Origin of the sequence: Leuconostoc inhae (genome assembly GCF_019656015.1) — a bacterium.
Taxonomy (GTDB): domain Bacteria; phylum Bacillota; class Bacilli; order Lactobacillales; family Lactobacillaceae; genus Leuconostoc; species Leuconostoc inhae_A.
Map to the genome: position 1 here is coordinate 1 of NZ_BPKW01000012.1, position 49,136 is coordinate 49,136.

At 36.4% G+C, this 49,136-nt stretch carries 31 protein-coding genes, 3 tRNA genes and 1 pseudogene; 27 read left to right on the forward strand and 8 right to left on the reverse strand.

All coding sequences use genetic code 11. The annotated features are described in order from the left end of the window. Positions 1–268 precede the first annotated feature (268 nt). Both K5Q14_RS07660 and cbpA read right to left on the reverse strand, forming a co-directional pair. Positions 269–766, reverse strand: a complete 498-nt coding sequence (locus K5Q14_RS07660; protein WP_220735212.1) for a helix-turn-helix domain-containing protein — start codon at positions 764–766, stop codon at positions 269–271. Between the two features lie 64 nt (positions 767–830). Then, a complete protein-coding gene (cbpA, locus tag K5Q14_RS07665; RefSeq protein ID WP_220735213.1) occupies positions 831–1,475 on the reverse strand; it encodes a cyclic di-AMP binding protein CbpA in 645 nt (214 codons plus the stop codon). A gap of 119 nt (positions 1,476–1,594) precedes the next feature. On the opposite strand from cbpA, the gene pth reads away from it, so the two are divergent. From pth to K5Q14_RS07735, 14 genes and pseudogenes are all read left to right on the forward strand, one after another. After that, positions 1,595–2,164 carry an aminoacyl-tRNA hydrolase gene (gene pth / locus K5Q14_RS07670; protein WP_220735214.1) on the forward strand — a complete coding sequence of 190 codons (570 nt, stop codon included), beginning with the start codon at positions 1,595–1,597 and terminating at the stop codon, positions 2,162–2,164. Between the two features lie 58 nt (positions 2,165–2,222). Beyond that, entirely contained in the window at positions 2,223–5,741 is a 3,519-nt protein-coding gene (gene mfd, locus K5Q14_RS07675; protein WP_220735215.1) for a transcription-repair coupling factor, read from the forward strand. A gap of 40 nt (positions 5,742–5,781) precedes the next feature. Next, positions 5,782–6,066, forward strand: coding sequence for an RNA-binding S4 domain-containing protein (locus K5Q14_RS07680; protein ID WP_220735216.1), 285 nt, complete (start codon positions 5,782–5,784; stop codon positions 6,064–6,066). A 74-nt stretch (positions 6,067–6,140) separates the two neighbouring features. After that, positions 6,141–6,536 carry an FtsB family cell division protein gene (locus tag K5Q14_RS07685; protein ID WP_220735217.1) on the forward strand — a complete coding sequence of 132 codons (396 nt, stop codon included), beginning with the start codon at positions 6,141–6,143 and terminating at the stop codon, positions 6,534–6,536. Positions 6,537–6,565: 29 nt separating this feature from the next. Continuing rightward, the gene (tilS, locus tag K5Q14_RS07690) at positions 6,566–7,873 is read left to right on the forward strand and encodes a tRNA lysidine(34) synthetase TilS (protein ID WP_220735218.1); all 1,308 of its coding nucleotides are present in this window, start codon (positions 6,566–6,568) and stop codon (positions 7,871–7,873) included. Beyond that, positions 7,873–8,412 (forward strand): annotated as a pseudogene (gene hpt, locus K5Q14_RS07695) (hypoxanthine phosphoribosyltransferase). The gene tilS and the pseudogene hpt overlap by 1 nt, the downstream one beginning before the upstream one ends. Positions 8,413–8,435: 23 nt before the next feature. Further along, complete coding sequence (ftsH, locus tag K5Q14_RS07700) at positions 8,436–10,520, forward strand: ATP-dependent zinc metalloprotease FtsH (protein WP_220735219.1); 2,085 nt, start codon at positions 8,436–8,438, stop codon at positions 10,518–10,520. Positions 10,521–10,591: 71 nt separating this feature from the next. Next, positions 10,592–11,488, forward strand: coding sequence for an Hsp33 family molecular chaperone HslO (gene hslO / locus K5Q14_RS07705; protein WP_220735220.1), 897 nt, complete (start codon positions 10,592–10,594; stop codon positions 11,486–11,488). 141 nt (positions 11,489–11,629) lie between these two features. Beyond that, positions 11,630–13,111 (forward strand): lysine--tRNA ligase, encoded by a 1,482-nt coding sequence (lysS, locus tag K5Q14_RS07710; RefSeq protein WP_220735221.1) that lies wholly within the window; start codon positions 11,630–11,632, stop codon positions 13,109–13,111. Between the two features lie 72 nt (positions 13,112–13,183). Further along, positions 13,184–13,256, forward strand: a tRNA-Asn gene (locus K5Q14_RS07715). A gap of 117 nt (positions 13,257–13,373) precedes the next feature. Next, positions 13,374–13,446: transfer RNA gene (locus K5Q14_RS07720), tRNA-Asn, on the forward strand. 29 nt (positions 13,447–13,475) lie between these two features. Next, positions 13,476–13,548 (forward strand) — tRNA-Thr (locus K5Q14_RS07725). 175 nt (positions 13,549–13,723) lie between these two features. After that, a complete protein-coding gene (locus K5Q14_RS07730) occupies positions 13,724–15,637 on the forward strand; it encodes a C39 family peptidase (RefSeq protein WP_220735222.1) in 1,914 nt (637 codons plus the stop codon). A gap of 477 nt (positions 15,638–16,114) precedes the next feature. Then, on the forward strand, positions 16,115–17,092 hold the full coding sequence (locus K5Q14_RS07735) for a LacI family DNA-binding transcriptional regulator (RefSeq protein WP_220735223.1): 978 nt from the start codon (positions 16,115–16,117) through the stop codon (positions 17,090–17,092). Between the two features lie 129 nt (positions 17,093–17,221). Here the strand turns inward: K5Q14_RS07735 and K5Q14_RS07740 are convergent, their stop codons facing one another. Together K5Q14_RS07740 and K5Q14_RS07745 are read right to left on the reverse strand one after the other, a co-directional pair. Beyond that, on the reverse strand, positions 17,222–18,565 hold the full coding sequence (locus tag K5Q14_RS07740; protein WP_246587618.1) for a NosD domain-containing protein: 1,344 nt from the start codon (positions 18,563–18,565) through the stop codon (positions 17,222–17,224). Between the two features lie 67 nt (positions 18,566–18,632). Next, positions 18,633–20,039, reverse strand: coding sequence for a glycoside hydrolase family 32 protein (locus tag K5Q14_RS07745; RefSeq protein ID WP_220735224.1), 1,407 nt, complete (start codon positions 20,037–20,039; stop codon positions 18,633–18,635). Positions 20,040–20,263: 224 nt separating this feature from the next. Between K5Q14_RS07745 and K5Q14_RS07750 the strand changes: the two genes are divergently transcribed. Together K5Q14_RS07750 and K5Q14_RS07755 are read left to right on the forward strand one after the other, a co-directional pair. Continuing rightward, entirely contained in the window at positions 20,264–21,541 is a 1,278-nt protein-coding gene (locus K5Q14_RS07750) for an MFS transporter (RefSeq protein ID WP_220735225.1), read from the forward strand. A 492-nt stretch (positions 21,542–22,033) separates the two neighbouring features. Next, positions 22,034–23,830 carry a bifunctional metallophosphatase/5'-nucleotidase gene (locus K5Q14_RS07755; protein WP_220735226.1) on the forward strand — a complete coding sequence of 599 codons (1,797 nt, stop codon included), beginning with the start codon at positions 22,034–22,036 and terminating at the stop codon, positions 23,828–23,830. Between the two features lie 38 nt (positions 23,831–23,868). Here the strand turns inward: K5Q14_RS07755 and K5Q14_RS07760 are convergent, their stop codons facing one another. Further along, a complete protein-coding gene (locus K5Q14_RS07760; RefSeq protein ID WP_220735227.1) occupies positions 23,869–25,035 on the reverse strand; it encodes an MFS transporter in 1,167 nt (388 codons plus the stop codon). Between the two features lie 295 nt (positions 25,036–25,330). Between K5Q14_RS07760 and K5Q14_RS07765 the strand changes: the two genes are divergently transcribed. From K5Q14_RS07765 to K5Q14_RS07775, 3 genes are all read left to right on the forward strand, one after another. Continuing rightward, positions 25,331–26,653, forward strand: coding sequence for an APC family permease (locus K5Q14_RS07765; protein WP_220735228.1), 1,323 nt, complete (start codon positions 25,331–25,333; stop codon positions 26,651–26,653). A gap of 249 nt (positions 26,654–26,902) precedes the next feature. Further along, positions 26,903–28,189, forward strand: a complete 1,287-nt coding sequence (locus K5Q14_RS07770) for an APC family permease (protein WP_220735229.1) — start codon at positions 26,903–26,905, stop codon at positions 28,187–28,189. A 2-nt stretch (positions 28,190–28,191) separates the two neighbouring features. Then, positions 28,192–29,580 (forward strand): DUF2130 domain-containing protein, encoded by a 1,389-nt coding sequence (locus K5Q14_RS07775; protein WP_220735230.1) that lies wholly within the window; start codon positions 28,192–28,194, stop codon positions 29,578–29,580. A 104-nt stretch (positions 29,581–29,684) separates the two neighbouring features. Here the strand turns inward: K5Q14_RS07775 and hemH are convergent, their stop codons facing one another. Beyond that, the gene (gene hemH, locus K5Q14_RS07780) at positions 29,685–30,626 is read right to left on the reverse strand and encodes a ferrochelatase (RefSeq protein WP_220735231.1); all 942 of its coding nucleotides are present in this window, start codon (positions 30,624–30,626) and stop codon (positions 29,685–29,687) included. Positions 30,627–30,916: 290 nt separating this feature from the next. On the opposite strand from hemH, the gene K5Q14_RS07785 reads away from it, so the two are divergent. From K5Q14_RS07785 to K5Q14_RS07810, 6 genes are all read left to right on the forward strand, one after another. Next, positions 30,917–31,513 carry a DUF1819 family protein gene (locus K5Q14_RS07785; protein WP_220735232.1) on the forward strand — a complete coding sequence of 199 codons (597 nt, stop codon included), beginning with the start codon at positions 30,917–30,919 and terminating at the stop codon, positions 31,511–31,513. Continuing rightward, the gene (locus K5Q14_RS07790; RefSeq protein WP_220735233.1) at positions 31,513–32,094 is read left to right on the forward strand and encodes a DUF1788 domain-containing protein; all 582 of its coding nucleotides are present in this window, start codon (positions 31,513–31,515) and stop codon (positions 32,092–32,094) included. Before K5Q14_RS07785 ends, K5Q14_RS07790 begins: the two co-directional genes overlap by 1 nt. A 13-nt stretch (positions 32,095–32,107) precedes the next feature. Further along, a complete protein-coding gene (brxC, locus tag K5Q14_RS07795; protein WP_220735234.1) occupies positions 32,108–35,746 on the forward strand; it encodes a BREX system P-loop protein BrxC in 3,639 nt (1,212 codons plus the stop codon). A gap of 18 nt (positions 35,747–35,764) precedes the next feature. Then, entirely contained in the window at positions 35,765–39,409 is a 3,645-nt protein-coding gene (gene pglX, locus K5Q14_RS07800; protein ID WP_220735235.1) for a BREX-1 system adenine-specific DNA-methyltransferase PglX, read from the forward strand. A gap of 78 nt (positions 39,410–39,487) precedes the next feature. Beyond that, on the forward strand, positions 39,488–39,751 hold the full coding sequence (locus K5Q14_RS07805; RefSeq protein ID WP_220735236.1) for an Abi family protein: 264 nt from the start codon (positions 39,488–39,490) through the stop codon (positions 39,749–39,751). 12 nt (positions 39,752–39,763) lie between these two features. After that, positions 39,764–40,564 carry an Abi family protein gene (locus K5Q14_RS07810; RefSeq protein WP_220735237.1) on the forward strand — a complete coding sequence of 267 codons (801 nt, stop codon included), beginning with the start codon at positions 39,764–39,766 and terminating at the stop codon, positions 40,562–40,564. A 344-nt stretch (positions 40,565–40,908) separates the two neighbouring features. Here K5Q14_RS07810 and K5Q14_RS07815 read toward each other — a convergent pair whose 3' ends face one another. Further along, positions 40,909–41,994 (reverse strand): tyrosine-type recombinase/integrase, encoded by a 1,086-nt coding sequence (locus K5Q14_RS07815; RefSeq protein WP_220735238.1) that lies wholly within the window; start codon positions 41,992–41,994, stop codon positions 40,909–40,911. Next, entirely contained in the window at positions 41,987–44,233 is a 2,247-nt protein-coding gene (gene pglX, locus K5Q14_RS07820) for a BREX-1 system adenine-specific DNA-methyltransferase PglX (RefSeq protein ID WP_281419682.1), read from the reverse strand. The genes K5Q14_RS07815 and pglX (K5Q14_RS07820) overlap by 8 nt, the downstream gene beginning before the upstream one ends. A 111-nt stretch (positions 44,234–44,344) precedes the next feature. Between pglX (K5Q14_RS07820) and pglZ the strand changes: the two genes are divergently transcribed. Then, complete coding sequence (gene pglZ / locus K5Q14_RS07825; RefSeq protein WP_220735240.1) at positions 44,345–46,876, forward strand: BREX-1 system phosphatase PglZ type A; 2,532 nt, start codon at positions 44,345–44,347, stop codon at positions 46,874–46,876. A gap of 18 nt (positions 46,877–46,894) precedes the next feature. Further along, complete coding sequence (gene brxL, locus K5Q14_RS07830; RefSeq protein WP_220735241.1) at positions 46,895–48,979, forward strand: protease Lon-related BREX system protein BrxL; 2,085 nt, start codon at positions 46,895–46,897, stop codon at positions 48,977–48,979. Positions 48,980–49,136: the final 157 nt, after the last annotated feature.

Consider the following 49,136-nt stretch of genomic DNA (forward strand, 5'->3'; position numbering starts at 1 on the left):
ATCCGTTGGACACGTTTATGGTTCACTGGTTTTTCACCACGTGCTGCGCGACGTTGATTAATATAGTGTGTCATAGGCCGATAACCTAGTGCATCTGCGAATGATACCAACTCATCATCGGCACGAATAGCCTGTATCGTTTCGATGATGGTCTGGTCCTTGTTTTTAGGCGGTTGTTGGCTCGCTTTTAACGCGGCGTAAAATGAACTAGAGGCTAGGCTAGCAATCGTTAATAACTGGCATAATTTATAGGCGGGCCGTAATGTCTCTATAACTTTGGCTTTTTCTTGGTTTGATCCATTACGGCCCGCAATTTTTTTAGATAAGCATTCTCAGCTTCGAGATAAGCATTCCGTGCCTTGAGTTGTTTCAGTTGTTCGACTGCAGTAAATTCATGATTTGTAGCCATCGGTCTAGCTCGCTTTCTTTTATCAGTCAGTCCAGCGAGGCCTTGCGTCTCATACTGATGTTGCCATTGCCAAATTGTTGCTGGATGACTGATACTGAACTGTTTAGCTGTTTCTGGAAAAGAGGCATCGTGAGCGCGTAACCACGTGATGACTTTTAGTTTAAACGCTATCGTATATTTTGGCAACAGGGAACTTTTAGTCAACCCAGCTAACCCCTTAGTTTGCCATAAATAGACCCAACGTAGAATCGTGCCTTTGACTGGCAGACCTAACATTTTGGCAATAGTCGTTGACCCGTTGCCAGCTTCATATAGTTGTACAGCTTTAATTTTGGTAGCGATGGTATATTTGGCCATAATGAGTAAAACCCCTTGAATTAGATTTCCTCCAATTCAAGGGGTTCAGTTCAAACGGGTTTTTTTAGTTAAAACGTTGTAAATTTTCAATGCTAGTCACTTCAAAGTGCTTTTTATCTAGATGCTTAACGAGTTTTTGTAATGTGATACTGTCAAATACAAGTGGTAATGTGAACATTAAAGTAATGGTATCATTTGATGGTTGTAAGCTAAGCACAGATTCAATATTTGAATATTTGGCTATAATTGTTGAAATCTTTTTAAGATCACCTTGTGTTTTGTGTGTTGCAACAGAGATGGCAACACCACCAGTACGAACAGACCAGCTTTGTGATAATAAATCCATTAATGCATCGTGGGTGAATATACCGGTAAAATGATGATTATCATCTAGTACAGCAATAAATGGGAGGTCACGAATGGCAAAAAACACTTCATAAAATTGACTAGTGGTATAAATAAATTTAGTTGAATTACGCATAATTGTCGTGACAGGCAGATTCATATCACCATTTTTAGCGATATGTTCGTAAACATGTTGCTTATAAACATTGCCACGAAAAAGGTTGCCAGATTCATCTAGAATTGGCATAGTACGCGTGTGTGCTTCGCTTGGTGAATTAAACAAATCGTTCACTTGTGCAATAGTTGTATTTTCAGTTACAGTAGTTAATTCTGACTTTGGGGTGATTAAAGTTTCATGGAGCATATACTTATCCTAAAATTAATTTTTTTATCATTAAATAGCCATACATCATGATAACACAGAATTCTGTTATACTGGTAGTTAAGATTGAGAATTTTAGTAAGGAAGCGCGTATAATTAATATGAAATATATCATTGGATTAGGTAATATCGGGTTAGAGTACGATAAGACAAGACATAATATTGGATTTATGGCGGTTGATGCTTTTGCGGCAGCACACAATGTGGCATTTGCACCTAGCAAACAATTTGCTACAATAGCAAAATTAACTGTTGATGGCGAACAGGTAATACTAGTTAAGCCAACAACATATATGAATGATTCTGGTAAAGCGGTGCGCGCAATACTCGATTATTATGGTGGCGACATTAATACTGATGTCATGGTGTTAGTCGATGATATGGATTTACCCTTTGGTAAATTACGATTTCGTGCAAAAGGTTCAGCAGGTGGCCATAATGGTTTGAAGTCCATCATTGCACATACTGGATCACAAACATTCTTACGACTTAAATTTGGTTTGGGACATCCAAACCATGAGCAACAGGCAGTTATTCATTATGTTTTGGGTAAATTTTCACGTGCTGAAACAGATGATGTCAATCATATGTTAGATCATAGCACGTTTGCCATTGAAGAGTGGATTAAAGGTGATGGCATATCAGAATTAAGTAATAAGTATAATGGCTAATACTTAATAATCATTTAACGTATATATCAAACGACTGATAGGGGACCAAGTTTTAAGCATGTTAACTCATTTTTTAGCACAATCAGATACAATTAAACATCTTAACGAGCAAGCAACTGAAGGTTCTTCGCAGTTGCTTTTAGGTGTCAATGGTAGTGCACGAGCTGCAAGTATCGCAGCGCTATATCAAGCAAATCCACGTCAAATGTTAGTTGTTACAGACACACAAGTGCATGCTGATCAATTATTTTCTGACTTATCAAGTCTTATGGCAAATGTCTTTAACTTTCCTGCAGAAGAGTCTTTGGCAACAGAAATTGCGATTAGTTCACCTGACTTACGGCTGCAACGTGTGGCGACTTTATTAGCCTTAAGAAAAGGTGAGGCTGAAGTTGTTGTGGCAAGTCTAGCTGGCGTCGAACGGTTACTACCTAAACCAGAAACAGTTGATATGGCAGGATTATCATTGACAGTTGGGCAGACCTACCAGTTAAGCGACATAAAAAAAACATTAATGATGATGGGTTACATACCAACAAAATTAGTACAAGGTGCTGGTGAGTTTGCACAACGTGGCTCTATTATTGACATTTACCCAATAACTAGTGATGAACCTATTCGGTTAGATTTTTTTGATGATGAATTGGATCAATTGAAAAATTTTGATGTATCAACACAAAAAAGTACGACGGTTCTTAAAAACTATCATGTGCAGCCGGCGACTGATTTTATTGTGTCAGAGGCGCAATATGATGTTGCTAAACAAACAATTGAGACGGCATTTAATAACTATCGTAAGGCATTGACAGGTGTTGCAAAAAAACATGCAACAGAAGGATTTGCGTCAACACAGAATGTATTAAATGAGCATGGTCGTGTGAATCATTTGTTGCCTTACGCAACCCAATTTTTTGATGGCGAAACAACCTTATTGGCCTATTTTTCGAAAGATGTTTTGGTTTTTGTGGACGAATTCACGCGATTAAAAGACATGCAACTCCAACAATTAACCTATGATCAGGAATGGTTAGATAAACAATTGTCAGCCTATCAAGTCATTCCTGGGCAACTATTACGCGCAGACTTTACTGATTTATTAACGCAAAATCAACGTGCAACGATCTATTTAGCAAATTTTAAACGTGGATTGAATAACATTAAGTTTACTAATATTGAAGAAGTTACGACTCGTCCGGCTAACCAATATTATGGGCAAATTGAGACACTTAGGACCGATTTGCAGTATGCACAAGATGCTGGCATGACGGTTATCTTGTTAAGTAATGATGACAAACAACGACAGCACCTCAGTGAGTCTTTAAGCGATGTTAAGGTGCCAATTGTTGAAACCCGTCAAGTACAGCCAAATCAAGTGCAGCTAATGACAGGTGATTTAGCCATAGGATTTGAGTGGCCAAAATTACATTTAATCGTATTAACAGCACACGAATTATTTACCCAAACACGACAAGTAGCACCAAGACAACGTAAAATTAACAATGCGGAGCGTTTAAAATCATACAGTGAATTGAATGTCGGTGACTATGTCGTGCATATCAATCATGGTATTGGTCGTTATGAAGGCTTACAGACAATGACGGTTGATGGTGGTAAACAAGATTATTTATCTATCGCTTATCAAAAAAATGCTAAAATTTTTATTCCAGTCACCCAGTTAAATTTAATTCAGAAGTATATTGGTGCATCAGATGCTGCAAAAGCGCCTAAATTAAATAAACTCGGTGGTGTTGAGTGGGCAAAGACTAAGCGACAAGTGGCAGCAAAAATCGAAGATATTGCTGATGATTTATTGGACCTTTATGCCAAACGTGAAGCGCAACAGGGTTATGCCTTTCCACCAGATGACACAGACCAACTGAAATTTGACATGGCCTTTGGTTATCCAGAAACGCCAGATCAAATTCGTTCGATTGAAGAAATTAAAGTTGATATGCAAAAGATACGACCAATGGATCGCCTATTAGTGGGGGATGTTGGTTTTGGTAAAACAGAAGTCGCTTTAAGGGCAGTTTTTAAAGCAGTGCATGCGGGCAAACAGGTCGCATTTTTAGCACCAACGACAATTTTAGTGCAGCAACATTATGAAACGATGCTAGCACGTTTCAATGATTTTCCAAATATTAAAATTGGCGTACTGAGTCGCTTCCAAACAACTGCGCAAAATAAATTTGTGATTAAACAATTGAATGAACATAAAATTGATGTTGTCGTTGGCACACATCGCCTGTTGAGTAAAGATGTTGATTTTTTAGATCTTGGTCTGTTGATTATTGATGAAGAGCAACGTTTTGGCGTTAAACACAAGGAGCGGCTCAAGCAACTGCGTCATAGTGTCGATGTACTAACCTTGACGGCAACACCAATTCCGCGAACATTAAACATGGCGATGGTTGGTGCAAGAGATTTATCAATTATTGAAACACCTCCGGCTAATCGTTATCCAATTCAAACTTATGTTTTAGAAGCAGATTGGATAATTGTGAGAAATGCCATTGAAAAGGAACTAGCCCGTGGTGGTCAGGTGTTTTATCTACATAATCGCGTAGCAGATATTGATCGTGTGGCTAGTCAAATCGAGGATTTGGTGCCATCTGCACGTGTGGGCGCTATTCATGGTCAAATGTCTGAAACACAGTTAGAGAGTGTTTTGTATGATTTCTTGAATGGTAATTACGATGTGCTAGTCACAACGACAATTATCGAAACAGGTGTTGATATTCCCAATGCTAATACTTTAATTGTTGAAAATGCAGATCATATGGGCTTATCACAGCTATACCAATTACGTGGTCGTGTTGGCCGGTCAGCTCGTTTAGCATATGCCTATTTTACTTATCCATTTTCAAGAACACCAAGTGAAGAAGCAGAGAAACGCCTTGAAGCAATCCGTGATTTTACGGAATTGGGTTCTGGGTTTCGTATTGCCATGCGTGATTTAAGCATTCGTGGCGCAGGTGATATACTTGGTAAACAGCAGCATGGCTTTATTGATTCAGTTGGTTATGACATGTATACGAAGATGTTAAAAGACGCTGTTGCAACAAAACAGGGTCAAACAGCTACGACAAGCAAAGCGACAGAAACAGATGCTGAATTAATTCTTGGTGTATTAGCTTACTTGCCAGATACTTATGTGCCAGATAATGCACAAAAAATTGAATTGTATACTCGTATTCGCCAAGCACGCACAGATAAAGAATTCGAAGAAATTGAGACGGACATGCTTGACCGTTTTGGTGACATGCCAGATGAAGTAGCTCGACTATTACTTGTCGGTCAAATTAAGCAATTGGCTGACCAAGCACGAGTAACCAATATAAGAAGGCAGAGACAACAGTTAGCAATTGTGTTTAATTCTGATGCGACGGCGACATTAGCTGGCGAGGCCATTTTTGAAACATTGGTCGATGTGCCATTAAAGGTAGCTGTACGAACAGAGACCGGTAATTTACAAGTTATCATAACAGTTAATGATGTGGCTGAAAGTAGCATTTGGTTGAACATTTTACGTGATTTTTTGCTGACTGTAATTACACGGCAACAAGTAACATCATGACATTGTGTCAAAAAATTAAGAACATCAAGAGGAAAAAACAATGCGTTTAGATAAATATTTAAAAGTGTCACGCTTAATTAAGCGTCGAACAGTTGCTAAAGAAATTGCCGATCAAGGCCGTATTTCAATTAATGGTAAAGTCGCTAAATCGTCGTCAGACGTTTCGACAAACGATGAGCTTGAAGTACGATTTGGTAATAAAACCTTGACAGTAAAAGTAGTTAAAATTGTGGAAACAACTAAAAAAGAGGCTTCTGCCGATATGTATGAAATTGTCAGTGAGACTTTTTCACAAGATTTTCGAGAAACTGGTAGTGAAAAATAATCTAATGTTTAAACAAATCTAAAGATTGTTGAAAAAATGCTAAGAACATGCCAAACTAGGAATAGGTAAAATTCATGTCGACTTACAACAGAAGACAATCGCATAAACAGCGTGTTAATCCAGAAATACGAGCTATTATTCGTCATTCGGAACCGGCCAATATGCAAGCTAAAAAGCATTATCAAAGGGCCCATGCTAATCGTGAGAAAAAGATCCTCTTTTTTGGTGCAGTTTTTGCCACAATATTTGCGATACAATTATTGATTAGCCAAGTTAAGTTGCATACAGCAAATGTGACGTTAACTGCTTCTCAAGATCGCTTAACGGCTGTTCAAAAAACAAATAGTGATTTAAAATCTGATCGAAAACGTTTAGATGATCCAACATACTTACAGCAAATTTTACGTGATAAATATGGTTACACAAAACAAGGTGAAATCATTTATAATTTACCCTCAGATAATAATTAACTTGGCACCTCATTGGTGCTTTTTCTATAATGACTGAAAAAATTCAAAAACAATTACAATTATATAATTGGGAGGCCACAGTTATTGTGGCTGTTTCTGGTGGTGTCGATTCTGTTGTATTACTGCACACATTACGACAACAGTTACCAGATGCAAAGCTTGTTGTGGCTCATGTTAACTATCATTTACGTGAAGAAAGCGATGCGGACGAAAAATTTGTTCGCCACTTAGCAGATAACTATCAAGCCATATTTGAACAAACAGAATGGTTAAATGTGCCTGATACTGCAGTAGAAAAACAGGCACGTAATTTTCGGTATCGATTTTTTGAGCAGCTAGCCAATAAATATCATACGACGACTGTTGTTGTTGCCCATCATGAAGATGATCAAACAGAAACAGTATTATTAAAGTTGATACGTGGCGGACAATTGATGCAATTAGCTGGTATGAATAGGCAAAACCAAAGGATTGTTAGACCTTTTTTGTTGATAACTAAGCAAGAATTAGTCAGTTATGCACAAAAACACAACTTGAATTGGCATGAAGATAAAACAAATCATGATGCCTCGTATACCCCTCGAAATTTTCTGCGACAAATTATTATTCCGCAACTTAAAAAAATTAATCCGCGTGTTGTCCCACATATTAATGCATTTGCTCAGCAAATCAAAAAACAAGATGATTTAATCACTGCTCAAGTTGAAATATATGTGCAAACCATTGAGAATAATTGGCAAATTATTCCAAATATTTGGCTGGAACCGACTATTAAATACTATATTCAAAAAAAAGGCATTTATCAGTTTAAGCAAGCACAAATTTTACAAGTAATTAAGCTACTTCATAATGATAAAAAGCCCATTGGTAGGGTGGAATTATCTAAAAATGTTAATTTTGTTAAGTCTTATCAACATATTCATCTCGAAAACAGTACAAAAATGACAAATACACTACAAATTTTGCCACCAATTATGTTAAAATTAAACCAATGGCAAAATTTCGCAAAAAACACGTTTTTATGGACAAATTCTGAACCAAACAGCGATGATCAAAGCGTCTCATTTAATCTAGCGCAATTGCCGACGCAATTATACTTGCGCCCAGTTAAAACAAGTGATAAACTTGCACTCATACATGGCCATAAAAAGTTGCGACGGTTAGCAATTGATGAGAAATTATCAACATTAGAGCGGCAAGAAATGCAAGTCTTGGCAACTCAAAATGATGAGGTTATTGCAGTCAAAATGCGTCAACATTGGCGTGTAAATGCGGATTTTGTTAGCAAACAAGATGTGAAACCATATTGGTTAGCATGGCGAATTGAGGAAAAGTAGTGAATAATGATATACAAGAAGTATTGTTTAATCAAGCTAACATACATGATGCAGCAGTATGATTAGGCCAACAAATTACACATGATTACGCAGGTGAAAAACCAGTCGTGTTATCAGTACTAAAAGGTGCCTATCTTTGGACAGCCGACTTATTGCGCGAGGTAGATTTATATCTTGATTTAGAATTCATCAATGTTTCAAGTTACCACGGTGGCGTTAAGAGTACAGACGAAATCACCTTAGTGACTGATATTCGTTCTGATATCATGGGGCGTCAGGTCATTATCTTAGAAGACATTGTAGATACTGGTCAATCCTTACTCTTTATGAAAGAGTTACTCGCAAAACGTGGTGCAACATCGATTAAAGTAGCTACGTTACTTGATAAAAAGGCTGGACGAAAAGTAGATATTGAAGCTGATTATGTTGGGTTTAATGTGCGTAATGAGTTTGTTGTTGGTTATGGTTTAGATTACAAAGAGTTATATCGCAACTTACCATATGTTGGTATTTTGAAAAAAGAAGTTTATACTAATTAACTTCTAGAAATTGGGGAAACTTCATGAATAATAATCAAAAAGGTGGTTTCTTAAAAAGTTCTATCTTCTATGTTTTCATTTTTCTTGCTGTAGTTGGTATGATTTATGGTTTGTTTGGTAACGATAAGTCAACTTCTAAAACCTTAACATCAAGTGAATTTTTGAAAGCATTGAGTGATAAAGACCTTAAGTCAATCACAGTGCAGCCAGGAAATGGTATTTATAATATTTCTGGTGAATATAGAGAAGCAAAGACTGTAAAATCTGATAAGGGTTTTAATATTTTACAGCAGTCACAAAAGGTCACAAAGTTCACTTCAACTGTACTGCCAAATGATGCATCATTGAAATCAGTGACAGATACAGCTAAAACGACTAAAACTGATCTGGTAACTAAACAACAGGAGTCATCTGGTTTTTGGTTAAATCTCTTAGTGTCGGTTGTACCAATTGTACTGATTGTTGGTGTCTTTTATCTAATGATGAGTCAAGCAGGTGGCAAGGGCGGTCAAGGCGGTATGATGAGTTTTGGCAAGTCTAAAGCTAAGCCATCAGATCCAAAAGATAATAAGGTGCGTTTCTCTGATGTAGCTGGTGCAGAAGAAGAAAAGCAAGAATTAGTTGAAGTTGTTGAATTCTTAAAATCACCTAAAAAATTCGTTAATTTAGGTGCACGTATTCCAAAGGGTGTTTTACTTGAAGGCCCTCCGGGAACTGGTAAAACATTGTTAGCTAAAGCTGTTGCCGGTGAAGCAAACGTACCATTCTTTTCAATGTCTGGATCAGATTTCGTTGAAATGTTTGTTGGTGTTGGTGCTTCACGTGTTCGTGATTTGTTTGAAAATGCTAAAAAGTCAGCGCCAGCTATTATCTTCATTGATGAAATAGATGCCGTTGGTCGTCGCCGTGGTACTGGTATGGGTGGCGGAAATGATGAACGTGAACAAACATTGAACCAAATTTTGATTGAAATGGATGGCTTTGAAGGCTCAGAAGGTGTTATCATTCTTGCCTCTACTAACCGTTCTGATGTATTAGATCCAGCCTTGCTTCGTTCTGGTCGATTTGATCGTAAGATATTGATTGGCGCACCTGATGTTAAGGGGCGTGAAGCGATACTTAGTGTTCATGCTAAGAACAAGCCATTAGCTGATAATGTTGATTTGAAAGCAGTCGCACAACAAACACCAGGTTATGTTGGTGCTGACTTGGAAAACCTTTTGAATGAAGCAGCTTTGTTGGCTGCTCGTCGTAACAAGAAAAAAGTGGATGCTTCAGATATTGATGAGGCTGAAGATCGTATTTTCCAAGGACCTGCTAAAACAAATCGTGGTATGTCTGAAAGAGAACGTCGGACAACCGCCTATCATGAAGCAGGGCATGCTTTGGTAGGACTGATTCGCTCTGAGGCTTCAATTGTTCGTAAAGTTACAATTGTACCGCGTGGTCGTATTGGTGGTTATGCGCTAATGACACCTAAGACAGATCGTTATAATTTACGTTACTCAGAAGCCAAAGAGCAATTGGCTGGGTTAATGGGTGGCCGAGCAGCTGAATTATTCATGTTTAATGAAGCAAGTTCGGGCGCTTCAAATGATTTCCAACAAGCAACTGGACTAACACGTCAAATGGTTACTGCGTTTGGTATGTCAGACAAATTGGGTATGGTTCAGTTAGAAGGCAATGCGAGTGTTGGTTATGCCGAACAAGCAGGCAATCGTGCCTATTCTGAAGAAACAGCGCGCTTGATTGATGAAGAAGTGCGTCGGTTGTCTAAAGAAGCTTTCGATGATGCCACAAAAATTATTTCTGAGCATAAAGATAAGTTAATTGCTATTGCTGAAGCTTTACTAGAAGTAGAAACTTTGGACGAAAAGCAAATTAAAGATATCTATGAAACAGGTAAGTTTACGCGTAAAGATATTCAAGAAAACGATGAGTTGGCAACAGCCAAGTCGTTTGATGAAGCCAAAGCAGCAGTCGATGCTAAGGATTCTGAGGCGGAAGCACGTTTTGAACATCATGATGAATCTGAAGAAGATGATCATTCAGAAGCTGATCACTCAAGCGACTCTTCAAATGATGACAATGCTGATGAAAATAAGTAAAATAGGAGTTGACGGTAGCGTCAACTTTTTTATTGTAAATAATCGATAATATCTAAAAAAGAAAGAAAAAAATGGCAGATCAATTTATTAAAGCAATAACCAAAAATAAATATTTCCGTGCCTATGCTTTGAATGGTACTAATCTTGTAGGTCAAGCAACCGCAGCACATGAAACATCTCGATTGGCTTCTGTTGTATTAGGCCGAGGTCTTTTGGCCACGAGTTTGACTGCACAATCCGTCCTTAAAGGTGAAGAGCGGATGTCAATTCAGATTAATGGTCGTGGCCCGATTGGTAATGTGGTCGTGGAGGCAGATGCTAAAGGCAGTGTACGTGGCTACGTCACCAATGATAAGTTAACAGCTATTTTTGATGATAATAACCAATTAGACGTTGCGCAAGCGGTAGGAACTAATGGCTTTTTACAAATTACTAAATTTGCGCCATACTCAAATCCTTATATTGGTCAAAGCCAGCTAGTATCTGGTGAAATTGGCGATGATTTCACATATTATCTGGCCCAATCAGAACAGATTCCTTCAGTTGTTGGTGTTTCTGTGTATATGAACGACGATGATTCAGTAAAATCTGCTGGTGGGTTTTTAGTTCAAGCATTGCCCGACGCCACTGATGAAGCAATTGATCAACTTGAGGCAGAGTTAAAAAATATGAAACCCTTGTCTGATATGTTGATCGACAATTATACACCTTTACAAATATTGGAAGCCATTTTTGGAGAGGGTGAGGTTGAAATCTTGCAAGTCGCTGGTGTTGGTTTAGCAGCAGAGCCAACAAAAGAGGCTTATCGCGACATGTTAACAACACTACCTGCTATTGAAATTCAAGCTATGATTGATGAAGATAATGGTGCTGAAATTGTTGGTAAATTTTCAGGTAAACGCTATTTCTTTACACCTGAAGAATTGCAAGACGTTATTTTGGAAATTAATGCTAATAACGCTGACTGACCTTTGAGATTGAGACTGATTTTTGGTATAGTAATTGTTAGTGACAACTTTTAGAACTGGTCAATTGATAACGAAATAAACTGGAGGAAATGTATTTGGATGCACGTTGAGTTAATGATGTGTTCCAGGTACTTTAAAAACATGGTAGAAGAAAAAGCCCTTAATGATCAAATGATGGCACGCCGTCAAAAATTAGCAACGCTTGTTGACGATTTACATTTAGATCCATTTGGTAAACGATTTGAACGTACAGCAAAAGCACAAGAATTGCATGATTTATATGATGATACTAGTCTTGAAACGCTTGAAGCTGACCAACATGAAGTTATTATTGCTGGCCGTATGATTGCTAAGCGTGGTGCTGGAAAAGTTATTTTTGCTGATTTCAGAGATGTTTCCGGTAAAATCCAAATGTATGCGAAACGTGATGATTTAGGTGAAAATTATCCGATTATCAAACGTGCTGATTTGGGTGATTTTATTGGCATCAAAGGTATCGTTATGAAAACAGAAGCCGGCGAATTGACAATTTTGGCAACGCAATTGACTCATTTAACAAAAGCTTTGCGACCAATGCCTGATAAATTTCATGGCATTGCTGATGTTGAGACACGTTACCGCAAACGCTATTTGGACTTAATTGCTAATGAAGAGTCATTTAAAAAATTCCAATTGCGTTCAAAAATCATTTCGGCTATTCGTGGCTACATGGATTCACAAGACTTTATGGAAGTTGAAACACCTATTTTACAGACTGAAGCTGGTGGTGCTGCGGCACGTCCTTTTATCACACACCACAATGCTTTAAACATTGATATGTACATGCGTATTGCAACTGAACTGTATTTGAAGCGCCTAGTTGTAGGTGGCTTTGAACGTGTGTATGAAATGGGCCGTATTTTCCGTAACGAGGGCATGGATCCAAAGCACAACCCAGAATTTACCACAATGGAAACATATGCTGCTTATATGGATTTTACTGACGTGATGGACGAAACTGAAGGTATTTTCAAGGCAGCAGCAGCAGTTGTGTCTGACGATCTTAAAGTGACCTATCAAGGCACAGAGATTGACCTTGGCGTAAAGTTTGCACGTAAACATATGGTCAATTTGATCAAAGAACAAACGGGCATTGATTTTTGGCAAGAAATGTCTGTTGAAGAAGCGCAAAAATTAGCTGATGATAAGCACGTTAAGTACGAAAAGTATTGGGGTGTTGGCCATATTATTAACGCTTTCTTTGAAGAATTTGTTGAAGATACTCTGATTCAACCAGTGTTCGTTTATGGACATCCAGTTGATGTGTCACCTTTAGCAAAGAAAAATGCTGATGATTCACGCTTTACAGATCGTTTTGAGTTGTTCATTATGGGTAGCGAGTATGGTAATGCCTTTACGGAATTAAACGACCCTATTGATCAACGTGCGCGTTTTGAGGCACAAGTTGCTGAACGTGAAAATGGTAATGATGAAGCTGAAAATATCGATGAAGACTTCATTGAAGCTTTGGAATATGGTATGCCACCAACAGGTGGCTTAGGAATTGGGATTGATCGGTTAGTTATGTTGTTAACCGATTCTGATACAATTCGTGATGTACTACTATTTCCAACAATGCGTTAATTAATTATTAAAAAAGGCTTGACATAGACGGTAGTTATTAGATATAATAATTAAGTTGTGTTAAGCAATTATTCCGACTTAGCTCAGTTGGTAGAGCACTTGACTGTTAATCAGGTTGTCGTCGGTTCGAGCCCGACAGTCGGAGTTTTATGAGAAGCAAATCTTTCGAGATTTGCTTTTTTTGTGCAATATTTTTATACCGAAAAGTGTTGACAAACAAGAGCGAAACTGGCATAATTAAATAGTTGTGTTAAGCAATTATTCCGACTTAGCTCAGTTGGTAGAGCACCTGACTGTTAATCAGGTTGTCGTCGGTTCGAGCCCGACAGTCGGAGTTTTATGATAACTTCAATGTTATTTATTTGCCGATGTAGCTCAGTTGGTAGAGCACGGGTATCGTAAACCTGGGGTCGGAGGTTCGATTCCTCTCGTCGGCACTAATTACGTTATATTATCGAGGTAAACCTTGACTGGTTTACTTTTTTTGTTTGCAATGGTAATTCATGTTATTATTTTAGTCGATTAGCAAGTTGAAATCATATTGCTATTTATTACTTTTTTGGTATAATAAATAAGTTAAGGTTACACATAAACCTAACTTTAGGGGGAAATATGAGAAACGAAACACAGCAACATCCTTTTTTTAAGTTAAAAAAAGTTGTCTGTATCACATCTATCACAACGCTTGCGATGGTTAGTTTTTTAACAAATTCGCAACAAGTGAGTGCTGATACAATTAAAGGTCATTCAGAGACCCAAATAAATAATGCCAGTTCAGATAATACGAGTCAAGTTTCTGCTAGTCAAGCTGAAAAATCTGAAACAATTACTAGTACTTCAACGGTACAATCGGCTAATATAACAGAGGCAACGGCAGCCAATTCAAGTAGCTCATCTAGCGTAACAGAAAAATCAGCAGATTCAGATAATCAAATTTCTGATAGTCAGGATAAATCAAAAGTAACAGGTCAAGCAATCAAGAATACTGATAAAACGACGGCTAAAGTTGATCAGCCAACGAATAAGCCAGTTATCATTGATAGCTCAGAACAATCAATGATTGATAAATCAACACCAGTTGTGATAACAACACCCAAAAATGGGTTTGTGACAGAAAATGGTCAAACGAAATATTACCAAAACGATGTCAAAGTTACAGGTGAAAAAAAGATTGATAATAATTGGTATAATTTTGACAGTCAAGGGAATCAATCCAATGGCTTAACAAAATTAGCAAAGAAAACTGTTTATTATGATAATAATGGTAAAATGCACTACGGATATCTGAGTTCGGGTAGTACATATATGTTTTTTGACTTATTTGATGGCCATGCTACTACAGGGCTTAGAAAATATAATCAAGGTTTAGAGTATTATGGACAAGATTTTAAACAGGTTCGTAATAACTATGTCCGCACCAATGCAAAGACGATTTATTTCTTTGGTGCCAACGGTGATGCGGTAAAGGGCAGTCGTAAATATGGTAATAATCAAATGGAGTATTATAGTAACGATTATAATCAAGTTCGTAATAACTATGTCCGCACCAATGCAAAGACAATTTATTTCTTTGGTGCCAATGGTGATGCGATAAAAGGCAGCCGTAAATATGGCAATAACCAAATGGAGTACTATAGTAACGATCATAATCAGGTGCGCAATAACTATGTCCGCACCAATGCAAAGACAATTTATTTCTTTGGTGCTAATGGTGACGCAGTAAGAGGCACACGTTATTATGGTAACAGCAAAATGGAGTACTATGGTAACGATTATAACCAGTTGCGTAACAGTTATGCCAAAACAGGCAATACTTATTATTATTTAGCTGCTAATGGCGATGCTGTTAAGGGATTTAGAAAGTATAGTCAAATTGGTTTAGAATACTATGGTAATGACTATAAGCAGTACCGTAATCGTAATTTTAATGATACTAAAATGAATGCCTATCATGTTAATAAAGAAGGTGACGTTGATCGTGTCACATTAAAGCATACTTGGTATTCTCAATTAAACCAAGGCTACCCAGAAGGCTGTGAAGCAACTGCACTTCAAATAGCGCTTTCCAACAAAAATAAACATTATAGTTTGCCACAAATATATCAAGCTACTGGGTACGGCTTTGATAAGACACCTTCTACTGGCTTCTATGGTAATCCTAGCGGTTGGGGTAGTTCACGAACAGAAACCGTGTTTGCTTCTAAGCTAGCTTCAAGTACACGTCGCTTTGATAGCGGCATTAGTGATTTGACAGGTGCTAAAACTAATGATGTTATCAGTGAAATACTCAATGGTAATCCTGTTGTAACTTGGGGTAATTATTATTGGCAATTAGGCCGTCCCCGTTCATTTCATGTGATGACTATTGTTGGTTATGATAATGGTAAGTTCTTAATTTCAGATCCTTATGCTTATTCAAAAAGAGAATATTTCGTTTCAACCAACACATGGCAGTATGTGAATAGTAATAATAAAGCAATTGGTTGGTCTACACCAAGCGCAATGAATGTTGTTGTTCGTGCCTGAGTTAAAATTAATATAGTAATGTAAGCCGCGAAAGTTAAAGTAACTTTCGCGGCTTTTTTTATGTTTATCGTGTGGATTGTAATTTTAAAATAAATGTCAGTTTATGCGCATCAAAAATGTTAATTAACGGTACTTGGTATCATTGCGATCTAAGACTTACGTAGTAAAAAGTAGACATTTAATGAAATTTGGATATGATTGTGTTGGTAATAATCAAAGTAATTAGTGATTATTTATTATTTTGAGTGAAAAATTTAAGTGCTGTCGGAATTTAGATGACATAAGTTTAGAACGTTTTTGAAATTAAGTTAATAAAACAGATCATTCTTCAATTACACGAAAATGATATAATAATATTTAACAAATATCATGTAAAAAGTACAATTATATACTATAGTAGATTCAAGCAACTAGAGATATTGTGCTAGATTAAGGTGTTTACAAAGTATTAATTGCTATTATTTTTGAGGGACATAAATGACTATAAAAATCGATGACGTCGCAGCGTTCGCTGGAGTTTCAAAAACGACTGTATCTAGGGTATTAAATAAGCGTGGCTATATTAGTGATCTAACTAAACAAAAAGTTAATGATGCGATTATACAGTTAAATTACAGGCCCAATGAGGTAGCGCGCCAATTATTTAAAAAGAGAACTAAAATAGTGGGACTCATTTTTCCAACCGTTGATAATCCTTTTTTTGGACAGCTTGTATCTAGTTTGGAGTTGAAGTTGTTTGATTTAGGTTATAAGGTTTTAATCGGTAATTCTATGAATAATCCAGAAAAAGAAAAAAAGTATCTACAAGAGTTGCTCGCGCATCAGGTAGATGGACTAATTGTGGGCGCTCATAATTATGATATTGAAGCGTACCAGACAGCAAATTTACCTATTGTTGCTATAGATCGTGTTATTAACAATGATGTACCAATAGTATCATCAGATAATTATCAAGGTGGTAAATTGGCAACCGAGGCGTTAATAAACGGTGGGGCTAAAATTATTATCAATACGGATGGACCAGCATTTTTAAAAACACCAGCACATAAAAGAAATGACGCTTATGTTGAAATTATGAAAAAAAATGGCTTATCACCTATTACTTACCTCATTGATTTCAGCTGGGATATAGATCAAAAACAGCAAGAAATAGAAAAAATGTTTGATTTATATCCAGAGATGGACGGTGTTTTTGCGACTAACGACATGGATGCTGTATTAATATGGCAAACAGCTAGTCGATTGGGCATTGATGTGCCTTCGGATTTGAAAATTGTTGGATATGATGGTGCGAATGTTACGCGGAGATTATTGCCAACCTTGACAACAATTAAGCAACCCATTGATGCAATGGCTGAGGCAGCCGTTGCATCACTTGTTAAACGAATGTCTGGTGTTCCTGTAGAAATGGAACAGGTTTTACCGGTCGAATTACAACACGGTCAAACTTGTTGAAATTGATCGTTAAGCATGAAATGAATTTACAGGATAATATAAAAAGCAGAATGATGTTTTCATGTACAAGTCAGCCCAATGAAACAGACTTTTTACGTGTACATAGTTATCATTTTGCTTTTTTAGTGATTAAATAATAATAGGTGTTGCTCTTAATGCGTTTTTTTGTTTGTCTAAAATAATTTGTATGTCGGTACCGGAATCTAAAACGGTATTTTCATTTGATAAGTCATCAATGACCACTGATAACATGGCTAACGGATCTTGTTTTGTAACTTGTAATAAAGAATCTACTTGTGCAGCGAATGCTGAATCACCTGATTCGGTATTTGCTGCCTTGGCAACACAATTGTTATTTGAAATATAATTTTTTGAGCCGCTTAGTACGTGAATAATAACTGGTTTTTCATTTTTTGGCTTAATATATTCAGAATCAATAATTTCTGAGAAGTGATTGCCTATAATTGAATTATTATTGCCATGAATTGCTAATAATCCAAACGTGTCAAGTAACCCATTATCATGAATTTGCATTGGAATCCAAGGCTCACGATCCCGTAGAAAATGATTTGCGGTAATTAGATTTTCAGATGAATCATTTTCTAAAATAACCATGCCGGGATAAAATGAATGAAGAATGTTATTTGAAATGAGAGATCGAGTAACACTATTTAAGTGAATTGAACTTTTCCCGCGTGGGAAAATATTATTAGATGAAATTAATATTTGAGCAAAGTTTTCTGAATAGATTGAATAGCCTTTAAATCCAGCGCCGATTAGATTATCTGTAACCTTAGAAGCTTGACCCCAGCCACGCAGTTCAATACAATTACCACACTCTGCAATAAAATTATCATGAATTGTTAGTGCATCAGCGTTGTATACTATTAAACCGTGTTCTAGATAGACAAGGCCCATACCAGATATTTTGAAAGAGTCTTGTGCATCAGCAATATAAATACCAGTTTTGCCGTTGACATAAGTATTTTCAACATTAGGTTCACTACTGCCGTCAGATATAAAATGAAGTCCATCGATGCAAAAGTTACTGAATTCGACTGAACTAATTCGTGGGCTTCCTGTACGATGCACATAAAAAGCAGCATTTTGATGTTCTAAGTCATTACTATCATAAGATAATTCATTAAGTATTCGACTGCCACCCGGCCATAGCTCGTGTAAGTTTGGCCATTCTTCTTCGGGTACATTAAATCGAATGCTGGAAGATGTAAACCCATGTCCAGAACCTACGATTTTTAAAAAGCTAATATCAATGATGATTTGTGTTTTGAGATGATAATCAGCAGGGGGTAAGTAAATAACTGCACCTGGTTTACCACCATCATTGCTGTCAATGTCTGTTTGCCTTGTTTTAATATCTGAAATAATGCTGTTAATGACTTCACCGATATCTGTGTATGGATTACCAATTGGCCAATTAGTCACATCATAATAATTTGTTTGTGTCATCATTTTTCTCCTAAGTTAATACTTTCCTTGATTTCATATGTGCTTTTGGGTCATACAAGAAGCAGTGCATTTAGTTGGTTGCTAGTTCATATACTTGTAGACAGTAATCATTGGAGTCAGAAAATGTTTTTATATGAAAATCATTTTCACCATATATGCGTTCAGTAAATACGGCTTCACCATTGTTGACAAATATTTCGCATGAGCTTGTATCGATTAATATATGAACATCAATTATTTGATCAATATCAATTTGAGCCTCACGTATGAATGGATCGTTATATTTTTGTAGTGTCACTTTTTGAGTAATCGGATCAATGTTAAGAGAGAGTAAAATTGTATTATTACACATTAATTGTATTGCTACAGTATCGTTCTGTTTGAAATGAGCCCAATATTCAATATTTTTGGTAGGAAGATTAATCACGTTGGTTGTGACGGTTGACTCTTTTTTATCAACAATCATTTTTTTTCTTAAGTCGTTGAGTTCTTTAATGGGTGTCATATATAATTTATTTTTTCGAAGCTGTAGTTCCCTTGGGAAAGTTAATGCACCTGCCCAACCATCTTCTTGTTCAGGCATATCGCTTTCCCACATATTCATCCAACCAATAAGAATTCTTCTACCATCAGGTGCTAACAATGTTTGAGGTGCATAAAAATCATGCCCATGATCTAGTTCTGTGAACTGTTCATTCGTTAATTTATAGTTGTTTGTGTGCCAATCAAATGAGCCAATAAAATAACCTGTTTGAAATAAGTTACGATATTTAAGACCCACAGGCTGTATTCCTTGAGGAGAGAAAATGAGTATATCTGACTCGTTTAAAGAGAAAAAGTCAGGACATTCCCAAACAAATCCTTCTGTATTGGCCGATGTAGCTTTTGCTAATGGACCAAGATATTGCCAATCAGTTAGGTTATCAGAACGGTATAGTAGCACGCGACCTAAACCATCATTGCTTTTACTACCAATAACGACATACCACTTGTCATTGTGTTGCCAAATTTTTGGATCTCGAAAATCTGATGCATTATCTGCTGGTGGCAGTGCGATAACTGGATTTTGTGTTGATTTTTTAAAATGTATACCATCGGTACTGACTGCTAGATTCTGGTTTTGTCGGTAACTGTCAGGATTATTTTTATCCATTAAAGTGTGACCCGTGTACATTAAATAAAGTTTATCGTCTTTTACAATAGCACTTCCTGAAAAACAACCATCTTCGTCTTCCGAATCACCAGGGGACAATGCAATACCGAGATCTTCCCAATGAATCAAATCCTTACTACGAGTATGCCCCCAATGCATTGGCCCCCACTGTGCAGAATAAGGATGGTACTGATAAAATATATGATAATATCCTTTGAAAAAGCTCAAGCCATTAGGATCATTAATCCATCCAAAGGGCGCCATAATGTGAAATTTAAGTTTAAAACGATCGTTTGTCGTTTGAATATTTTGTTTTCTGTTCATAAATAACTCCTTCTAATAAATTACAATTTGTTGAAAGCGCTTCCAATATTTGAGGTCGACATCAGTATAACTGTTTATTTTCTGTATGTCAACCGGTACCATATAATCCATAGACTATATGGTACCGGTTGACATGATTTAATAAGCGTGTTAAAATTTCATTGTTGATATGTAAGCGCTTTCTTTTTATGAATGGTCACTTTATAAATAAAATGTAGGAGACTATGGAAATGATACAATCATACTTTAAAGATTTTCGAAATGTAGGATACCGTAATAGTTCATCGAGTATTTTTTTGATGTTTGCTAGTCAAGCAATTTGGTGGTCGTTCTTTCAATTGTGGTTAACATCCCCTAAAAGTGGTTTGTCACTTTCAGCAGGAGCTGTTGGTACAATATTTGCAGTGAATTCTGCTGTCACATTGATTTTAATGTTTGTTTACGGTACCATACAAGATCGATTAAATTTAAAAAACTATCTTTTAATCTTTTGTGCTATTTTAATTAGCCTTGTGGGACCGTTTTTCACGTGGGTATATGGTCCACTGTTACAACATTTCTTTACATTGGGAATTATTGTAGGAGCTATATATTTACCAGCTGCATTTTTGGGAACAGCACCCTTAACAGAAACATATGCTGAAAAAGCCAGTCGTAAGTTTGGATTTGAGTATGGAAAAGCACGTGCTTGGGGATCATTAGGTTATGCAGTAGCGACCTTAATTGCAGGTTTTTTATTTGTTATTAATCCGCTATTGAATTTTTGGGCAGGTTCTATTTTAGGTATTGTATTTTTAATTACTTTATTGATATCGCGTACGAATAAACATTCCGATGATGTTGAGGTGATTATTGCTGATGATAGTACTGTACCTAGATTAAAAGATGTAATAACAGTTGCTAAATTACCCGCGCTTTGGGTGATGATTTTTCTGACAATGTTTACATGGACATTTTATACCGTATTTGATCAGCAAATGTTTCCGCAATTTTATACAAGTTTATTTTCAACTGCCGAACAGGGAGAAAAAATGTATGGTATTTTGAATTCTGTTCAAGTTTTTTTTGAGGCTGTTATGATGGGTGTTATACCATTTATCATGCGTAAAATAGGCGTTCGGCAAACACTAATTATTGGGATGCTAGTCATGTCAATCCGTATCGGTGCTTGTTCGCTGACAAATGATCCAGTTGCTGTGTCGTTTATTAAGATGTTACATTCTATTGAAGTGCCACTGTTCATGTTGCCAATTTTTAGATATTTCACATTACATTTTGATACAAGATTATCAGCAACGTTATACATGGTTGGGTTTCAGGTGGCAGCGCAAGTGGGGCAAGTAATTCTTTCTACACCATTGGGCATGTTAAAAGATGCGTATGGACATAGTGTGACATTTATAGTGATATCAGTTATTGTACTGATAGCAACTGTTGTGGCTTCTTTCTTGTTAAAAAAGGATGAGGAAGATGTCTATGGTCAGCCGTTGATTACGACATGATATATGTGTAAATAAAGATACTAGTCAAATTATTTGACTAGTATCTTTATTTTAGTGACTATATAAACATATGAAAACTATATTTTTGAAGGCAGACGATGAAATTTTTTGATTGGGCTTCTCGTAGTAGCATGGGCAAAGTATATCTAGTTAAACGAACAACTATGTCGCATCAAGGTGTTTTTTTCAGTATAATTCGAAATTTAATCGTTAAATTTAATAAAAATATAATAACGTTCGTTTTTAAAGTATTTAGTATCGTGATTTAAATAAAATGTTTGTTAATAAAAGATGAATGAAAAATTAGCGGTCAAATTATTGTAAGAATGTTATTATTGTGATGTCATGAAAATATAAAATAAAATTTCATTTAAATACACGAACTATGAATGTCATTTTAATAAATATTGTTTCTTTTTTAACCAAATTATAACTAGGTGCCTATTATGTGAAATGATATACTAAAACCACTTATTATGAGGGAGAATGATTATGAGATTAAAATTTTTATCTGGTGTGGTGCCATTGGTTTTATTTGGATTTATTGTCACAAGTCATTCGGTCATTTATGCAGATGTCCAAATTACGAACAATGTTGATAATTATAGTAAGCCTAGCTTGGAACCTGATTATCAAAAAACGGACACAAGTAATAGTAAAGATATTGCAGTACAATTTCTAGGTATTAATGATTTACATGGTGGATTAGAGACAACTGGACCTGTAGATATTGGTACAAAAACGTATGAAGATGCGGGAACGGTTGGGCGTTTAGCAGCTTATTTAAACCAAGCCCAGTCACAGTTTAAAAAAGTTACAAAATCGGATAATAGTTTACGTATTGAAGCTGGTGACATCGTGGGTGGTGCACCGGCAAATTCATCTTTGTTGGCACATGAATCAACCATGCATGTTCTAAAAGCAATGAATTTCAAAATTGGGACGTTAGGAAATCATGAATTTGATCAAGGACTACCAGAATTTAATCGTATATTAACTGGTGGTGAGCCAAGTAGTCAGACAGATTCCTTGGTAAAAAAATACGCACACTATTCATCGGGCATCGACATGGTCGTGGCTAATGTTATCAACAAAAAAGACCATAAAATACCTTATGGTTATAAGCCCTACATCATTAAGACAGTGAAGCAAAATAATAAAACTGCTAAAATTGGTATTATTGGCCTAGAAACGTCAACGTTACCCAGTTTAACATTATATAAAAATTATAAAGATTATCAGGTACTCGATGAAGCCGACACGATTGCCAAGTATGACAAGATTTTACGTGATAAAGGCGTTAATGCAGTCGTAGTTGTTGGTCACACAGGTGTTCAGAGTAAAGACAAGACAACTAGTGGCCCGACAGTCGATATTTTACAAAAGCTCAATAAAATTGATCCAAATAATAATGTTGGGTTATATATCGCTGCACATTCACATCAATATGCCAATGCTCAAGTTGGGAATACACATGTCGTGCAAGCTGTCTATACAGGCAAAGCGTACGATAATAGTTGGGCTTATGTCAGTTCTAAAACTGGCAAATTCACTAAAGTATCAACACATGTTTATCCAGTATTATCGAAAAAAGACGATAGTGAGACCAAAGCTGATAAAAAAGTTGTGTCAATTGTGAAAGATGCCGATAAACGTGTGAAAAGTAAGGTCAACAATGTGATTGGTTATGCGGGTAAGGCAGAAACAATTACCGGACGATTGCATAATAGCGCAAGCATGGAAAACCAAGCAGGCGAGATGGTTGCTGATGCGCAGTTATTTGAGGCACAAAAGGCTGGTTTGAAGCCTGATTTTGCCTTTACAAACACTGGTGGTGTCAGATCAGACTTGGTTGTTAAATCTAATAAAGCGATTACGTGGGGATCGGCAATAGCGGTACAACCGTTTGGCAATATTTTACAAGTTGTTGACATGACAGGTGCGCAAATTCGTCAAGCGTTAAATGAGCAATATGATGAGGATCAACACTATTATTTGCAAATAGCTGGTCTAAGCTATAGTTACGCAAAGGATGAAAATCAAGCTTACGTTGTCAAAGACATATGGAACAGTCAAGGACAATTAGTTGCAGATGATCAAACTTATCGTGTCGTGATTAACGACTTCTTGCATGGTGCTGGGGATAATTTTCATGCATTTAAAGATACTAAGATAGTTGGGGCAATTGGTACGGATACAGAGACGTTTGTTAAGTATATTAAGGCGATGACCAAAACAGAGCATAAGGTTGTGGCGCCAACGTTGAATAGAAAAAAATTGGTTGAATAAAAAGCATCTTGTAAAAGATGCTTTTTTGATAAGGTTAATTATCCTTTGAATCGAACCGTAAACGTCAACACGCTGGCAATTGCTAAAATAACTGCGACAAACATGTAAGGTAAATTACTGCCGATATCCAAGAGGACCCCACCTAGTACTGGGCCAATGATATTACCAACACTGGTTAAAGACATGTTCAAACCGTTGATTAAGCCTTGTCGTTCTTCGTTTACATGTGATAATAATGTTGTGATCGCTGGACGTAGGACATCAAAGCCAACGAAGGCGATGAGTGTGGCGACAAAAACTTCCCATTTACTTTGCGACAATAGGATCCAAATAATTGCTAGAAATCCTGCTATGAAGCTGATACGAACGACCATTAGTTCGCCGATATAACGTACCATTTTTTCAAAAAAGACCACCTGAATAATTAATGATAGGAAACCGTTGACGACTAAGAACCAGGCAATTTCAGTTAAATTAAAGCCACGCACGTCATGAAAATAAAGGCTAAACATATTTTCAAATGCTGCTAGTCCAAATGAAGACACGAGAATCATCAGCAGTAACATGATGAGTGCGACAGACCAAAACTGACCGTTTAATTTGTCGTTATGAGTTTGCGTTGCGCTTTGTGTGATACGCAGTTTTTTTTCATCAGGCATAAAAATAATAAAGATGACAAAAGCAACTAACCCTAAAATAGCAGAACCAAAGAACGGTAAAGTATGGTCAATGTTAGCTAAGACACCACCAATACCAGGCCCTAAAATAATACCACCACTAAATGAAGCCGACAACCAACCAATCACACGGGCTCGGTTGGCACTTGTTGTCATGTTTGAAGCCAATGCAGTAATAGAGGGCATCGACAAGGCGGCCGCTAAGCCACCTAAGGCACGGGCGATGTTTAATTGCAAAAGTGAGTGGCCAATACCAAAAGCAAATAACCCTTCGGAAACGGCAAAAAGAAGTAACCCAGCAGCAATCAATGGTACACGGGCGAATTTGTCTGAGAAACGGCCGATGATTGGTGAGGCAATAAATTGGACAGCAGCAAATAACGCTGCCATGATGCCCATGTCAGTTGCAGTAAGCGACATATCTTCTTTAATATAAGGTTCAACTGGAATAATCAGACCAATACCAAGCATAATTAAGAGCTGTGAACCGACCAATAGCACTAAGGCACGTTGTTGGATTTTTGTCATGAGAAATGAGCACGCTTTCTTTCAATTTCGTAAAAAAGGGTATAAAAAAGAGGGCGTCGCATTGACAACGCCCAGTCTACATCCACTATTGCAGGATAACGCAAACACGATTTTAATCGCGTCAGTATTATTACTATCTCAGAACAGAATATCATCAAAAAAAGTTAATGTCAAGACAATCATGACGTACCAAATTTAATCAATATTGGATTAAAAAATGAGTAAAGATATGTCTTTGCGACGCGCAAACTGTTATTATAAAATAGTATGATTAAATGTAGTTAAAGAGGTAAACATGGGAACGAATCAAAATCTTAATCGGACAATGACTTTGATTCCGGCTATTTCAACAGTGGTCGGGACAGTCATTGGTGCTGGTGTGTTTTATAAAGCATCAAGTGTCGCTGATGCGACAGGATCAACAAGTATGTCATTGTTTGTATGGCTTGTTGGTGGCTTGATTAGTTTAGCAGCTGGTTTAACTGGTGCTGAATTGGCAGCAGCTTTGCCACAAACTGGTGGTATGTTAGTCTATATTGAACGTGCCTACGGCAAATTAGCTAGTTATTTATTAGGTTGGGCACAAATCATCATTTATTTTCCAGCCAGTTTGGCGGCCAAAGGTATTATCTTCGGCACACAAGTGGCTAACCTGTTTCATTGGGGATATATTGCCATTATTCCTTCAGGTATCGCAGCATTAGTCTCTGTAGCCGCTATTAATATGCTTGGTTCAAAAATTGCTGGGCAGTTCCAGTCAATCACCTTATTGTTCAAACTCATTCCATTAGCGTTGATCATTATTTTTGGTCTGTTACAGCCTGGTGGTGTTGATGTGAGCATTTTCCCTGTATCACCTGGACATGCTGTCGGTGGCTGGGCATCAGCTATGGGGGCTGGTCTATTGGCAACGATGTATGCTTATGACGGCTGGATTCATGTTGGTAATATTGCTGGTGAAATGAAGAATCCAACGCGTGATTTGCCTCGAGCTATTGCTGGTGGGTTAATTGGCATCATTGTGATCTACTTGCTTGTGAACTATGCTTTCCTACATGCGTTACCTTTTAGCGCTGTTCAGGGCAATGCCAACACTGCAATGGATGCTGCGCAACAGATTTTTGGCGGTTTCGGTGGTAAATTAATTACGATTGGTATTCTTATTTCCATTTATGGGACATTGAATGGCTATACGATGACGGGGATGCGCTTACCTTATGCTATGGCTTTGGAAAAAGGGTTGCCATTTTCTAACCAATTGGTTAAATTAAACCGTTTTCAAGTGCCTTATGTCGCAGGCATATTCCAACTTGTCTTAGCGATTGGCTTAATGTTTATGGGTGGGTTTGATATGCTCACGGATATGTTGGTTTTTGTGATTTGGTTATTTTACACATTAGTCTTTGTGGCAGTCATTAAGTTGCGCCATACAGAACCAGATCTTAAAAGACCATATCGCGTACCACTGTATCCGGTCATGCCAATCATTGCTATTTTAGGTGGTTTGTTCATCATTGTCATGACATTGATGACAGAATGGCAGTTGGCCTTGATTGGTGTCGGTGCTACATTAGCAGGCTTGCCATTATACTTTGTGATGCAACACCGTCAAAAATAAAAAATTTGTTGTCTTGAACTTAACGCGATAACTTGGACAGTTTGGTATGTCTATGTTATCGCTTTTTTGATAGCATAAAACAGATAAATAGTATGACTTGCATAACTGAAAATGTGTGTTCGACAGTGTCTAAAAAAATGTCTAAAAATCATGTCAGTTCATTCGTTTTATCTAATTTTCTTGGACCATTCATCAGCAGTAAGTTTTTTTGATATAATTAGGGTAACTTTGAGAAAAGAAGATGAGATCATGGCAGAAAAAAAGCTACTTTCGCCGCCAGTCGTTTATTTACTGGGAATTAATTCAATAATTGGTTCAGGTATTTTTCTGTTATCTGGCAAAATTTACCGCGATGCGGGGACATGGAGCCTATTGGCCATATTATTGGCAGGACTATCGATTTTTATCATTGCGTTTTCATACGCTAATATGAGTAAATTATATCCCGAAAATGGTGGGGCATTTATCTACGCTAAAGCAGTTTTTGGTCGTTTTGCCGGTTTCATTGTTGGCATGGTAACATGGTTATTAGGCACTGTGACAATGGCGACAGAGGTATCTGCACTTTTGACCGCGATCAAAATGATTTCGCCAAACATTAATACACGCATGATTGGTGTTATCATACTTGTCATATTAGGAATCATATCTTGTTTTGGTTCGGCGATTATTTCTGTGTTAGACAATGTGACGTCTTTAATTAAAGTTTTAATTGTGATTATTTTTATTGTAACGACCATTTGGCTTGTTAAGATAGCAAATTTCAATTTCTTACCTTTGGCACCGCATTCACTTTCAACTGGTTTAACGGGCTTTTTATCGGCATATGGGACTGTTTTCTTTTTCTTTACTGGTTTTTCATTTTTACCGGTTAATGCGGAAAAAATGAAGAATCCGGCTAAAAATTTACCAAAAATTATGAGCCTTGTCATGGTTACTTGTATCGTGATTTATGTGATTATTCAAGGTATTACCATTGGTGTATTAGGTCATCACTTGCCAGATACGATTGTGCCTGCGGCGACAATTTTCTCGGAAGTTGTTGGTGCCATTGGCATACCACTGTTTGTTATTAGTGTTTGTTGGTCAATATTTGGCGTGATTGTGGCCACAGCCTTTAATACACCCACAATTCTTTCTAGCCTAGCTTTAGATCATGAAGATGTACCCTTATTGGTGGCTCGAAAGAATCGCTTTGGGAGTCCAGTGCTAGCCGTCATGTTAACCACGGTTGTTGGTGTTTTCCTCTTTTTAACTGGTAATTATGTTTTTCTTAGTGGCTTAACCGTGTTTATGAGTTTTGTTCAATATCTATCAACAGGCTTAGCAAATATTAAAGCAAAATATCGTTGGATTGGTTTGGGAACTGTGTTATTCTCGCTCATTCTATTAGCATCATTTACACCACGCGTGTTGCTATTCGGTGTTAGCTTCATCGTGATATTATCTGTGATTTATTTATTTGTCAAAGTAGACGATGCACACTTAGACAAAATTAAGCAGCAAAAAAAGATACTCAAAGAAAGGCATGTTTAATCATGGCAAAAATTAAATTCCACATTGCATCACAGACTGAATTAGTGTTAGATCAAGTTGCTCAAGTTGGTGATATGATTGATTTGACTGATGAGCAAAATATTGATACCAGCATTATCAACGGTAAAATCGCCGATATTATCGCGGAGCGGGTTGCCCAAGCCAAAGAAGAATGGGCAGTGCAACAAGCGAAACAAACGGATATTGAGCTGGCTAATCATTTACAGACGCAAAAACAAACGTTACAAGTAACTATTAATGATAAAGAAAACCGGATAGTTGCGCTCGAAACGGAACTTAAAAGTATCGCGCAACAAAATGATGCCGAGCTAAAAACGCAATTAGTACAACAAGAATTAACCATGCAAACTACTTTAGCGCAAAAGCAAACTGAAATTGCTGAACTAGAATCAAAAATTGAAACGATTACCCAGCAAAGCCAATCTGAACTGGCAACACAACTGCTTAAAAAAGAAGCCGCAGTTCAAAGCGAGTTAGCGCAACGAGATCAAAAAGTGTCTGAGTTAACGTCACAGCTCCAATTGAAGGACCAAGAAAAGCAGCTACAGTTGGCTAACGTTCAAACTCAATATGAAGCGCAACTCAAAACTGCTAATGAACAAGTTGAGTTCTATAAAGACTTTAAAGCACGTCAATCAACTAAAGAGATTGGTGAAAGTCTGGAACAGTATGCGATGACAGAATTCAACAAAATTCGACCATACGCTTTTCCAAATGCTTATTTTGAGAAAGATAATACTTTGTCGGAGACCAATTCGAAAGGAGACTTCATTTTCCGAGATTTCCAAGATGGGCTAGAATTTATTAGTATTATGTTTGATATGAAAAATGAAGCTGATACGACTGCGTCAAAGCATAAAAATGCGGACTTTTTCAAGGAACTAGACAAAGATCGCCGTGAGAAAAAGACAGAATATGCCGTCTTGGTGTCGATGTTAGAAGCGGATGATGATCTCTATAATACCGGTATTGTGCAAATCAATGCGTACGAGAAGATGTATGTGATTCGGCCACAATTCTTCATTCAATTCATTGGGGTGTTGCGTAATGCAGCGTTGAATAGTGTGGCTTATAAGCAAGAGTTGGAACAGGTACGCGAGCAGAATGTTGACATCACGCATTTTGAAAGCGACCTAACTAACTTTAAAAGTGCTTTTGGTAAAAATTATCAAAGTGCATCAAAAAACTTTAAAACAGCTATTGATGAGATTGATAAGTCCATTGCACGTATGGAAGCCGTTAAACGCTCGCTCACGACATCTGAGAACCAGTTGCGTTTAGCTAACAATAAGTTGGAAGATGTGAGCGTTAAGAAGCTGACAAGGGGTAATCCGACGATGAAGGCGAAGTTTGATGAGGTGGGTGAATAAAAAATAAAAAAACGTACTGATATAAAGTTGAACTGAACCCCTGAGTTGGAGCAAATCAAACTCAGGGGGTTCAGTTCAAGTGCGTTTTTTTATGTGGATCATAATTAATCAAAATGTTTGTTAGCAAGTGATACGATGTAGTGAGAAAAATTAATATGATCATTGAACGGTTTCACAACGTCAAAAACTTCTCCGCCAGCTTGTTGAAAGAGATCATGATTCTCAATTTGAATTTCTTCAAGTGTTTCTAAACAATCAGCAACAAATGCGGGTGTTGCAAATAGAACGCGCTTAACGCCTTGTTGAGGTAATGATAAAAGTGTGTCGCTTAGATAGGGTTGCACCCATTTTGTGGGGCCAAAACGTGATTGAAAGACTTGAGTGGTATTATCACGTGTTAATGGCCCAATACGTTCTAGAACCCCTTGTGTTGTTTCTGTACAATGATCAACATATGGGTCACCATGGCGAACATATGATTGGGGGATGCCGTGATAACTCATAATCAAACGATCATAGTTATTATTGTTCCACGCCTCACGAATAATGTTGGCCAATAAATCGAGATAAGCATCATCATTGTAGAATGACTTGATGATCTTAATCGTGTGGTCTGTTTGATGCACCTGATCAATAACTGATTGTGTCGATGTGACGGAATACTGTGGGAATAAGGGTAGTACAATAATATCTTCAGCACCAGATAGGCGCATTTCGGCTAGCGTCTCAGCAATATTTGGTTGGCGATAAGTCATTGCATAACGAACAATCCAATCAGGTTTGAGTTCCTGAATTTGTTCAGTTTGTTTTTTAGTATAGACCATTAGTGGTGAACCATCTTCACGCCATATTTTTTGATAGCGTTTCGCTGATTCAGGTGCCCGTTTGGGCAAAATTTTACCTCTTAAAATAGGTTGCCAGAGGAATTTTGGCATTTGAATGACGTTAGTGTCTGATAGAAATTCTTTCAAATATACTTTGACGTCATCTGGATCTGGAGAATCTGGGGTACCGAGGTTGACTAGCAGGAGACCTTTTTTGCTCATAAGTAAAACATCCATTCTTGATTGATGTTTAATACTATAACGAATAAACCTTGTGAAATATATAGTTATCTGGATTTGACATATGCTTGTTATATTTTAAAACATTAGTCTATCGATGGCTAACAAAACCTAAACTTTTGTTATAATGAGAGTAATTGTATTGGAACGATATAAGGAAATGAAGTTATTGATTTATTAATAAAAAGGAAATATTGTATGTTGGTCTTGAAAGAGTCTAATTATTATAATGGGATAAAAAATTTTTTTATAGCGTATTCAAGGAGAAGAGTATGAAAGAATATAATGCCGGCATCGTTTCAACTGCATTTTGGTATGATGAATTTCGACAATATTTACAATTAATTAACTCAGGACTCACAGTAGATGAAATTCGGCAAAAGGCGATTGAGCAAAATGTATTCTTGGCATCAACACCACCACGGGCCAAACGCATGGTTGGCGCGTTGGCGAGACGTGTTGAGTCATTGGATGCAGATGAAAAAGAGTTATTTGTTGCGTTAGACATTCCAAATCAAAAAGCACTTAACCTAGTTGCCATTATGAATACAAATAAATTGATTAGAGAGTTTATGTATGAAATTTATCGAAACGAATTAATTTTGGGTGATAGTGTCATTGAACCACATGAATATGTGGCTTTCTTTAACAAAAAGCAATCTGAAAGTGCCGAAGTTGCGGCATGGACAGATAAAACAGTGCACCGTATGAAAGGAATAATACATACTTTTTTAATAGATGCGGGGTTAGTTGTTGAAAAAAATGGAAAAGACTATATTAAAAGACTACAGTTGAACCGTAGATTACGTCAATTATTTATTAATAAAGGGCAGCAGAGACTAGTTGATTCATTAACGGGAGAAAATTGATGGATATTTTAAATGAACGCTTTGACAAGCTGAAATACAAATTAAATGATGAAAATTTTCGACATAATCGTGGACTAAGCAATGAACTTGGTTATTATATTTTTCCTTATGATGCCAAAAGGGAAGAGTTGAAGGTCCGGGAATATGTAAAAGAGTTAGTGAGTAAGTATTCGACTTCACAAGATGGGTTTGAGATACGTGAATTCAATTTATATCAAATTGTGATGAACATTGTTGACGAAGAAGAATTTCAAGAAGGACTTGAATCAATTGAAGAAGAATATGGTATAGGTGGTGTTATTTCTCAAATAGCCGAAAGTCTTGGATTGGATGAGGATGATAACGAAATTGTGAATTATATTGATCGTAACACTACAAAACATAATGAAGTAGTATTTTTAACAGGAGTTGGTCAAGTATTTCCATTGTTACGTTCCCATAAGATACTGAATGTCCTACAACAAAAGTTAGACAAGGTACCGTTGATTATGTTTTTTCCTGGATCATATAATGGACGGTCACTAGATATCTTCAATGTTGTCCATGATGACAACTATTATCGTGCTTTTAAATTAGATTAGATTGGATAGAAAAATGGAAATTAAGCAGATATTTAACAAACAAATTGATCGTGATATTCAGGGTGTTATTAAAGCTGAACAAGTTGAAAATGATATCGTTCAACAGGATTTAGATGAATACGTCGTGACAAATGAGCTGCAAAAACATTTTAACAGTTTTTTTTCAGCTTATGCGCGGTCAATAGATAATAAGACTGATAAAATTGGTGTCTGGATTTCTGGTTTCTTTGGTTCAGGTAAGTCACATTTTTTAAAGATTATCTCTTATTTACTTGAAAACCGCGAGATTAATGGATATCATGCGATTGATTTCTTTCATGACAAGATTCAGGATCCGATGGTATTAGCTGATATGCAGCGTGCTGCGAACATTAATACGGATGTGATGTTATTTAACATTGACTCAAAAGCCTCGTCAAATAGTAAATCTGATAAAGAAGCCATCATGCATGTATTTATGCAAGTATTTAATGACATGCGTGGGTACTATGGCCCTAATTTGCATGTTGCTGATTTGGAAGAAGATCTTGACAAAGAGGGCAAACTTGAGGCGTTTAAAGTTGCCTACCAGAAAGCCGATTCAAAAAATGAACCATGGGAAAAAGGTCGTCGATCAGTAGTTCTAAAGTCAAAAGCAGTTAGATCTGCATTGATTGAAGTTGGTAAGTTTGATTCTGAAAACTTGGCGGATGAATGGATTAAGTCGACTAGGGCTGAATATTCGTTAAGTATTGAAGACTTTGCAAATCGTATCAATGAGTATCTTAATTCAAAAGAAAGAAATCATCACATTGCTTTTCTTGCTGATGAGATGGGCCAATATATTGGTGACTCACGCGACCGCATGTTAAATCTCCAAACAGTTGCGGAAGATCTCGGGCGGTTAACGGATGGTCGTGCATGGGTAATTGTTACGGCTCAAGAAGAAATTGATAGCCTAGCTAAAGCTGACATGATGCATATGGCTGATTTTTCTAAAATTCAAGGTAGGTTCGACACGCGTATTTCTATGTCATCTGCAAACGTAGATGAAGTTATTAAGAGAAGGTTGCTCGAGAAAAAACCGGAAGTGGCAACCAACCTAACAGCCATTTATGCTTCGGAAGGAACATCAATTGATAATATGCTTCACTTCAATGATGATGCTGAACGAAAAGTTTACAAGAATGCTGATACATTTAATGAAGTATACCCATTTGTCCCATACCAATTTAATTTAGTAGCAGATGTGCTACGTGCTATTCGTGATAATAGCATCAACGGAAAGCACCAATCTGAGGGTGAGCGTTCAATGCTTGCGATGTACCAAGATGCTGCTCGAATGATTGAACAAGAGGAAGTTGGCAAGCTAGTATCATTTGATATGTTTTATGATCCAGTAGATCAGTTCTTAGACCATATGTACGCCAGCGTCATTGTTAAAGCGTCCCAAAATGAGCACATTAATCCTAATCATGAGGATAATACTTTTAATGTGCGTGTTTTGAAAACCTTGTTTTTGGTTAAATATGTAAAAAACTTCAAGACAAACGTAGAAAATATTGTTAGTTTGATGATCGGCAATATTCGTACTGAACGTCTGACATTAGAAAAAGAAATTAAAAAAGCTCTAGGCATTCTGAAAACAGAAAATTTCATTCAAAAAAATTTAGATACCTATGAGTTTTTGACAGATGATGAGCAAGATGTCAATCGAGAAATCAATAAAAAATATGTTGATCCACAAGAAATACAAGCAGAAATTGGTACCCGAATTTTTGGATCAATTATTCCTGTTCGTCATGCCTATAATTTGCCACAGCTGGGGAAGGCACACAATAATCGATATGTATTTGGTTTTGTGAATAAAGTTGATGACCGTATCATTGGACGTAGCTTACAAACCGAAATGGATATTCAAATTGTAACTAAATTCAATGACATTAATGGTATTGAAGAAAATCTGCGCATGGAGAGCACTGGAAACAGTATTATTGTTGATTTACCAACTCAAACAACATTTACTGAAGACTTACGTCGCGGTAAACAAATTGAAATGTTTATAAATGAAGCACATGCACAAAAGTCAGCTAGAAGTATTGAAACAATTATTATTGCTAAACAAGCGGAAAAAGAAGCAATTTATGACGATATTAATTTGAAGATTGAACGAGCACTGAATGAAGCCACAATTTATATGAATGGTAAACCAGTGGAAAATACTAAAGCTGATTTCGAAACACGAATTGGTCAAGCAATGGATGATTTGATCAAACGTGTTTACGGTAAGTTAGAGCATATCACTGCTGCAAAAGGCCCGAATGATTTGGCCAAAGCCTTGCGTAAAGAAAAACCTGTCCTTGAACTAGATGTTGAAGACACAGAAAATGAATTGGCGCTAGATGATTTGAAGACGTATATTCAGTTAGCTGGGCAAGTTTCATTAAGGAACGTCAAAGATAAGTTTGCACTAGCACCTTATGGATTCATTGATGATGATATTAATTGGTTGATTGGTAAGCTGTTCATGGATGGCAAACTGACAGTATCTATTAATGGCGAAATAATGAGCTCTGTTACGATAAATGATAGACTTGTGTTTGATTACATTACTAAAAAACAATATCAGGATAAGTTATTATTAATGGTCCGCGAGGCTGTGTCGGCTAGGTTAAAGGGTTCTGTTAACGAAGTAGCAGATAATTATTGGGGTCGTTCAATAAATGGTGAAGATGAAGAAATATATCAAACTTTCTCAAGGCTCGCAAACGAAAAAATTAATGACTGGAACAAATATCGTGCGTTTGGCACTGAGTATCCAGGATCAAATGTATTGAGTCATGCCATCAAAGCATTTTCAAGTATCACTAGTATTAAAGACATCAATGAGTTTTTCCAATACGTCGATCGAGAATTGGATAGTTTATTGGATATTTATGAACAAGAGGGACTCCCAGATGTAGAATCCTTTTTTAACGGTAATAACGGCCAAAAGGCCATTTGGGATCGGTCTCTAAAGTTAACACGTGAATATGAAATTAATGCTGTTTATCTTCAAGGTGATCAAGAAATTGCAACCATCTATGAACAAATTAAAAGTTTGCGTAACAATATTAGACCCTTTAATAATATTAAAAATCTCAAGCCTCTAAACGATCAATTGGACGAAAAGCTTAGTACGCGTTTAACAGAGGATCAGAACCAAGTTGTAAAAGAAATTGAAAGTTATCGACTCAGTGGGTTGTCATATTTAGAAGAATCAGGTTTGATTGATGAACAAGTAAATAAATTTGAATTTCTACAGAAAGTTGATTCTGCAAAACAAGCTGTAATTGACGCTGGTAGTTTGAATAGTGTTCATGCGGAAGGGGAACGGGCTAAGATAGCCAAGCAAAACTTTGAAGATAGAATTGACGCGATAGCCCGAGCTGCTGTTGCGTCCAAAAAAGTAGTTGATATGACTAATGATGATCAACCTCAAAAAGTGGTGGTTGATCCAGTTTCAACAGTCAAAACGAAAATTCAAAAAAGACGTAATGCTAAGCAATTAGCGGGAATTGAGTCATCATGGACGATAAAATCAACTGATGATATTAATAATTATCTTGATAAGTTACGCGCGAGTTTAACTGCCGAACTTGAAGGAACTGATGTTGTTCACTTTGAGCTCTAATTTATAGGGAAAAGAATTGTGGATAAGACAAAAATTAAAAATTTTGCAATTGATGCTAGACGTCAGTTGATTGAAGAAATCACACTTAAGGCACGTTTGATTGGCATCAGAAAAGATGGCATTCAAGAGCCAACCAACGAAACAAATCAAATCCAATTTTTTGGTGAGTATAGTATTAGCGGGGATGATATTCAACGCCGGCAAAAATTGGTGGCAGAGCTTAAGAAACGTAGTACGGGTAAAAAGTTAGAAGAAGTGTTACCTGTGTTTATTGAAGAGATCGCCTACACATGGTTTAATCGTTTAATTGCCATTCGATTTATGGAAGTTAATCGTTATTTACCAAGCCGTATACGTGTTTTGTCTTCTGAAACACCTGGTCAAAATCAGCCTGACATTATTACTGAAGCGTTTAACTCTGATTTGAAATTTAATGCTACTGAAACAGAGCAAATAAAATTCGCTCTTCTTAATCAAACAGTCGACGTGATGAATGACTTGTACAAAATGATTTTTATTAAGCAAGCCAATAAATTAAACGACGTCTTGCCACAACTATTTGAAAAAATTGCTGATTATTCTGAATTATTATTCACACCTAATTATACGGATGTTAATGGTGTGATTCACAAACTAGTTAATGATATTGATGAAGCTGATTTTGACGTCAATAAATCTGGTCAAGTTGAAATTATTGGCTGGTTATATCAGTATTACAATGAAGAGCCTAAAGCCATCGCTTTCAAAAAGTCTAAATACACGGAATCAGATATTCCAGCTGTTACTCAATTATTCACACCGGATTGGATTGTAAAATACCTGGTAGAAAACTCTCTAGGTCGATTCTGGATTGATCATTTGCGAACTGCTGGAGATAGTCGTTCGGAAAAAGAGATTTCAGAAACATTCAACTGGTTTTACTACATGCCCGCTACTGAGCAAAGTACTAATATAACTATTCAAATTGCTGACGAAGACATTTCAAAATCGGGAATTACAATTGAAAATATTAAGTTCATTGATCCTGCAATGGGGTCTGGTCACATACTAGTCTATGCCTACGATGTGTTCATGCAAATTTATGAATCATTAGGATATTCACTGGTTGACGCTGCAAAGTTAATCGTTCAAAAAAATATATATGGGCTGGACATCGACACTCGAGCTTTTCAGTTAACCTATTTTGCAATAATGATGAAGTTGCGAAAAGATGACCGCCGTGCATTAACTCGTGATATAAAACCAAACGTGTTTGATGTGCCAGAAAGCTCAACTATTGAAATCGACGTACTTGCAACATTAATTGACAAAACAGAATCAACGAACAAAGCACAGTTACGCAAAGATTTAGATAATTTAATCAATGCCTTCAAATATGGGAATGAATATGGATCGTTAATCGATTTTGATAAAACATTGAACTGGAATGATCTTCAGCTGTTAACTAACCCCAATCTTGCTCAAGGACAATCAACACTCGAAACAATTAATTTACCTTTATATCAGAAAAACTTAGCTGACCTTATTAAAGTAGGAATGTTACTCTTTCAAACATACGAAATCGGTGTTATGAATCCACCGTACATGGGTTCGGGTAAGATGGATACGATTCTCGGAAAGTATGTTAAAACTAAATTTCCTCATTCAAAGTCAGATTTATTTGCAGTCTTCATTGAACGATTAGGTAGCATGATAGCTAAACATGGTTACTATGCTATGATTACTCAGCACTCATGGATGTTTCTATCAAGTTTCGAGCAATTACGCGCAATGTTGACCAAACACACATTAATTAACCTCGCACATCTTGGAACCCGTGCGTTTGAGGAAATCGGTGGTGAAGTGGTTCAAACAGTTGCTTTCGTTATGCGAAAATCTTCTTTAAGCGAATATGTTGGAACATATGAACGGTTAGTTAATTTTGATTCGCAGCAAAAGAAGGAAATTGGGTTTACTGAATCAGTTAAAAATTCTAATGTAGATTATCTTTATCGAACTAACCAAGCGAATTTTAAAAAGATTCCTGGTAATCCAATTGCGTATTGGGCGTCTTCAAAATTGCTGAAATCATTTAATGACAACATATTATTGCAAAATATTGGTGATTCTCGTAATGGCTTGCAACCCAAAGTAACCAGTCGTTTTGTAAGACAATGGTATGAAGTAGAATACTTGAATATTAACTTTAAAATTGAGTCTATTACGCAGACAAATAATTCTACTGAAAAATGGTATCCATATAATAAAGGCGGTGCCAAACGAAAGTGGTATGGAAATTATGATTATGTCGTAAATTGGAAGTTCAATGGATCAGAAATTCGTAGCATTAAACGAAATGGAAAACCATACGCTGTCATCCCCAGTCAAAAATACTATTTTAAACCCTCATTAACATGGCCAAAAATTACATCAGGAACATTTTCTGCTAGATATCGAGTGAAAGGAAGTATCCCTGCTGATGCTGGAAACTCTACATATTTCAAAAATTTGTTTGATTTGAAATACGTGCTTGGTGTGGTCAATACTAAAGTCGGCGATTATATTTTGAAAATGCTAAATCCCACTCTTAATTTACAAACCAGAGAATTTGCCTCATTGCCAATTATAGAACATGTAAATAAAAATGCAGTTGCTGAAACTGTTAATGAAAATATTAAAATTACTAAAACTGACTGGGATTCCTTCGAAACTTCATGGGATTTTACCCAACATCCACTCCTTTCAAAAATCGATGAACATAATCGAAATTGGACAGTAGAAGCTGTATACGAATCATGGGCTGATGAAGCGCAAACGCGATTTGATCAACTGAAAGCAAATGAAGAAGAGTTAAATCGAATTTTTATTGATTTATATGGGTTGCAAGATGAGCTCACCCCAGAGGTAGAGGATAAGGACGTTTCGGTACGTCGTGCCGATCAGAATCGTGATATTAAGTCACTATTATCTTACTTTATTGGTTTGGTGTTTGGTCGATATTCATTAGATGTCAAAGGTTTAGTTTTTGCTGGTGGTGAATTTGACAAGGCAAAGTATCAAACGTTCATTCCTAATACCGATGATGTTGTGATGTTAACTGATGCTGATTATTTTGGTGATGAGCGTGATATCATGTATCGCTTTAAAGAATTTTTAGCAACTACATTTGGTGAAGGTAACTTAATTCAAAATCTTAATTTTATTGCTGATGTTTTGGGTGGAAAAGGTAAGCCCGAAGAAGTAATTCGAAATTATTTCTTTAAAGATTTTTTCAAGGATCACGTACAAATCTACAAAAAGCGTCCAATTTATTGGCAATTAGAATCTGGAAAATTAGGTGGATTCAAGGCACTAATTTATTTGCATCGTTATGATGAAAATACAATGGCAATGATTCGTACCAACTACCTCAATGAGTTACAAAACGCGTATGAAGCACGCCTGAGCACATTAACTAATTTGATTGATAATGCTACTGACACTAAATCTAAGAATGGGTACGAAAAGCAACGTGTCAAGTTAACCAATCAGCTAGATGAGTTAGTTATGTTTGAAGATAAAATTGCTTATTTGGCTAGTAAACATGTTGTCCTTGATCTTGATGATGGTGTTGTGGAAAATTATAAAAAAGTTCAATCTGATGAAGATGGCAACTTGCTGAATGTGTTTAGTAAGTTAAAGTAAGCGGTTTAAATAGAACATACGTTCGTATTTGTTGGAGTTATCATGGTATAATAAATTATCAATCAGATGAGGAATACTATGACAAATGTATTATCACACTCCTTAAGAGTGAAACCAGCTTTAACTCTTTCTGAACAGGTAAATAAGCTGAAACAAAAGTACCGCCTAGAAATACCAGATGAAGACAAAGCAAAGAAAGAACTTTTGAACAAAAATTATTTTGATTTAATTAATGGTTTGGAAGAACTGTTCCCGTCTGGAGTGGCAAAGAACGGCAAGCCTAAATCATTTGAATCGTATTCGTTTGACGATTTTTTGCTGTTATACGATTTTAATATATAGTTTAGAACGTATATGTTACGTATTATTGCCGATTTTGAAATTAAATTGAAATCGGTGTCTTCGTATTACTTTACACAAGCTTTCGCTTCAACTCAGTATGGTACTTTAGCGTACCTAGATGAGAATAATTATGTAAAACGAACAGAGTATCTTGATTGCCAGTTAGCTGATCATTTTGAAAATTTTTTCTTTCTGGATAATACACGGAATGTAAGCCCACAGTTTCAAGCTTACGTAAAACCAGAGCAACCATTAACAGATATTCTTTACAGAAATAAGAATTTGCGCAAAGAGATGATTGCAAATTCTCTGTTAGTTCCTTATCAAGTACCACCGTTATGGGTTGTTGTGAAGATTCTTGATTTTGGAAAATTGTATCATTTTGTAGCGTATATGAAGGATAACGTTATTGCTAAAATACGCAAGGAGATGGGGTTTGAAAATTATACAACCTATGAATTTTTAAGTGTATTACAAATGGTGTTGGCGCTACGTAATACACTAGCGCATTTTCAAATGGTTAATAAGTTTTCTTTTCAAAAACCAATTGCGCAAAACTTATTGTCGAAACTTCGAGCACATGACAGTCGACTAGTTACAGATTTGACGCAATTACCATTAGAAGTATCTATCTTTGATATTACTCGGCTACTAAATAAGTCTGTCGAAGTATCAAGCCTTAATCAAGCATTTCAGGTAGTAGAAATCTCACCATACTTACCTAAACAAGAGAAGAATGTGTTAGTTCGTAATTTGCTTACTTCTATGGGAAATGGGGAGCCTTCTGATTGGAAGTTCTTGACAAGTAATTAAAGAATTAGTATTATTATTATATAGACTATGCAGAGATGCTAATGTGGGTCAACATTGATAGATGAGTGGTTGAAGGCAATGACAATAAGACCTGAATACTACAACTTTAGAAGATGCCACTATCGAGGCTGCACTTATGCAGTAGCGTCATTAGATAAATAAGCGCTGATGACACATTTGGGCCGCAAGACTCAAATGCTACATAAATCAAAAACGAAATCCGTTGGATTTCGTTTTTTTTATTATCTTAGTTTAAGGGAATGCGGCAGTTATGAGATTCATGTTTTGAATACTAAATACTTGAATCATTTTACTAAATGGTGCCAAATATTGTGCCAAAAATATTAACTATCTATTAGACCAATAATTTTAATGATTTGGCTTTGATCTTGTGCTTCCAATTCCTTAATAATGTGTAAATAGGTGGACTGGGTAGTAGTGATATTACTATGTCCTAGCCGCTTTGAAACTGAAAGAACACTGACGCCCTTGTACAATAGGACTGATGCGTGAGTGTGGCGCAAAGCATGAAAAGTTATTTCTGACAAACTGAGTTCTTTTAATTTTGCGTGTAAAACTTGATTAATTTGTGCACTAACTAGTATACGATGGTTGACTAGGAAAATAGGATGAAAATTATCAACATTGTTAAAAGATAAAAACTTCTTGAGCAAATTTATAGTATGCTTGTCAATTGTAACTATTCTGACAGATGATGCGGTTTTAGTCTTTTTAAATCCGGTTCTATATTTATAATCCCAAGTCTTAGTAATTGAAATGGTTTGGCTGGAAAAGTCAATTGCGTCACGTGTTATACCGGCTACTTCAGCGTAGCGCATGCCAGTCACTGCGGCAATGTAAATCATCATTTCACTAGGGTCTAAATAATTAATGTTGCTAATTAGTTTACGCCATTCGTTATAGCTCAACGCTTTCTTATTTTCGATAGAGGGTTTACCAGTTATTACAGCTTTACGGGTGGGATCAGTTGGAATAATGTTTTCATCCAATGCATCGAGCAAACAAGCACGAATGTATTTATGTAGCCCGCTAACAGTACGCTTTGCATGCGTTTTAGCAAAAATATTTAGTTTTTCTTGGTACATTGTTTTGGTGATATCAATTAATTTTGTATCACCAAATAGCTTGCTGATATGTTTTGCGGTACTGACATACTTCATGTAGGTAATATCTGAGACAATATCTTCTTTATAAAGTTTTATCCAATTTTGATAGTATTTCAGTAGAGATTGTTGTCCGCGCAAGTATGTTGTGAGTTTGGGATTGTTGACTTGAACATATGATGCAGCACTGATAGCTTCTGATTTGATTCGGAATCCAGACTTTCTAAGCTTTCGGTAATTTCCATTGGCATCTTTGAACGAAATTTCAAATTGCCACACATTTCCACGTTTACGATAACTAACCATATTTATTAATTCTCCTCCTGAATTTGGCACTTTTTTGGCACACATCCGAAATTGTATCAATTTTTGGCGGAGATTTTCGATTATGTTCATCGATTTTTGAAAGGAGTGGATGTTGGGTAAAATCCCATGAAGTTTCGAAGGAATCCCAGTCTTGTTTCACAGTTTCAATATTACTTAATACATTTTTATCTACATTCAGGCTATCAATAGCAGAAACAAAAGGTAGTTGCCTTATTGTGCCGGCGCCAGTATTGATTGTTGGATTAATTAACTTTACAGAATAATTACCAACTTTTGAATTTAAAAATCCCAGTAATTTATTATAATTAGAAATTTCGTTTGGGAACATTCCATTAGCACCTGAATCAAAAATGAATCCTGTACCATAGTACCTAGCGCTGTACATTCCACTTGTTACACCAGTCCACGTAATTCCTGGCCTAAAATAATATGATTCATTTGAAATTTTCCAACCAAGATTATCTCCGAGTTGTGGATAAATTTTTTTAGTATTTTCTTTAATTTCAAATCCGTTGTTGAACCAGTTGACAACATACTCATTGTTTCCATACCATTTTTTAAAGTTTCCGCCTTTATTATATGGCACCCATTTTTTTGCCTGTGTTATTTCAATGTTAGCGTCGGAAAGAGTTGAGTTATTAATCCGGACTTCATACCAAAATCGTAAGAATTTTGCATTATTACCTGTTCGCATACCGATTCCAGCAAACGCAACATCTGAAATGATCCTGTCTTTAAAAGTTTCTAAGTATTTATCAGATGCCCAATACGCAATCGGACTACCGGGAATCTTCTTAAAATTCGCTTGGTTAGTTCGATATAGATAACCGGCAGCAGGATTCTCAATAATTTCCAGTACCTTCTGATCTTGAACTGCCATCCCCCCAGTGAATTCAGATAATTTAACATATGAGCCCAGTTCATGATTGGGGCTATTTTGAATGACAAAAGTATTGATTGGCACAGTCGCCTCTTCAAAAGCTGAGTATTCCATTTGAATTAAACTTGAGATTTGCTTGTTATCAACAATATAAGTCCGTAAGGCTTCGTAAGTTTTAATAAACATCCAAACGAATGGTGTCATGTAGGCAGCATAGCCATCTGGTTTAAGCATCTGTAAATTGTTGAAAATAAATACTGAAAACAGGTCGCCCTTATAGGCTTTAAAGTGATTATTGATATATTTCTTTAAACTTGCTTCAAACTTGTTCATATACGGAGGATTGGTGACAACCACTTCATACTTTGTCTGAAGTACGTTAATAATGCTTAACATGTTGATAATGCTGTCTTTTGAAGCAGATATTCCAAAAATGTCTAATTCATCAGCTTCAATCTTGGTAATTTCAGACTTTAATAGGTCAATATCATATTGCTTTTCAAACTGCATTATAGAACCGAGTTCAGTAGCATTTTCAAAAAGTGTCACCAACGATTTAATTTCAGAGGCAATATTTTCGGAAAGTTGTTTGTAAATGTCATCTGCTATATTTGTTACATCACGGAAAACATAAACCCTTGGGTTAGTACTACTTGTCAATATGCGGCGATTATATTCGCGAGCCTTCATCATTAATGCAAAGTATGCGAGTTGATAAGCTCGCTTATCAATTTCAAGTCCCACAATATTATTTTCGAGAATTAACAATGCTGCTTCGCGTGACGAGTATCCGCGCTCTTCATACATTTTTATCAGTACATCAAAAGCATAAACGAGAATATGACCTGAGCCCATGGCATTATCCAGTATTTTAATATTTTCAAGCTTTAGGTCGTCGGTACGACGTTTTATGTCAGCAGGTAACAGATATTTAAGATCTTTGTCAATCTTGCTATTGGCTTCGTGTTCAATCCAATACTTTCCTAACGAGTTATCAACCATGTATCTCACAACCCAATCAGTTGTAAAAAGTTGAGTGGCTGCAGGAATGTCAGCTCTCTTAACAGCGCCACCAGTGATATTGACAACGCGCTCATGTGGTTCAGTATTGTAATACTGATATAACCAGCCAATAATTTCAACTTGACCAGATTTGTTGACGTCAAAATCAGCTTTATCAATATCATTAACTAGTTTGTGAATGACACCATTCACATCCGTATAATTAGGTGTGAACAATAGTTCAGAATAATCAGCAATTTTTTCAAATAGTTGCGGCAAGACGTCATTTAATTTATTGGCTTGCTTAATAAAAATCATTTTGTACAAGTCATTCATCACGTCGACTGTTTGATTAAGAAGAGCGATTATTTATATTATTTTGTCTGTGTTTTTTATACCAATCTAAAGTAAAATAGAAGTAAGATACTTTTGGGAGTTAATATATAAATGGTAGCAGTCAGTTTGCAACAAATAATCGATAAGCTAAATAGTGAGTTCGCTGTAGGCGAACGGCGCTTGATTTTTTGGTATGATGCGGCGCTTGATTTTTTTGATGATATTGAAGAAATAGAAAGCAAATTAAAGAATGCTAAGTTATTGATGATGGGGCCTAATGAACAATTTAAAACAAAAACCATTATTGAGCGACAACAACCCGATGCCAGTTTCCTGATTTATTCACCTGCTCCAAAACCGGCAGCTAAATTAAACTTCTTGATGGATGAACTTGAATATTCACAAGAATTTACTGCTGACCGTACGGCGTTTATATCATTAGAATTAGGTATTCCAGCAGCTCTTCGTTTAATAGTGGAATCTCATCAGGCTTTCTTTGGCAATAAAGAGAGAATGCAAAAGCTGGCTAGTCTTAATCTTGAATACCATGACGAACATGACTTGATTTTGGGCATGATGGCAGTGTTAACTAATCAAAAAACCGCTGATATTGAAACGATAACGCGGGCAATTATGGATGGTTCTTGTGATGAAGATAATAAAAGTTTGGCAGTTTTTAACAAATATGACTTGTTAGAAAAGTATTGGGAAGAAGTCAATCTTCACTTTGGTTATCAAAGCGAAACGCCCAATCTAATGAAATTTGTTAGCGCTCTGGTTTTGAATTTTACTTTTTTTGAATTATCAATTGAAATTCCTAGTAGTCACAAGATATATCGGGTTAGTCGACAATCGACAGTAGCTGTGTTTATGGCTAATTATATGAATAGCAAAGAATATACGGAACGATACGATACACTTGCCACTGCAGTTTATGATTACGTGCTGGCAGATCAATTATTTGGAAAAATGAGTATTGATACTATCGCGAAGTCATCATCCTTTCGCCAATTTGATGAGCGAGTTTTGCAATGGTGTATTGAAAGATTGCTTGTGGGTGATGTCACAGCGAAGGTTAATGACTATTCTATTGAACAGTTAACAGATGAACGTGTGAAAATGCATTTTGGGAATGTTTATTCGGAAGAATATCACGTTTTAAAACATGCTGCCGCTTTAATGCAAAATCATAATGTTTCATATGGTGACATTGCAACCATGATTACAGCGTACAAAGAGACAGGGTTCAATATAGATCGACATTATCGTAAATTTTATCAACATTTGCATGCAGCGAGAAATCAAGATCAGTATGATAAGCTTCGTCAACTTATCGAAGAAACGTACGTAAAATATCTGGCTAATGCGATTACTCAATGGAATAAAGAATTTATATTTACTGACATTAATCAATCAAAATCAAAATTACAGCGAAATTTTTACCAGGACTACATTGCTAATCAGACTGCCAATACAGTAGTGATAATTTCCGATGCATTTCGTTATGAAGCGGCTTTGGAACTAGCTGATTTGTTGAAATTTGATACGAAAAATATTGTTAATATAGAATCAGCTTTAACCGGATTACCATCTATAACGCCGTTTGGTATGGCACAATTATTGCCACATAAGTCACTGGCATATGATGGCGATAAAAAAAGTATCATTGTGGATAATCAATTTGATACCAATAATACGGAAAATCGTGCTAAGATTCTCAAAAATTGGAATGAAAAGAGTGTTGCTATTCAATTTGATGTGATCAAAAAAATGACACAAGCAGAATTACGTGATTTTAGATCTAATAAAGAGATAATTTATATTTACCACAATCAAATTGATGCAGTAGGTGATACGCAAAAAACAGAAGATCAAGTTTTCGAAGCAACCAGGAAGGCCATTGATGACATTCGTGATTTAATCAAACGTTTAGCTGGCAGTGCAAATATTGGAAATTTCTTCGTTACAGCCGATCACGGATATATTTATCGAGAAGATAAAGTAGATGTTTCGGACAAGATTGATCTGGAATTAGCCAAAGGTGATAAACCAAGTCAAAGATATTTAATCAGTGATCACTCGTATGATGAACCAGGCGTTACAGCCACAAAATTGGGTGATGTTCTAGGCAATTCTGATGACAGATTTGTCAATTATCCAAAAAGCATTAATGTTTTTCAGGGTGCTGGTGGAGGTAGGAATTACGTTCATGGTGGATCATCTCTTCAAGAGATGATGATACCAGTAATACACGTTAATGTGAAACGTGGAAAGTCTACAAACAAACCGGCTGATCTGCGCGTCGTGACTCCGTCAACTCGAATAACCAATCTATTGACAAATATTGAGTTTTTACAAGACGAGCCAATAAGTGATGTCGTAAAACCTAATGAATATAAAGTTTATTTCGTCAGTGAAAATAATGAAATTATATCAAATGAAGTCATTATTATGGCTAATTTAAAAGACAATAATGTCAATAATCGTCGTTTTCGCAACTCATTTACATTTAAAGAGCAAAAATATAAACGGACGGACCAATTTTATATGTTAATAATTGATAGAACTACTGGTGTCGAGGTACAGCGTAATCCATATATATTAGACATTGCACTGGCTGGTGGATTTGGATTTGACATTTAGTTTAATAAAGGCAATCAAATGACAAAAGAACTACTTACAGATGAAACAACGATTCTTGAAAAATTACAAACAAATTTTCCGGGTAAGTTTGTACGCAAGGACCTCACAAAGCTTATCAAAGAAGGGGCTAATGTGCCAACTTATGTTTTGGAGTACTTATTAGGTATGTATGCCAATTCAACTGATGAAATAGAAATTCAAAAAGGTATTCAAACTGTTAAGAACATTTTAGCGCGTAATTATGTGCGACCCGATGAGGCAACAAAGGTTATTTCAAATTTGCGTGAAAAAGGTTCCTATACTATCATCGACCGACTAACCGTTTCGTTGAACTACCGTGTTGATCAATACGAAGTTGAGTTTTCGAATCTTGGACTAAGTGGGGTACCAGTTGACTCAGTTTACCCATCTAAATATGAAAGACTGCTTGGTGGAGGCATTTGGGCGATCGTTCAAATGGAATATATACACGAGGATGATCTGCGAGGAGATTACGATCAGAAAGAAAGTAAAGCCAATGATGGCATGCCGTTTGTTATAAAAAATATTACACCAATTCAGATGCCAAGTATCAATTTAGATGAATTAAAGCTTGGACGTGCTAATTTTACAAAAAATGAGTGGATTGATGTTGTACTCAGAACAACTGGGATTGAGCCCAGTAAATTGTCTCATCGTGAAAAATTACTTCACCTGTTACGTTTGGTGCCATTGGTGGAGAATAACTATAATTTAGTGGAGCTTGGTCCTCGTGGCACTGGGAAATCTCACGTTTATAAGGAAATTTCACCCAATTCTATTCTAGTTTCTGGTGGTCAAACAACTGTTGCTAATTTATTTTATAATATGTCTTCTCGTTCGATAGGATTGGTAGGTCTTTGGGATGTTGTGGCATTTGATGAAGTTGCTGGTATTAACTTCAAAGACAAGGATGGCATTCAAATCATGAAAGATTACATGGCATCTGGTTCATTTGCGCGCGGTAAAGAACAAAAGGCTGCCAGTGCATCAATGGTTTTTGAAGGTAACATTAATCAAAGTGTAGATGTTGTGATGCGCACATCTCATTTATTTGATCCATTTCCGGACGTCATGGCGAATGACTCAGCATCTTTGGATCGTATGCATGCGTATTTGCCAGGATGGGAAATGCCAAAATATCATGCTGATCATTTTACTAATGGGTATGGCTTTATTACAGATTATTTTTCAGAAGTGATGAGAGAACTACGGAAAATATCATATGGAGATGCAATTAGTAAATTTTTCAAATTGGGACATCAACTAGCTAAACGTGATTCAGACGGTGTGGTCAAAACGGTTTCTGGTATGCTAAAATTGATATTTCCAAACGAGCAGTATACTCGTGACGATGTTGAAGAAATCTTGGTTTTTGCGCTTGAAATGCGTCGTCGCGTTAAAGAGCAGTTAAAGAAAATCGGTGGCATGGAGTTTTTTGATGTGAATTTCAGCTACATAGATAACGAAACCTTTGAAGAGCGATTTGTGCCTGTTCCTGAGCAAGGTGGGGCCACGCTAATTCCCGAAGGGAGCGGTATGCCTGGGCATATTTATTCTGTGGCACATGATGTTGGCGGGCGCCTGAGTTTATATAAGACTGAAACGCAAATGAGTGGTGGAACGGGGAAATATAATGTCACCGGTGTGTCAGGTAAAGATGCTTCAGAAGCTACCAAAACTGCATATAATTATTTGAAAGCTAATGCCAGTACAATTAGCAACACTATCAGTCTTAACAATCATGACTATGTATTAAACGTGCAGAATTTAAATGGTTATGATATGACAAGAGATCTGGCCCTGTCTACTCTGATTGCCTTAGCGTCGATTTCATTAAGTAAACCAACTATTGATAGTTTGGTAGTACTGGGAACTATAACAATCGGTGGTACTTTGCAACGACTCGATGATCTTGCCGATACTCTGCAAGTTGCTCATGATAGTGGCGCCAAAAAAGTCTTATTACCAATGACATCTGCTGCAGATTTGGGGAATGTTCCACCTGAATTAATGAGTACATTTAGTATTCTTTTTTATAGTTCAGTTGAAGATGCCGTTTTTAAGGCATTAGGAGTAAATTGAATCACTTATTTTAGATAATTTGCTATGTGTATAATTTTTAGCAATTATCAATTGTATCTGTTCGTCAGCGTTTTGAATATTGCTCCTATACTGAAATTCCGGACTACTTTCTTTCTAGGACGAAATCCGAGATAATATAATATAGGAGCTTTTTATG

Coding starts and splice junctions, on each gene's coding strand:
- K5Q14_RS07660 (WP_220735212.1), bottom strand. CDS start 766: ATGGCCAAATATACCATCGCTACCAAAATTAAAGCTGTACAACTATAT.
- cbpA (WP_220735213.1), bottom strand. CDS start 1,475: ATGCTCCATGAAACTTTAATCACCCCAAAGTCAGAATTAACTACTGTA.
- pth (WP_220735214.1), top strand. CDS start 1,595: ATGAAATATATCATTGGATTAGGTAATATCGGGTTAGAGTACGATAAG.
- mfd (WP_220735215.1), top strand. CDS start 2,223: ATGTTAACTCATTTTTTAGCACAATCAGATACAATTAAACATCTTAAC.
- K5Q14_RS07680 (WP_220735216.1), top strand. CDS start 5,782: ATGCGTTTAGATAAATATTTAAAAGTGTCACGCTTAATTAAGCGTCGA.
- K5Q14_RS07685 (WP_220735217.1), top strand. CDS start 6,141: ATGTCGACTTACAACAGAAGACAATCGCATAAACAGCGTGTTAATCCA.
- tilS (WP_220735218.1), top strand. CDS start 6,566: ATGACTGAAAAAATTCAAAAACAATTACAATTATATAATTGGGAGGCC.
- ftsH (WP_220735219.1), top strand. CDS start 8,436: ATGAATAATAATCAAAAAGGTGGTTTCTTAAAAAGTTCTATCTTCTAT.
- hslO (WP_220735220.1), top strand. CDS start 10,592: ATGGCAGATCAATTTATTAAAGCAATAACCAAAAATAAATATTTCCGT.
- lysS (WP_220735221.1), top strand. CDS start 11,630: ATGGTAGAAGAAAAAGCCCTTAATGATCAAATGATGGCACGCCGTCAA.
- K5Q14_RS07730 (WP_220735222.1), top strand. CDS start 13,724: ATGAGAAACGAAACACAGCAACATCCTTTTTTTAAGTTAAAAAAAGTT.
- K5Q14_RS07735 (WP_220735223.1), top strand. CDS start 16,115: ATGACTATAAAAATCGATGACGTCGCAGCGTTCGCTGGAGTTTCAAAA.
- K5Q14_RS07740 (WP_246587618.1), bottom strand. CDS start 18,565: ATGATGACACAAACAAATTATTATGATGTGACTAATTGGCCAATTGGT.
- K5Q14_RS07745 (WP_220735224.1), bottom strand. CDS start 20,039: ATGAACAGAAAACAAAATATTCAAACGACAAACGATCGTTTTAAACTT.
- K5Q14_RS07750 (WP_220735225.1), top strand. CDS start 20,264: ATGGAAATGATACAATCATACTTTAAAGATTTTCGAAATGTAGGATAC.
- K5Q14_RS07755 (WP_220735226.1), top strand. CDS start 22,034: ATGAGATTAAAATTTTTATCTGGTGTGGTGCCATTGGTTTTATTTGGA.
- K5Q14_RS07760 (WP_220735227.1), bottom strand. CDS start 25,035: ATGACAAAAATCCAACAACGTGCCTTAGTGCTATTGGTCGGTTCACAG.
- K5Q14_RS07765 (WP_220735228.1), top strand. CDS start 25,331: ATGGGAACGAATCAAAATCTTAATCGGACAATGACTTTGATTCCGGCT.
- K5Q14_RS07770 (WP_220735229.1), top strand. CDS start 26,903: ATGGCAGAAAAAAAGCTACTTTCGCCGCCAGTCGTTTATTTACTGGGA.
- K5Q14_RS07775 (WP_220735230.1), top strand. CDS start 28,192: ATGGCAAAAATTAAATTCCACATTGCATCACAGACTGAATTAGTGTTA.
- hemH (WP_220735231.1), bottom strand. CDS start 30,626: ATGAGCAAAAAAGGTCTCCTGCTAGTCAACCTCGGTACCCCAGATTCT.
- K5Q14_RS07785 (WP_220735232.1), top strand. CDS start 30,917: ATGAAAGAATATAATGCCGGCATCGTTTCAACTGCATTTTGGTATGAT.
- K5Q14_RS07790 (WP_220735233.1), top strand. CDS start 31,513: ATGGATATTTTAAATGAACGCTTTGACAAGCTGAAATACAAATTAAAT.
- brxC (WP_220735234.1), top strand. CDS start 32,108: ATGGAAATTAAGCAGATATTTAACAAACAAATTGATCGTGATATTCAG.
- K5Q14_RS07805 (WP_220735236.1), top strand. CDS start 39,488: ATGACAAATGTATTATCACACTCCTTAAGAGTGAAACCAGCTTTAACT.
- K5Q14_RS07810 (WP_220735237.1), top strand. CDS start 39,764: ATGTTACGTATTATTGCCGATTTTGAAATTAAATTGAAATCGGTGTCT.
- K5Q14_RS07815 (WP_220735238.1), bottom strand. CDS start 41,994: ATGGTTAGTTATCGTAAACGTGGAAATGTGTGGCAATTTGAAATTTCG.
- pglX (WP_281419682.1), bottom strand. CDS start 44,233: ATGAATGACTTGTACAAAATGATTTTTATTAAGCAAGCCAATAAATTA.
- pglZ (WP_220735240.1), top strand. CDS start 44,345: ATGGTAGCAGTCAGTTTGCAACAAATAATCGATAAGCTAAATAGTGAG.
- brxL (WP_220735241.1), top strand. CDS start 46,895: ATGACAAAAGAACTACTTACAGATGAAACAACGATTCTTGAAAAATTA.